Source organism: Mesorhizobium sp. WSM4898 (assembly GCF_029625845.1).
In the GTDB taxonomy this organism is placed as follows: Bacteria; Pseudomonadota; Alphaproteobacteria; order Rhizobiales; family Rhizobiaceae; genus Mesorhizobium.
Genome location: NZ_JARTVQ010000008.1, coordinates 54,324 through 106,984 on the forward strand (window position 1 = coordinate 54,324; position 52,661 = coordinate 106,984).

64 protein-coding genes and 1 riboswitch (2 of these 65 cut by a window edge) are annotated in these 52,661 nt (G+C 64.2%); of the genes, 30 read left to right on the forward strand and 34 right to left on the reverse strand.

The features are described 5' to 3' along the window. Both P9228_RS25110 and P9228_RS25115 read right to left on the reverse strand, forming a co-directional pair. A protein-coding gene (locus P9228_RS25110) for a DUF982 domain-containing protein (RefSeq protein ID WP_095824503.1) crosses the window boundary here: on the reverse strand, window positions 1-255 show its 5' portion. 48 nt of this gene lie to the left of the window's left edge; 255 of the gene's 303 nt are visible here — the first part of the coding sequence; the start codon lies at window positions 253-255; the stop codon falls past the left edge of the window. Window positions 256-454: 199 nt separating this feature from the next. Then, window positions 455-616 carry a hypothetical protein gene (locus tag P9228_RS25115; protein WP_278056087.1) on the reverse strand — a complete coding sequence of 54 codons (162 nt, stop codon included), beginning with the start codon at window positions 614-616 and terminating at the stop codon, window positions 455-457. Between the two features lie 310 nt (window positions 617-926). Between P9228_RS25115 and P9228_RS25120 the strand changes: the two genes are divergently transcribed. From P9228_RS25120 to P9228_RS25135, 4 genes are all read left to right on the forward strand, one after another. Continuing rightward, entirely contained in the window at window positions 927-1,271 is a 345-nt protein-coding gene (locus P9228_RS25120; protein ID WP_067322626.1) for a hypothetical protein, read from the forward strand. A 343-nt stretch (window positions 1,272-1,614) separates the two neighbouring features. After that, entirely contained in the window at window positions 1,615-2,715 is a 1,101-nt protein-coding gene (locus tag P9228_RS25125) for a flavodoxin family protein (protein ID WP_278056089.1), read from the forward strand. Window positions 2,716-2,747: 32 nt separating this feature from the next. Beyond that, entirely contained in the window at window positions 2,748-3,749 is a 1,002-nt protein-coding gene (locus tag P9228_RS25130) for a YihY/virulence factor BrkB family protein (RefSeq protein ID WP_278056091.1), read from the forward strand. 24 nt (window positions 3,750-3,773) lie between these two features. After that, window positions 3,774-3,950 carry a hypothetical protein gene (locus P9228_RS25135; protein WP_278056093.1) on the forward strand — a complete coding sequence of 59 codons (177 nt, stop codon included), beginning with the start codon at window positions 3,774-3,776 and terminating at the stop codon, window positions 3,948-3,950. A gap of 413 nt (window positions 3,951-4,363) precedes the next feature. On the opposite strand, the gene P9228_RS25140 is transcribed toward P9228_RS25135, so the two are convergent. The 4 genes from P9228_RS25140 to P9228_RS25155 form a co-directional block, all read right to left on the reverse strand. Then, on the reverse strand, window positions 4,364-4,543 hold the full coding sequence (locus P9228_RS25140; protein ID WP_082953924.1) for a hypothetical protein: 180 nt from the start codon (window positions 4,541-4,543) through the stop codon (window positions 4,364-4,366). A 101-nt stretch (window positions 4,544-4,644) separates the two neighbouring features. Continuing rightward, window positions 4,645-4,842 (reverse strand): hypothetical protein, encoded by a 198-nt coding sequence (locus tag P9228_RS25145; RefSeq protein WP_067325226.1) that lies wholly within the window; start codon window positions 4,840-4,842, stop codon window positions 4,645-4,647. A 260-nt stretch (window positions 4,843-5,102) separates the two neighbouring features. Next, the gene (locus P9228_RS25150; RefSeq protein WP_066999417.1) at window positions 5,103-5,288 is read right to left on the reverse strand and encodes a hypothetical protein; all 186 of its coding nucleotides are present in this window, start codon (window positions 5,286-5,288) and stop codon (window positions 5,103-5,105) included. Window positions 5,289-5,414: 126 nt separating this feature from the next. After that, window positions 5,415-5,618 (reverse strand): CsbD family protein, encoded by a 204-nt coding sequence (locus tag P9228_RS25155; protein ID WP_066999415.1) that lies wholly within the window; start codon window positions 5,616-5,618, stop codon window positions 5,415-5,417. A gap of 219 nt (window positions 5,619-5,837) precedes the next feature. Here P9228_RS25155 and P9228_RS25160 point away from each other — a divergent pair, with 219 nt between their 5' ends. Beyond that, window positions 5,838-6,248 carry an HD domain-containing protein gene (locus tag P9228_RS25160; RefSeq protein ID WP_067325217.1) on the forward strand — a complete coding sequence of 137 codons (411 nt, stop codon included), beginning with the start codon at window positions 5,838-5,840 and terminating at the stop codon, window positions 6,246-6,248. An 11-nt stretch (window positions 6,249-6,259) separates the two neighbouring features. Here the strand turns inward: P9228_RS25160 and P9228_RS25165 are convergent, their stop codons facing one another. Beyond that, window positions 6,260-6,739, reverse strand: coding sequence for a hypothetical protein (locus tag P9228_RS25165; RefSeq protein ID WP_127246798.1), 480 nt, complete (start codon window positions 6,737-6,739; stop codon window positions 6,260-6,262). Window positions 6,740-6,867: 128 nt separating this feature from the next. Here P9228_RS25165 and P9228_RS25170 point away from each other — a divergent pair, with 128 nt between their 5' ends. The 3 genes from P9228_RS25170 to P9228_RS25180 all read left to right on the forward strand — a co-directional run bounded on the left by P9228_RS25170 (window position 6,868) and on the right by P9228_RS25180 (window position 8,739). Beyond that, a complete protein-coding gene (locus tag P9228_RS25170; protein WP_067325210.1) occupies window positions 6,868-7,113 on the forward strand; it encodes a hypothetical protein in 246 nt (81 codons plus the stop codon). 32 nt (window positions 7,114-7,145) lie between these two features. Further along, a complete protein-coding gene (locus tag P9228_RS25175; RefSeq protein WP_245460751.1) occupies window positions 7,146-8,204 on the forward strand; it encodes a PAS domain S-box protein in 1,059 nt (352 codons plus the stop codon). Between the two features lie 175 nt (window positions 8,205-8,379). Continuing rightward, window positions 8,380-8,739 (forward strand): SPW repeat protein, encoded by a 360-nt coding sequence (locus P9228_RS25180; protein WP_066999436.1) that lies wholly within the window; start codon window positions 8,380-8,382, stop codon window positions 8,737-8,739. Window positions 8,740-9,105: 366 nt separating this feature from the next. Here P9228_RS25180 and P9228_RS25185 read toward each other — a convergent pair whose 3' ends face one another. Together P9228_RS25185 and P9228_RS25190 are read right to left on the reverse strand one after the other, a co-directional pair. After that, the gene (locus P9228_RS25185; protein WP_278056098.1) at window positions 9,106-9,459 is read right to left on the reverse strand and encodes a BrnA antitoxin family protein; all 354 of its coding nucleotides are present in this window, start codon (window positions 9,457-9,459) and stop codon (window positions 9,106-9,108) included. A gap of 320 nt (window positions 9,460-9,779) precedes the next feature. After that, the gene (locus tag P9228_RS25190) at window positions 9,780-10,250 is read right to left on the reverse strand and encodes an Lrp/AsnC family transcriptional regulator (protein ID WP_067325198.1); all 471 of its coding nucleotides are present in this window, start codon (window positions 10,248-10,250) and stop codon (window positions 9,780-9,782) included. 141 nt (window positions 10,251-10,391) lie between these two features. Here P9228_RS25190 and P9228_RS25195 point away from each other — a divergent pair, with 141 nt between their 5' ends. Next, the gene (locus tag P9228_RS25195; RefSeq protein WP_067325194.1) at window positions 10,392-11,147 is read left to right on the forward strand and encodes a tryptophan 2,3-dioxygenase family protein; all 756 of its coding nucleotides are present in this window, start codon (window positions 10,392-10,394) and stop codon (window positions 11,145-11,147) included. A 269-nt stretch (window positions 11,148-11,416) separates the two neighbouring features. Then, the gene (locus P9228_RS25200; protein WP_278056100.1) at window positions 11,417-11,836 is read left to right on the forward strand and encodes a DoxX family protein; all 420 of its coding nucleotides are present in this window, start codon (window positions 11,417-11,419) and stop codon (window positions 11,834-11,836) included. A 12-nt stretch (window positions 11,837-11,848) separates the two neighbouring features. On the opposite strand, the gene P9228_RS25205 is transcribed toward P9228_RS25200, so the two are convergent. From P9228_RS25205 to P9228_RS25220, 4 genes are all read right to left on the reverse strand, one after another. Continuing rightward, the gene (locus tag P9228_RS25205) at window positions 11,849-12,154 is read right to left on the reverse strand and encodes a hypothetical protein (RefSeq protein WP_066999393.1); all 306 of its coding nucleotides are present in this window, start codon (window positions 12,152-12,154) and stop codon (window positions 11,849-11,851) included. A gap of 63 nt (window positions 12,155-12,217) precedes the next feature. After that, window positions 12,218-12,487, reverse strand: a complete 270-nt coding sequence (locus P9228_RS25210) for a hypothetical protein (RefSeq protein ID WP_278056101.1) — start codon at window positions 12,485-12,487, stop codon at window positions 12,218-12,220. A 177-nt stretch (window positions 12,488-12,664) separates the two neighbouring features. Beyond that, window positions 12,665-13,210 (reverse strand): hypothetical protein, encoded by a 546-nt coding sequence (locus P9228_RS25215; RefSeq protein ID WP_067325184.1) that lies wholly within the window; start codon window positions 13,208-13,210, stop codon window positions 12,665-12,667. A 139-nt stretch (window positions 13,211-13,349) separates the two neighbouring features. Further along, complete coding sequence (locus tag P9228_RS25220) at window positions 13,350-13,670, reverse strand: hypothetical protein (protein WP_278056102.1); 321 nt, start codon at window positions 13,668-13,670, stop codon at window positions 13,350-13,352. Window positions 13,671-14,140: 470 nt separating this feature from the next. Between P9228_RS25220 and P9228_RS25225 the strand changes: the two genes are divergently transcribed. The 5 genes from P9228_RS25225 to msrA all read left to right on the forward strand — a co-directional run bounded on the left by P9228_RS25225 (window position 14,141) and on the right by msrA (window position 17,102). Then, on the forward strand, window positions 14,141-14,527 hold the full coding sequence (locus P9228_RS25225) for a hypothetical protein (RefSeq protein ID WP_278056103.1): 387 nt from the start codon (window positions 14,141-14,143) through the stop codon (window positions 14,525-14,527). Beyond that, entirely contained in the window at window positions 14,520-14,912 is a 393-nt protein-coding gene (locus P9228_RS25230) for a hypothetical protein (protein WP_278056104.1), read from the forward strand. Before P9228_RS25225 ends, P9228_RS25230 begins: the two co-directional genes overlap by 8 nt. After that, complete coding sequence (locus P9228_RS25235) at window positions 14,857-15,549, forward strand: terminase family protein (protein ID WP_278056105.1); 693 nt, start codon at window positions 14,857-14,859, stop codon at window positions 15,547-15,549. Before P9228_RS25230 ends, P9228_RS25235 begins: the two co-directional genes overlap by 56 nt. Window positions 15,550-16,106: 557 nt before the next feature. After that, window positions 16,107-16,358, forward strand: a complete 252-nt coding sequence (locus tag P9228_RS25240; protein ID WP_095824463.1) for a hypothetical protein — start codon at window positions 16,107-16,109, stop codon at window positions 16,356-16,358. 225 nt (window positions 16,359-16,583) lie between these two features. Beyond that, window positions 16,584-17,102 (forward strand): peptide-methionine (S)-S-oxide reductase MsrA, encoded by a 519-nt coding sequence (gene msrA / locus P9228_RS25245; protein WP_278056106.1) that lies wholly within the window; start codon window positions 16,584-16,586, stop codon window positions 17,100-17,102. 123 nt (window positions 17,103-17,225) lie between these two features. On the opposite strand, the gene P9228_RS25250 is transcribed toward msrA, so the two are convergent. Continuing rightward, entirely contained in the window at window positions 17,226-17,522 is a 297-nt protein-coding gene (locus tag P9228_RS25250) for a hypothetical protein (RefSeq protein ID WP_127215688.1), read from the reverse strand. Window positions 17,523-17,583: 61 nt separating this feature from the next. Between P9228_RS25250 and P9228_RS25255 the strand changes: the two genes are divergently transcribed. Next, the gene (locus P9228_RS25255; RefSeq protein WP_127246804.1) at window positions 17,584-17,853 is read left to right on the forward strand and encodes a hypothetical protein; all 270 of its coding nucleotides are present in this window, start codon (window positions 17,584-17,586) and stop codon (window positions 17,851-17,853) included. A 35-nt stretch (window positions 17,854-17,888) separates the two neighbouring features. Here the strand turns inward: P9228_RS25255 and P9228_RS25260 are convergent, their stop codons facing one another. From P9228_RS25260 to P9228_RS25270, 3 genes are all read right to left on the reverse strand, one after another. Then, window positions 17,889-18,434 (reverse strand): hypothetical protein, encoded by a 546-nt coding sequence (locus P9228_RS25260; protein ID WP_095824462.1) that lies wholly within the window; start codon window positions 18,432-18,434, stop codon window positions 17,889-17,891. 561 nt (window positions 18,435-18,995) lie between these two features. Then, window positions 18,996-19,448, reverse strand: a complete 453-nt coding sequence (locus P9228_RS25265; protein ID WP_067325159.1) for a GFA family protein — start codon at window positions 19,446-19,448, stop codon at window positions 18,996-18,998. A 92-nt stretch (window positions 19,449-19,540) separates the two neighbouring features. Next, a complete protein-coding gene (locus tag P9228_RS25270) occupies window positions 19,541-19,831 on the reverse strand; it encodes a hypothetical protein (protein ID WP_067325244.1) in 291 nt (96 codons plus the stop codon). A 599-nt stretch (window positions 19,832-20,430) separates the two neighbouring features. Between P9228_RS25270 and P9228_RS25275 the strand changes: the two genes are divergently transcribed. Both P9228_RS25275 and P9228_RS25280 read left to right on the forward strand, forming a co-directional pair. Further along, window positions 20,431-21,657 carry an anion transporter gene (locus tag P9228_RS25275; RefSeq protein ID WP_278056110.1) on the forward strand — a complete coding sequence of 409 codons (1,227 nt, stop codon included), beginning with the start codon at window positions 20,431-20,433 and terminating at the stop codon, window positions 21,655-21,657. A 185-nt stretch (window positions 21,658-21,842) separates the two neighbouring features. Next, a complete protein-coding gene (locus P9228_RS25280) occupies window positions 21,843-22,073 on the forward strand; it encodes a hypothetical protein (RefSeq protein ID WP_067325155.1) in 231 nt (76 codons plus the stop codon). 165 nt (window positions 22,074-22,238) lie between these two features. Here P9228_RS25280 and P9228_RS25285 read toward each other — a convergent pair whose 3' ends face one another. Beyond that, window positions 22,239-23,297, reverse strand: a complete 1,059-nt coding sequence (locus tag P9228_RS25285; protein WP_278056113.1) for an aminopeptidase — start codon at window positions 23,295-23,297, stop codon at window positions 22,239-22,241. A 500-nt stretch (window positions 23,298-23,797) separates the two neighbouring features. Between P9228_RS25285 and P9228_RS25290 the strand changes: the two genes are divergently transcribed. Then, a complete protein-coding gene (locus P9228_RS25290; RefSeq protein ID WP_095802585.1) occupies window positions 23,798-24,955 on the forward strand; it encodes a sulfite oxidase in 1,158 nt (385 codons plus the stop codon). Window positions 24,956-25,090: 135 nt separating this feature from the next. Here P9228_RS25290 and cyoD read toward each other — a convergent pair whose 3' ends face one another. The 4 genes from cyoD to cyoA are packed head-to-tail and all read right to left on the reverse strand — an operon-like array spanning window position 25,091 to window position 29,128. Next, the gene (cyoD, locus tag P9228_RS25295; protein ID WP_066997081.1) at window positions 25,091-25,501 is read right to left on the reverse strand and encodes a cytochrome o ubiquinol oxidase subunit IV; all 411 of its coding nucleotides are present in this window, start codon (window positions 25,499-25,501) and stop codon (window positions 25,091-25,093) included. Continuing rightward, complete coding sequence (locus P9228_RS25300) at window positions 25,498-26,217, reverse strand: cytochrome (ubi)quinol oxidase subunit III (protein ID WP_127214672.1); 720 nt, start codon at window positions 26,215-26,217, stop codon at window positions 25,498-25,500. Before P9228_RS25300 ends, cyoD begins: the two co-directional genes overlap by 4 nt. Beyond that, window positions 26,214-28,217: a cytochrome o ubiquinol oxidase subunit I gene (gene cyoB, locus P9228_RS25305; protein ID WP_164748482.1), complete on the reverse strand. Its 2,004-nt coding sequence runs from the start codon at window positions 28,215-28,217 to the stop codon at window positions 26,214-26,216. The genes P9228_RS25300 and cyoB overlap by 4 nt, the downstream gene beginning before the upstream one ends. Window positions 28,218-28,219: 2 nt before the next feature. Beyond that, entirely contained in the window at window positions 28,220-29,128 is a 909-nt protein-coding gene (gene cyoA / locus P9228_RS25310) for a ubiquinol oxidase subunit II (RefSeq protein ID WP_278056117.1), read from the reverse strand. Window positions 29,129-29,683: 555 nt separating this feature from the next. Here cyoA and P9228_RS25315 point away from each other — a divergent pair. From P9228_RS25315 to P9228_RS25325, 3 genes are all read left to right on the forward strand, one after another. Continuing rightward, window positions 29,684-30,283, forward strand: a complete 600-nt coding sequence (locus P9228_RS25315; RefSeq protein WP_164763758.1) for a LysE family transporter — start codon at window positions 29,684-29,686, stop codon at window positions 30,281-30,283. A gap of 82 nt (window positions 30,284-30,365) precedes the next feature. After that, window positions 30,366-32,480, forward strand: a complete 2,115-nt coding sequence (locus P9228_RS25320) for an ATP-binding cassette domain-containing protein (RefSeq protein WP_278056120.1) — start codon at window positions 30,366-30,368, stop codon at window positions 32,478-32,480. Between the two features lie 126 nt (window positions 32,481-32,606). Then, entirely contained in the window at window positions 32,607-33,581 is a 975-nt protein-coding gene (locus P9228_RS25325) for a nucleoside hydrolase (protein WP_278056122.1), read from the forward strand. Window positions 33,582-33,611: 30 nt separating this feature from the next. Here the strand turns inward: P9228_RS25325 and P9228_RS25330 are convergent, their stop codons facing one another. After that, window positions 33,612-33,755, reverse strand: coding sequence for a hypothetical protein (locus tag P9228_RS25330; protein WP_156752689.1), 144 nt, complete (start codon window positions 33,753-33,755; stop codon window positions 33,612-33,614). A 531-nt stretch (window positions 33,756-34,286) separates the two neighbouring features. Between P9228_RS25330 and P9228_RS25335 the strand changes: the two genes are divergently transcribed. The 3 genes from P9228_RS25335 (at window position 34,287) to P9228_RS25345 (ending at window position 37,094) form a co-directional block, all read left to right on the forward strand. Continuing rightward, complete coding sequence (locus P9228_RS25335) at window positions 34,287-35,012, forward strand: hypothetical protein (RefSeq protein WP_278056124.1); 726 nt, start codon at window positions 34,287-34,289, stop codon at window positions 35,010-35,012. A 242-nt stretch (window positions 35,013-35,254) separates the two neighbouring features. Then, complete coding sequence (locus P9228_RS25340) at window positions 35,255-35,662, forward strand: DOPA 4,5-dioxygenase family protein (protein WP_278056126.1); 408 nt, start codon at window positions 35,255-35,257, stop codon at window positions 35,660-35,662. An 83-nt stretch (window positions 35,663-35,745) separates the two neighbouring features. Beyond that, window positions 35,746-35,937: riboswitch (cobalamin riboswitch) on the forward strand. 89 nt (window positions 35,938-36,026) lie between these two features. Then, window positions 36,027-37,094 (forward strand): HoxN/HupN/NixA family nickel/cobalt transporter, encoded by a 1,068-nt coding sequence (locus tag P9228_RS25345; RefSeq protein WP_278056128.1) that lies wholly within the window; start codon window positions 36,027-36,029, stop codon window positions 37,092-37,094. 499 nt (window positions 37,095-37,593) lie between these two features. On the opposite strand, the gene P9228_RS25350 is transcribed toward P9228_RS25345, so the two are convergent. Then, window positions 37,594-39,063 carry an HWE histidine kinase domain-containing protein gene (locus P9228_RS25350; RefSeq protein WP_278056130.1) on the reverse strand — a complete coding sequence of 490 codons (1,470 nt, stop codon included), beginning with the start codon at window positions 39,061-39,063 and terminating at the stop codon, window positions 37,594-37,596. A gap of 316 nt (window positions 39,064-39,379) precedes the next feature. On the opposite strand from P9228_RS25350, the gene P9228_RS25355 reads away from it, so the two are divergent. Next, window positions 39,380-39,883: a group 1 truncated hemoglobin gene (locus P9228_RS25355; protein WP_245307528.1), complete on the forward strand. Its 504-nt coding sequence runs from the start codon at window positions 39,380-39,382 to the stop codon at window positions 39,881-39,883. A 40-nt stretch (window positions 39,884-39,923) separates the two neighbouring features. On the opposite strand, the gene P9228_RS25360 is transcribed toward P9228_RS25355, so the two are convergent. The 4 genes from P9228_RS25360 to P9228_RS25375 all read right to left on the reverse strand — a co-directional run bounded on the left by P9228_RS25360 (window position 39,924) and on the right by P9228_RS25375 (window position 43,834). Beyond that, window positions 39,924-40,169 carry a MoaD/ThiS family protein gene (locus P9228_RS25360; RefSeq protein WP_066997117.1) on the reverse strand — a complete coding sequence of 82 codons (246 nt, stop codon included), beginning with the start codon at window positions 40,167-40,169 and terminating at the stop codon, window positions 39,924-39,926. A gap of 62 nt (window positions 40,170-40,231) precedes the next feature. Continuing rightward, entirely contained in the window at window positions 40,232-42,496 is a 2,265-nt protein-coding gene (locus P9228_RS25365; RefSeq protein ID WP_278056134.1) for a xanthine dehydrogenase family protein molybdopterin-binding subunit, read from the reverse strand. 1 nt (window position 42,497) lies between these two features. Then, window positions 42,498-42,974 carry a (2Fe-2S)-binding protein gene (locus P9228_RS25370; RefSeq protein ID WP_066997187.1) on the reverse strand — a complete coding sequence of 159 codons (477 nt, stop codon included), beginning with the start codon at window positions 42,972-42,974 and terminating at the stop codon, window positions 42,498-42,500. Beyond that, complete coding sequence (locus tag P9228_RS25375; protein WP_095824450.1) at window positions 42,974-43,834, reverse strand: xanthine dehydrogenase family protein subunit M; 861 nt, start codon at window positions 43,832-43,834, stop codon at window positions 42,974-42,976. The genes P9228_RS25370 and P9228_RS25375 overlap by 1 nt, the downstream gene beginning before the upstream one ends. 223 nt (window positions 43,835-44,057) lie before the next feature. Here P9228_RS25375 and P9228_RS25380 point away from each other — a divergent pair, with 223 nt between their 5' ends. The 3 genes from P9228_RS25380 to P9228_RS25390 all read left to right on the forward strand — a co-directional run bounded on the left by P9228_RS25380 (window position 44,058) and on the right by P9228_RS25390 (window position 47,575). Further along, window positions 44,058-45,380, forward strand: coding sequence for an aminotransferase class I/II-fold pyridoxal phosphate-dependent enzyme (locus P9228_RS25380; RefSeq protein WP_278056137.1), 1,323 nt, complete (start codon window positions 44,058-44,060; stop codon window positions 45,378-45,380). An 83-nt stretch (window positions 45,381-45,463) separates the two neighbouring features. Next, entirely contained in the window at window positions 45,464-46,582 is a 1,119-nt protein-coding gene (locus P9228_RS25385; protein ID WP_095802572.1) for a branched-chain amino acid ABC transporter substrate-binding protein, read from the forward strand. A 99-nt stretch (window positions 46,583-46,681) separates the two neighbouring features. After that, window positions 46,682-47,575 carry a LysR family transcriptional regulator gene (locus P9228_RS25390; RefSeq protein ID WP_278056140.1) on the forward strand — a complete coding sequence of 298 codons (894 nt, stop codon included), beginning with the start codon at window positions 46,682-46,684 and terminating at the stop codon, window positions 47,573-47,575. 52 nt (window positions 47,576-47,627) lie between these two features. Here P9228_RS25390 and P9228_RS25395 read toward each other — a convergent pair whose 3' ends face one another. Then, a complete protein-coding gene (locus P9228_RS25395; RefSeq protein ID WP_095802571.1) occupies window positions 47,628-48,209 on the reverse strand; it encodes a TetR/AcrR family transcriptional regulator in 582 nt (193 codons plus the stop codon). Between the two features lie 141 nt (window positions 48,210-48,350). Between P9228_RS25395 and P9228_RS25400 the strand changes: the two genes are divergently transcribed. After that, the gene (locus P9228_RS25400) at window positions 48,351-49,208 is read left to right on the forward strand and encodes a crotonase/enoyl-CoA hydratase family protein (RefSeq protein WP_278056143.1); all 858 of its coding nucleotides are present in this window, start codon (window positions 48,351-48,353) and stop codon (window positions 49,206-49,208) included. Here the strand turns inward: P9228_RS25400 and P9228_RS25405 are convergent. The 5 genes from P9228_RS25405 to P9228_RS25425 all read right to left on the reverse strand — a co-directional run. Continuing rightward, a complete protein-coding gene (locus P9228_RS25405) occupies window positions 49,205-49,519 on the reverse strand; it encodes a cupredoxin family copper-binding protein (protein WP_278056144.1) in 315 nt (104 codons plus the stop codon). The genes P9228_RS25400 and P9228_RS25405 overlap by 4 nt on opposite strands. Then, window positions 49,516-50,040 (reverse strand): DUF4142 domain-containing protein, encoded by a 525-nt coding sequence (locus P9228_RS25410; protein ID WP_278056146.1) that lies wholly within the window; start codon window positions 50,038-50,040, stop codon window positions 49,516-49,518. Before P9228_RS25410 ends, P9228_RS25405 begins: the two co-directional genes overlap by 4 nt. 260 nt (window positions 50,041-50,300) lie before the next feature. Next, window positions 50,301-50,996, reverse strand: a complete 696-nt coding sequence (locus tag P9228_RS25415; RefSeq protein WP_278056259.1) for an RNA polymerase sigma factor — start codon at window positions 50,994-50,996, stop codon at window positions 50,301-50,303. A gap of 94 nt (window positions 50,997-51,090) precedes the next feature. Beyond that, complete coding sequence (locus tag P9228_RS25420; RefSeq protein WP_278056148.1) at window positions 51,091-52,176, reverse strand: HPP family protein; 1,086 nt, start codon at window positions 52,174-52,176, stop codon at window positions 51,091-51,093. Window positions 52,177-52,410: 234 nt separating this feature from the next. Further along, window positions 52,411-52,661: the final stretch of a cystathionine beta-lyase gene (locus tag P9228_RS25425; RefSeq protein ID WP_278056149.1), read on the reverse strand. 919 nt of this gene lie beyond the right edge of the window; the window shows 251 of its 1,170 coding nt (coding positions 920-1,170); its start codon lies off the right edge, out of view — the gene reads right to left on this strand; it ends in the stop codon at window positions 52,411-52,413.

The following is a 52,661-nucleotide window of genomic DNA, read 5'->3' on the forward strand; positions in this document are numbered from 1 at the left end:
CGAGAGTGCCGCGCTCGGGTCGGCCGTCCTCAGCAGGCCCTGCCGGGCGGCGGCCTGCTTGAAAGCGTCGAAGGCGACCGCCGGACGGCAGATGCCCGCCATGGCGTCGTCCACCAGCCGCGCCGCCGCCAAATAGTCGGGCGCTTCCTTGTTCTTCCAGGCTCCGTCCAAGGCCTTCCTTGCGTCGGCGATCGACGAAACCACCATTGAGCCGCCAGTGACGAAGCGGATGGTGAGCGGCAGGAATCTACTCATCCCCGGTCACCATCCAAGCCACTGTTGAGCCCGCCAGGCGAGGCCCGCGAAGGGCGCCGCGGTCACCGCCGCTGCCGCCAGAATGAAAAGATGATTGTTGGTCCGAAAGGGTCTCATCGTTGCCACCACATGTTTTTGGATCGTCATAACGAGGATGCCGCCGACCGGTTGCACAGGCAGGCGCTGAATAAGCGGCAAGCTAATTGCTCGCCGGCCGGCTGGGCGGCTGCGGGCGGTACGGCGGGCGCGGACGCGGCCTGAGCGGCACGCCGGCGCGCAAAGACTGGATCGGCCACGGACGCCGGCCACCCTGGCGCAGAAATGACCTGGACAGTGTGCCGATCAGATCTCGATTTTCCATGGGACTCTCCTCGTAGAGGCCCCCCAAGGTGCGAGCGACTAGCACTCCGGCAGCATTCGCGCATTTAACTTTGATGTACGTGCGCCACGCCCTGCCGAGACCGCAGCCTCTACCGAAAGCCAACCTTTTCGGCCGGCATGCGTTGTCTCTCCGATAGCGTTGTCTCTCGAGAAGAGGATGACGAATGCCCCGGTGCCCCACCGCCACCCGGTGGCAAACACGGCGAGCGGGGCCAGAGTCGACGTCGGCCTGCCAAGGCGAACGGCTCTCCCCGATCGTCGGCGGTTGCCGAATCCATAAGGAGGATCCAATGAAGAAAGCACTTCTTGGCTTCGCCATTGTCCTGATGTCGGGCCAAATGTCGGGAACGACTGCCGCGGCCCAGACCCAGCTGGAGAATCCGCAGATCGAGGATTGCCAGGTCAAACCGGACGCCAGCGCGACCCCTAATCAGACCGGCGAGCAGCCGAAAGCGCAGGCCCCGAAAGCGCAGGCCAATGATCAGTCCAACAACCTGACCGCCAGCCTGGCGCCGTGCGACGGTGTGCTGAAGCCTCCGCCCACGGGCGACAAGAACGCTACCGCTCCGCCGGCCGACACCAGCCAGATGCCGGTGATCAAGCCGGGCGAGGTCCCGCCGCAGCCGTCGAAGTAGAACGCATGATCGGTCTGGCGGGAAACTTTTCCCGCGCGGGCGAGTTACTGACTGTGCAGTTCCCGGATACCCGAACTGCTTCCCACAATTGCCGCCCCGGTTCTCCCATCCGGGGCGGTTTTTTGCCGGCGGCGGGCCCGGCACGGCCTGCCTCGGTGCCTTATCTTCTCGGCTCCGAAGCACGGAACCATCGGGCCCGCGCCGAATTGTCCTCAGCGGGCCGCGTCAGCCGGACCTGGTGGTAAAGAGAACAGGGTTTGGTTTCTCCGGCTTCACACCCTGGCCAACGAAAAGGCAGACGAGCTCTTGTCCCACCCGGCCCGCCCAACTCGGGCGTGGGCGCATGGCAAACAGCACAGATTTCAGCAAGAGCCCTAAGCCGCGCAAAGGCATGCCGAGCCCGCGTCTTGGCGAAAGCGAATTCAAGGCACGCTATCTGAGACAATTCTACGATCCGGCCTTTCAGCCGGAGGCGGATGCCATTGGCAGGCTGGCCGAGATCGCCTGGCAGGCCTACAGCGAAGAACGCAAGGCACCGATCACCAGAAAGGCGGGACAGGGCTTCCACGATCCGGACTATGATCTCTCCGTCGACTGGTTCGCCGCGCACGAAGCGGTCGAAGCGGCACAGCGCCGGTACGAGGACAAGACCGCGCCGTCCCGCATCCTGCTCATAAACGGCTCCTCGCGCAGCGAGCACACCTGCCCGGGCGAAATGTCGAAGACCTTCCGCCTTGTCGAGTTGGCGCGCAGCGCCATTGCAGCAAGACCGGGCTTCGCGATCGAGGTTCTCGACCTCGCGCGGCTCGCCTCCGAATACGGCCGCCGGATCTTTCCCTGCAAGGCGTGCTTCTCGACCGCGGCTGCGCTCTGCCACTGGCCATGCTCCTGCTACCCCAATCATTCGCTCGGGCAGGTCAATGACTGGATGAACGACATCTACCCGCTCTGGGTCGAGGCGCATGGCGTCATGATCGTCACGCCGGTCAACTGGTATCATTCCTCCTCGCCGGTAAAGCTGATGATGGACCGGCTTGTCTGCGCCGACGGCGGCAATCCCGATCCTTCGCTGACGCAGGGCAAGGATGCCGCGCTCGCCAAGAAGGTCGAGCTTGCCGGCTGGGACTATCCGCGCCATCTCGCCGGCCGGCTGTTCTCCGTCATCGTGCATGGCGACACCGAAGGTGCCGGAAGGGTGCGTCACAGCCTCGCCGACTGGCTGCGCTCGATGAAGCTCGATCCGGTGGGCGAGGCTGCCGAGCTCGACCGCTACATTGGCTACTGGAAACCCTATGCGACGAGCCATGACGAGCTCGACGCCGATCATGCCGTGCAGAGGGAAGTCCGCAATGCTGCGCTGGCGCTCGCCGAAGCCGTCGAGAAGCGTCGCGCGGGTTCGTTCCAGACCATCGGAGCCGGGCTCGAGGATCCGCGCCCCAAATAGCCGACGAGGAGAAGCACCCGACGGGAAGGAAGATGCAGCGCTGGTTCCAGGAAGCCTGGGTTGTGCTCAAAGAGAGCATCACCGGCTATGTCAACGACAATGCGCTGAGCCATGGCGCTGCGATGGCCTTCTACGCCACGACCTCGCTGGCGCCGATCCTTCTGATCGTCGTAGCGATCGCGGGCGTCGTCATCGGCAACGACGCCGCGCAGCTCGCGGTTTCGGCTGAGTTCGCGGGGGTGATGGGACCGCAAAGCGCCGAACTGCTCACGGCGGTGATCGAGACCGCCGCGCATCGCGGGTCCAGCACGCTGGCCACCCTCATCGGGCTGATCACGCTGCTTGTCACCGCCTCCGGCGTCTTCGGAGAGATGCAGCAGTCGTTGAACGAGATATGGAAGGTCAAGCCCAGCGGCGTTTCGCTTTCGCGCCTGGTGCGGGCGAGAGCGGCCAGCCTCGGGCTGGTGGCAGCTCTTGGCTTCATGCTTCTGGTGTCGCTCGCCGCAAGCACGGCGATCTCGGCGCTGAGCGAGGTCATCAACCAGCACCTGCCGTTCGGCGAGCTGATCGTGAGCGCGATCAACACGATCGTCTCCTTCGTGCTGATCGCGCTGCTCTTCGCGGCGATCTACAAGGTCCTGCCGGACCGCAGGCTCAAATGGCGCGACGTCGGCGTCGGTTCCATCGTCACCGCGCTGCTCTTCACCATCGGCAAGTCGCTGATCGGCTGGTACATCGGCACCAGCGCCATCGGCACGTCCTATGGCGCTGCCGGCGCGCTGATGGTCGTGCTGGTCTGGGTTTACTATTCGGCACAGATTTTCCTCTTCGGTGCCGAGATCACCCGCGCCTATTCGGTGCGGAGCGGCAGCCGGCAGGATCTCGCGCCGGTGGTGGCGGCCAGCGACGAAACGGCAAGGTCAGGCAGGTCACCGCAACCGGGCGTGCCGGACGGCGAGGTCGTCAGATGGATCGTCCTCAGCAGCCTGATCACGGTGCTGATCTCGGAGTTCCGGCGCTGGCGGCAGGGGTGAGGATGCTGGCCGCCGGTTCAAGGGTTGGCCGTTCTCTACCTGTCGCTCCTGCTGACGCTTTTCGACTTCGTAGGAAAGCCAGCGGCAGAACATCCCGATGATCGAAGTGGCGGCGCCGCCAAGCAGGCAGGCAATCAGCAACGGATTTTGCGAAACGTGCTCCCAACTGACGATCGCCAGCAGCATCACGCTTACCGTTGAGATCGAATAGCCTATGCCCTTGAGCAGATGCAGCGACGATATGGTCATTCCCGGCCCGCCTTTCAGGTGCAACAATCAGCAGCAACCGAAGTTCCATGCACCCAGTGTCAGGCGATTGGCAGCGGTTTCGCTGCTGTGTGCGAGCCGTTGAAACCTTGTCCAGCCGAATGCGTTGCCTCACGTATCAATCGCGGGAGGAAGTCGTCACGATGCCAAAGACAGGGCCAGGTTGGGAGCAGGCCTATCAACCGCTCGAATTCGCCGAAAAGCACGGCCTGACCCTGAGGCAGGCTGAGATCGTCATCCAGACCAATGGACCGTCCAAATACAAATGCGATCTGGCGGCTCCGATTTTTCTCAAAGCGCTGAAGCAGCTCGCAAAGAATCGCGGGACGCCTGGCCGGCAGGCAGCATCAGTGTCGGCTTTTGAGGAACCGGGCTTCGCGCAGCAGCGAAGGCCAGTCGGTTCCGATTAGCTTGATCAACTCGCGGGCATCGTTTTCCGAAATGTCCGCGTCCTTTGCCAACCGGTGGGCGAGCATTTGGACATCGGCCTCCGTTTGCTGCACCTGCTTTCCATCATTTCCAACCATGGCGCGCCTCCTCTCAGACAAGAACTTTCGAGGTGGCCGTATGTTTCATTTTGGCGGCAAGAGGCTGACGCGGGCGAACCTAAGGTTCACGCAGGCTTGCGCTACTTGCGTTTGGCCTTGAGCTTTTCACTCAATTCGACCGGATCGCGGCAGCCGTTCTCAAACAAAATCAGCGCGTGCCTTGCCGCATGAAGCCGCTCCTCACTGTCCGACGGTATGCGAAATGTGCGGCAGTAGTCGTCGAGAGCGGCTGCGAGGATGACCAAATCCTCGGGGTCGAGGAAACCCGGAAAAACCATAGCTCTCCCTCCCGATGACAGGTGAAAGTGAAAGCGTGGTCCGCGCTTGCAAACGCTGGCCTGGGTTTGGGAGTTGCGGATAAGCGCTGGCGGCGGGGTCACATGTTGTGTCACCCTGCCATCAAGCGGAACCTTCTCGCGTCACGGACGGAGCGGTTTGGAACCCCGGGCTTTGCCGCCGAGCACAGCACTGTGCGATTCTGGCCGAAGTCCGCTGCGGGTTCGAGAAAGATGGTATCCGATCGCCCGAGGCGATGCGCCTAGCGCTTCCGCTTTCCGGCGCCGGCAGGCTTAGGCCCCACGGTCACGAGCGCCTCGCGCATTATCCGCAGGGCTTCATCGGGGGTAAGGCCGCATTTGCGGGCAAAATAAATCGCTTCGGAAGCCTCCGATCGCGAGGCTGCGGCGATAACGGACAAGGCCGGTCTCGATTTCTTCTTGGCCATCGGTTCACCGTGCCACGAATCGCTTAGTCAACTAATATAACGTCCCTGTTCTGAAATCAAAATTCTGGCTTTCGAAGCCGCAGCCCCGATCGGGGCTGCGGGCTCAGTTTTATCCGGCGGCGGATCTTACCAGCCTTGGCGACTCGCCCAGTCGTCGATGTCGCGGCGGATGCGATCCTTCTCGATGCCGTAGCGCTCTTGGATCTTGCCTTCGAGCTGCTCGCGGTTGCCGGCGATGCGGTCGAGGTCGTCATCGGTGAGCTTGCCCCACTGTTCCTTCACCTTGCCCTTGACCTGCTTCCAGTTACCTTCGACGCGGTTCCAATCCATGGTGCAGACCTCCTTTGTGTTTGCGTAAATGCTAACGACTGCGCGGGCCGCGGGTTCCTGTTTTTCGGCCGGACACGAGGGAACATTTGAACGCTGCTCATGTTCTGCCGCAGTATGGCGCGCCGTCCCCTGCAAGGCGTGCCGGTGGACCGGGTCGGGACCCAATCCTGCCCGTCTCGTTGTCCCGTTGGGGCGGGCTTCCAATAGATCGAGGAGATCATGCTTTACCAGGCAGCGAAGATCGCCGAAGAGGCCCATCGCGGCCAGAAAGACAAGACCGGCCGTCCCTTTATCGAACATCTGAGACGCGTCGCCGATGCGGTCGAAACGCTTGACGAGAAAACCGTCGCCTACCTGCACGACGTGGTCGAGAAAGGCGAGGGGTGGACGCTCGATCGGCTCGAGGCCGAGGGCTTCGGCTTTCCGGTCGTCGCCGCCGTCGACGCGCTGACGAAAAGAATGGACGAAAGCGAGCACGACTTTGTCTGCCGTGCGGCGTCCAACGAGCTTGCGCTGCCTGTCAAGCAGGCGGACCTCAAGGACAATCTCTGGCAGGCGCACCAGGCGGGCATCGACCCCGAGAAGTACGAGAACGGACTGCGCCTGCTCGACGAGTTGACCAGCGAGTGACTGGAATTGCTCTAGCCCTTGTCGCTCACCTGCAGCAGATCCGCCGACTCGGGTGAAAGGAGCGAGCGTTCTCGCAACGCCTTTTCCAGGTCGTTGCGGCTGTCAGCCGGGCAGGCGTCGGGCAGGTCGAGCGCCGTCAGCGCCTCTTCGTCGAATTCGATGGCCCCGCCATAGAGCTGAGCCACCTGCATCACCAGACTCTCGATATCCTCGCGGGCAATGTTCTCAGCGAGATTCATCAGCCTGATTTCTTCCGACAATTGGATGATGTTGACGATGCCATTTTGCCGCAAAGCCCGCTGGACCTTGTGGTGAGCGTCGTTGCGCAACCGGTCGGAAAATCCTCGTAACATCGGAAAAACCTCCTTTCGCGGCGGTTCATCCCTCTGCCGGCGATAATGCGCCGACCTCGCTCGGTTGGCAACTAAAAAATGGAAAAGCTGTAAAAAAATCAACAAGTTAGCATAGAACGGCAAATGCGGTGTAGCCATATCGTTAGCACCGCCAGCGTCCCCCGCCTTTGTTGTCTCGCATGACCTTGACGTCTTTTGAGCCGAATCCTACTTTTACTGGCAGTGAGTGACATACTCATTCGTGTCATGACCTGCGGGAGGCTAGGGTGGTTGAATTGGAGCGGCCGCAAAGGCTGCAGATCATGTTGACGGAAGAGGAACTGGCGGCAGTCGAGAACTGGCGCTTCGAGAAACGCATGCCGAGCCGCTCGGCCGCCGTGCGCGAGCTTCTGCGAAGGGGCCTCGCATCCGAAGGTTTCCTGACAGCCGAGACCGGCATGAAGTCGCAGGATTTCGGCGTGCTGGATCCAGCAAAGGGGAATGGCGAAAATCCTGACCCCTCCAAGGCTTAGCCGCTTGCTATGAGATTCGGCCGCGCTAACTAATGCCCATGGTGACATCCGGGGGCAGGGAATTTGAAGATGCCAGCGCCAATGCGCGTCTGGCCGCCATTGTCGATTCTTCCTTCGATGCCATCATCGGCAAGGATCTGAACAGCACCATCACCGACTGGAACCGCGCGGCAGAACGCATGTTCGGCTACAGCGCGGAGGAAGCCATCGGCCAATCGATGCTGCTCCTTATCCCGGAGCATATGCACGACGAGGAGACCGACATCATCAGCCGCATCCGCCGGGGCGAGGGCGTGGCAAATCTCGACACGATGCGAAAGCGCAAGGACGGCTCGCTCGTTGCCGTTTCGGTAACGGTGTCGCCGATCAGGAGCCTTGCGGGCGAGATCGTCGGCGCCTCCACGATCGCGCGCGACATCACCGCCGCCAGGGAAAATGAGCGCCGCATCCGGCTCCTGATGCGCGAGGTCAACCACCGTGTGAAGAACCAGTTCGCGGTGATCCTGTCGATGGTCAGGGAAACCAACAAGCGTTCTGCCAGCCCCAGCGAGTTCGAGGAGATGATCCGAGCCCGGATCATGGCGCTGTCGCGCTCGCACGATCTGCTGGTTACCTCGGAGTGGGCAGGCGCCAGTCTCTTCGACCTGATCCAGGAACATCTGAAACCGTTTGGTCATGAGGAGCGCATCTCGCTTTCCGGCCCGCTTTTGACGCTGCAGTCGAATGCCGTGCAGAATCTCGGCATGGCCTTCCACGAGCTTGGCACCAACTCGTCAAAATATGGCGCGTTGGCGGGCGAGGGCGGGCATGTCGAGATCACCTGGACGGTCGAGACCGGCCCGAAGGCGCAGCGCCGCTTTCAGCTTGTCTGGCAGGAGAGGTCGAATGGCCATGCCAATGGCGAGCCAGACGAGACGGCGCGCAAGGGTTTTGGCACCGTGGTGCTGCAGCGGGTGGCGCCGCAATCGCTCAGCGGCTCCTCCAGTCTCGAGCGCTCGTCCGGTGCGTTGAAATGGTCGCTGACGGCACCGCTCGAGGCCATTGTCATGCCACAGCTGGGCGCTGAGAGCGGAAGCGACTTTTACGGATGAGGGTCCGTTCCGGAAATCGAAGGCATTTGCCGTAAGGGGCTTGTGCGGCGCGCAATACGGCTACCGCGGAAGGTTCCCTTGTCGCTCCGTAAAAATGTATTACATCATGTAACATAGCGTGCGCATTGCACGCGAATGCAGTTGCTTTGGTCTGGCTTCATCGATGGAGGTTGTCATGGCAAGCAAACTGATGGAAGAAAGGAAGAGCAAGGACTGGGTTATCCTGGTCCTCGCGATCTGCCTGTTCATCTCACCCTGGGTCATCGGATTCACCGCGGCAATGATGCCCGCGTGGAACGCCTGGATTGTTGGCGTCCTGCTCGGTGCGCTGGCGCTCGCGACGCTTTCGGTGTTCGCCGAATGGGAGGAATGGGTAAATCTCGTGCTCGGGCTCTGGCTGATCGTGTCGCCCTGGCTGCTGGGCTTCGCGGCGGACAGGAACGTAATGCTCACGCACGTCATCCTTGGCGTGCTCGTGGTCGCGGCATCGGCCTGGGCCGTCTGGGACGTCCGTCATCCCCACGCGCATGCGTGAGCGGTGATTAAGGGAGCCCGCCGCGCAAGCGGCGAGCTCCTTAGTAAGGCGATTCCAGGAAAAACGTGCAGCCGGTTTTCCGGCCGGAACTGCATGGTAGACCAATCGGGGCACGGGGCTGAGCAACCGTTGCGACCTCACGCAATTGCTGCAACCGGAAACCTTTTCGTGCATTCTTGGGAATGGCACCGATGCTCCATCCCGATCAGCCTGCCAAATGCTGTTCCTATTGCGGCGGCCGCGATCACGAGTTCGAGGCGTGCCCGAAGCGCAAGGCCGACGCCGAGAAGGAAAAGCCGCTGCGGCAGCCCGAGCCGGCCGGCCTGCTTCAGGCTGACCTGAGCACCGCCAACCTGCCAGGGCAATCTAGCGAGCGTGGCGCTTTAGTTTCGCGGCCTTGCGCAGATCGTCGTTCATCCGCGTCTGCCAGCCGGGACCTTGGGCGCGGTAAGCGCTGACCACATCGGGGTCGAGCTTCAGCGAAACGGCCACTTTCTTGACTTCGGCGCGTGGGCGGCCCGGCTTGCGGCGCGGCAATGTTTCCGCAGGCTGCGCATCCGGATCGGCCAACGCCGCCGCCCTGATCGCCGCATCTTCCTGTTCGGACATGCGCGAAAGCGCGGCCCGGGCGATGCCGAGGGCTTCCTCGCGGGTGCGCCTCGACGGGATTGCTTCCCGGTGCACGGGCGCGGAGCGGGAACGACTAGAGGTTTTCGACATAACTCTCGATCTCCTTCTTCGTGGCCCGTCGCAGCGAAATCACCCGGATCGTTTCGCCGCGCTCGACGTAGACCATCACACAGACTGACAGGCCGATGATCCCGGTGGCGACCAGGCGTTCCTCGCCATAGTCCGTGCTGTCGTCGATGGCGACGACCGCGTTGGCGATTCGAATTCCGGAGCGAGCTCGAAATCGATGCCGTGCTTGGCCTTATTGATCTTAGCCTTTGCGGCATCCCATTCGAAACGCATCGCCCCCGCCCGTCTCGACAATTAAGGTATATACCGAAATTACTCTTTGATTGCAAATATTCTTGTAGTCATTCCCTTAGCGCATGCGCCGCTGCATCGGCGAACGAGATGTCGCCCTTGATCTCACGCATCGCCATCGAGGTGACGGTGCGGCGCACGCCGGGCAGCCGGCTGAGCTCCTCGCGCAGCATTCTGTCCAGCGCCCGCATGTCGACGGTGACGATCTGCAACAGATAGTCGGCCTCGCCGGTCGTGGCGTAGCAGCGGCGGATCAGCGGGTGCTTCCTCACCGCCGCCTCGAAGGCGTCCGACACCTCGAAGTCGATCGACACCTGGATGAAGGCCTCGATGTCAAAGCCGATCGCTGCCGGATCGATGCGGGTGGAATAGCTGCGGATGATGCCTTGAGCCTCGAGCGCCTTCACCCGTTTCCAGCACGGCGTCTTGCTTAGTCCCACCTCTTCGGCCAGCTCGCCGAAGGAGATGCGCGCGTCGCGCTCGAGTGCTGACACTATCTTGCGGTCAAGGGCATCAAGCATGATCCGTTCTCCAATGTCGCGGCAATGGACGGTAATCGTACTCCAATTTATGCCGCTTGGATAACAGAAAGGAACAATGTTCAAGCCGGAAGCGCTATCCTTGGCTGCCTGCCGAACATGCCCGCGCGAGGAGGATGAGCCATGGACAAGTCGGACTATCACGCCCGCATCGAGGCGCCCGAAATGCGCGACTACGGCGTCTATCTCAAATGCGACCAGCTGCTCGCCTGCCAGAAGCCGCTCTCGCAAATGGTCAATGCCGACGAGCTGCAGTTCCAGATCGTGCACCAGGTCGAGGAATTGTGGATGAAGCTCATCGCCTACACGCTGGTCGACGTGCTCGACTATCTGGAGAGGCAAGACACGCACCGCATCATCACGCTGATGGGCCGCGTGCACCGGCTGGTGCGCATGATGACGGCGCAGCTCGATCTGCTGGAGACGATGTCGCCCAAGGAGTACCAGCAGATCCGCCTCGAGCTCGGTAATGGCAGCGGCCAGGAATCGCCAGGCTTCAAGCTTATCCTGCGCCTGCCGCCGGACCTCTGGCGAGCCTTCAAGCATTCCTATCTCGACGGCCGCGGGCTTTCCGTCGAGGACGTCTACGACGCTCACTACGACCATGGCGATGCTTATGTCGTGGCCGAGGCGTTGATCGAGTTCGACGAGCTGTTCCAGAAATTCCGCGCCAACCACCTCTATCTCATCCACCGCTCGATCGGTCTTGGCGCCAAGTCGCTGAAGGGTCGCCCGGTGGAGATCCTGGAAGGCGGCGCCCGCCACCGCTTCTTCCCCGAGCTCTGGGACATACGCTGCGACATGACCGACCGCTGGGGTGCGGCCTACGGCACCGTGCGCGACTCGATCAGCCACCCGCCGCACGCGAAGGCGGGCTGAGCTTTTCTCGCCCCGCGCGAACAGGGGAGAGGTGGCGCGGCGTAGCCGCGAGGGAGAGCGCCCTCGTTGAGCGCCGAGCTTGGCTGTGGGCTCGCCGTCTGGCGGTTCGTCCCGGCGTCGCCGGCGCCTCACCGGCTGCTGCGCGGCGACTCTCCTCGGCCTGCAGTGGGGGTGAGGAAACAAGTGAAGCAAAAATTCCAGCCCCCTGTCGGAATCATTGCCCTTCCTCCGTCCTTGGGGCATCAACAGCTTCGAACCGGAGGGACAACGTGGAAACGCAATCGGCCTGGCAGACCGCCGCCATTCTCATCGCTCGCCTGATCTTCGCCGCCGTCTTCGCGATGGCCGTGACCTTCAAGTTCATGGATATGGGCGCCACCGCTGGCTACATCGCCGCCGCCGGGTTTCCGTTCCCGCTGTTTCTCGCCTGGTGCGCGGCGATCCTGGAGGTGCTTTTGGTGATCGCCTTCCTCACCGGCGCCTTCTTCACGCCGGCGGCGCTGGTCGCGGCAGTTTATGTGATCTTCCTCGGCTTTTCATTCCACGGCCCGTCGCACTGGACCGGCAACCAGGCCGAGTTCGGCTTCTTCGCCGATCATTTCACTTTCCTCGCCGGCCTTTTCTTCGCCGCCGTGCATGGGCCGGGCAAGTTGCTCGCCGTCCGACAGGGTTGGCCGGGCCGGGCGTGAGGCGCCGCCACTTCACATCTGATCGTTATAGGGTTCCTTCATCTGCCCGACCATGCGCGCCAGCTTGGAGAAGGAAGGCATGTCCGCTTCCGGCTGGCATTGGTTGGCGAGCTCGAGCAGGCGGATCGGGAAGTTGATCGCATCGCGGTTCGACGCCGAAATCGCCTCGGACCGGTCCTCGCCTGTCTCGACGGCCTCGGCCTTGCGCAGCGCGATGTCGATCTCCTCGACCGTCAGCACCCCCTTGCGCACCAGGGTATGGTTGATTGCCGCGACGGCCATCAGCAGGCCCTCGAGTTGCAGATTGGCGACGTTCATGGCGCTTCCTCCCATTGACCTCGCTTGAAAACGCATGAGCGGCGTTTCCGATCCGGGACCGCCTTAGGCCTCCATCAGGCGCACGCCGTATTCGGCCCAGAGCTGCTTGATCTCGCGGGCGCCCAGCGGCGGGGTCGAGCGATCTCCATAGGAGATGGCCACGGCGCTCAGATCATATTGGCCGTCTGCCTCGGCGATGAAGCGGATGGCTTCGCCAAGCGGGCGCGAATGGAAGACCGGATCCGCCTGGCCTCGGCCAAGACTGCGAACGCATGAAATACCTGCTGGCGCATGCCGCATCCGAAAGACCGATGCCATGGCGGATTTGTCCATGCCCGCTCTCCGCGATTCCCCTTAGGGAATGATTCCATAAGGTCCGGCTAATGACCAGCCCAACCGGGCACACCAACGACAACCGGGCACACCAACCCGCCGCTATGGAAAGGCCGGGCTCTGGGCCCGGCCTCCTTCAGCGGCCTGCGCTGCGGCGGCCGTGGGGGCGCGATTGCTCTATCGGGTCCAGGGGCGGGCCCAGTCGTGGTCTGTGTCCGAGTTGCGCGCCATCGCCATGCCGATCAGCAAGCCGACCAGGCCGCCAAGAACCATGGCGGTGGAAACGGTGCCGGGATTCTGCTGCACGGTTTCGGAAACGCTCTGGGCCTGGCTTCGCAACTGCCTTGCCGCGCGTGAGGCGCGATCGCTCGCGCCGCCGTAGAATTCAGAAGCTCGGTCGGCCGCGCCGCTGTAGAGGCCGGAGGCCCGGTCGGCCGCGCTCTGGTACCACCCTTGCGTCGCACTGGCGGCTTCCTCGGCCTGATCGGCAAGCGCGCGGTTGAGCCGGCTCACCTCGCGCTTCAATTCGGCGATCTGCTTCCTCATCGCCGCTTCCGAAGCGGCTGAAGATCTGGCGCTGGTGCGCGAAGCGCTGCCGCTGCGGGCAGCGCTGCTGCGGCTCGGATTGCTTCGCTCTGTGCCGCCGCCCTGGGACGTCGAGCTGCCGTTGCGCGCGGCTGCTGCGTTCGTGTCCTTACCCTGGTTGGTTTCATCGTCTGCCATGGGTCTCTCCTTGCTGAACTCTGCAACGGCTCACGCCCGACCTTGCAACGGCTCACGTCCGCCATGGTTCCCTTCCAAGCAAAGGGCCGTGGAGCGCAACTCCACGGCCCTCGCGCGACGAAACTGCCGCGTCTCGTTACTACTTGCCGCAATGATTATCGTTGACCGACGGCGATGCCGTGCCAGGCGACGTGTGAGTTGCATCCGGCTGGGCGCCCTGCGGCGTGGCGGGGCAATTCCGATCGGCGTTCGAATTCATGCCGTCCGTGGTGATGCTGCCCGTCGTGCCTGTATCGGGCGCCATCTGATCGGGCGACGGATTGGCAGGCGTGGTGGGGTCCACCGTGATGCTCTGGCCGCTGCCCGCCGTGTCGGCGGTACCGCCCGTTGAATTCTGAGCCATCGCAGCCGTAGCCAGACCGATGGTCAGAGCCGATGCCGCAAGAATCTTTATGAGCATGATCTTCTCCTTCTTGTGCGAGATCGTTTCTCTGTTCGGGAGTCTGTCGCGTCGCGACTAAGGGTGGAACCCCTCGGCCCGGAGGTGGTTCCGAGAAAAAATTCTGGAACTTTCCGACCTAGGCCTCGATGTATCGGTGCGGCGAGCGGAGTCGCTTCCCGGCAAGGCTGCAGACAAGCAGCTAGGAAAATTTACCTAGGAGCCTTGTCAGGTGAGGGCAGCTCTGCTATGATTTTATCCATGGTGCTGATTTGCGCCAGCGACCCGCCACCCGGCGGGTTTTTTTGTGGCTCCTCACCTTGGTGGCTTCGCCAGTTGGCGAGGCGACGGGACAGCATCCTCCTGTGGCGTGCCAGCCATATCCCCCGCAAGAAGGGGATCGATGGTCCCCCTTGCGGGCGAGATGTCCGGCAGGACAGGCGGGGCGGGAACTCGACCTTTTAGTTGAATCCAATCTGCGGAAGCTCTGCATGCCACGCTATGCCACCATCATCACCGGCGACGACGGCGCCGAAATCGTCAGCGCCATCGGCGAGTTCGCATCGTTCGGCGAGCCGCCCCGCACAGGCCGCGTCGAGGAAGTCGTGCCGGGTGTGCGCATCGGCATGGTGCGCGGCGGTCCGGTCGACGCGATCGCCGGCTTCGGCTTTCCGCGCCAGGGTCTCGATCCGTCGGCCATGAGAGCCGCCGCGGCGAAGCTGAAACGAACGGAGCCGTTTTCCGGACAGGTCGATCAGCCCTCCGCCCCGAAGGTCGCCCGCGCCAAGCCGCGCAAGAAGCCGGCGCGCAAGGCCGCCAGGGCGCGTGCGCTACGTTCCGCCGGAACGTCGGCGGCCGCTGCAGCCGCCAATGGCTGACGGCGCAGGCAAGGCGCGGCGCGCCGGCGCCCGAACCGCTGGAGCGAAGGCCGAGCCGGCCGCCGCGCCGATAGCCAGGCGCTCGAAAAAGACGCTGGGCAACGATTTCGCCGCGGCGCTGCGCGCTGATTTCCGCGCCCATGGCGCCGGCGTCATCGCCGCGGTCAGGGCGGAAAAGCCCGACCAGTATCTGAAGGTCGTGCTGACGATGCTGCCCAAAGAGTTCTCGCAGGGTCTCGATGCGAACCAAAACAGTCTGGGCCAGTTGAGCGATGAGGAGATCCGCAGCCGCATCCGCGGCCTCGAAGCGAGGCTGCGGCCGTTCCTCGATGATAGCGACCTATCTGGCGCTGCTCGAGGAGATGGACCAACGCCGTCAACGTAACCTTCTTGCTGCCTACAGGCCGTACGAAAGGCAGTCCGAGTTCCACGCGGCGGGGGCAAAAAGCCGCGAGCGCCTGTTCATGGCCGGTAACCAACTCGGCAAGACCAAGGCAGGCGGCGCCGAATGGGCCATGCACCTCACCGGCCGCTATCCGGACTGGTGGATGGGCAAGGTGTTCGACACGCCCGTCCGGCTTTGGGCCGCCGGCGTCACCGGCGAGGGCACGCGCGACAATCCGCAGCGTGTGCTGGTCGGCCCGCCGCAGCAACAGGCGGAATGGGGCACCGGCATGATCCCGGCCGACGCCATTGCCGAAACGACGATGGGCCGCGGCGCGCCCGGAGCGCTGGACAGCGTCGTTGTGCGCTGGGGCGGTGGCGGTGATGTGCAGGCGGGCGAAAGCGTGCTCTCCTTCAAGTCCTACGAAAAAGGCCGCGAGAAATGGCAGGGCGAGACGCTGCACGGTGTCTGGTTCGACGAGGAGCCGCCGCTCGACATCTATTCCGAAGGCCTGACCCGCACCAATGCGACAGGCGGGATAACCATCGTGACTTTCACACCGCTGCTCGGGATGTCGGATGTGGTGCTGCGGTTTTTGTCGAGCGAAGAAGTGGAGAGTTGGGCAAGGGGTGAGTGACGGCCAATCTCCCCCCTTGTGGGGGAGATGCCCGGCAGGGCAGAGGGGGGCGCTGTCCCGCCAGCCTCTCGAAGTCTCTTAATTCAGCCGGTTCGAACGGCATAAAGTTCCGCAGGATAGCGCTCCTTCGCGCCCCCCCTCTGTCCTGCCGGACATCTCCCCCACGAGGGGGGAGATTGGCAGTATGGCCGTCGGCGCCATTCCCTCTCCTCCATCACGGCTTCGCCGCACCTCTCCCCCACGTTCGTGGGGCGAGGAACTGGAGCTTGCCATGTCCCGACACGTGACCTTCATGACCATCGACGATGCCGGGCACTATTCGCCCGAACAGCGCGCCGAAATCATCGCGGCCTTTCGGACATCGTGTTCGAGGTGCTGGTGCGGCGCTTCAGGCCCTTACCAGAAGAATGAGCGGCGCGGAATGGGAGCCGTGCCGATCGATCTCGAGCATTGGCGACATCGGCCGGCAAGAATTCTGCCAATCGCGATGAACCAATTCGCGTGGCCATGCGACGCATCGGTGCAAATGAACACCCGTGTATCCATGGAGATTTTCGATGATTGCAATCCTTCGCAATGCACTTCTCGCCGCCCTGGCCGTATCCACCCTGGGTGGATCCGCGATGGCCGGCCAGCAGATCTACGAATGCGACAACACGCCGACCAACAAGCTCTGGGCTGGCCGCTGCTGCGGCGTCGGCGACGCCAATTGCCTCGGTGGCGAAAGCCATGGCCATGACCGGGGGAATCCCGGCCGGGGCAACAATGGCGGAGGCGACAACGGCAGGGGCGATAAAGGGCCTAAGTGAAGCTCGCGCTCAGCACCAAGGCCCGCCGGTTTGCCGACCGGCGAGCAATCGGCGCAGACTGGGGCACCGTGGTTCGGTTAGTTTCCCTGCCAGTCGCCCTTTTCCAGGCGCCTTCCCGTCGCCTTTTTCAGGCGCCCTTTTCCAGGCGCCCTTTTCCTGCCGCTTGAGCCGCTGGAAGAAGCGGGCCACAATCCCCACTTATGGAGAAATCCAAGGAGGTTTGACATGGCTTCTTCCGAACGCGCGGTCCTTGCCGGCGGCTGCTTCTGGGGCATGCAGGATCTGATCCGCTGCTTGCCCGGCGTGATCTCCACCCGTGTCGGCTACAGCGGCGGCGACGTGCCGAACGCAACCTACCGCAATCACGGCACCCATGCCGAGGCGATCGAGATCGTCTTCGATCCGACCAAGACCAGTTTCCGCACGCTGCTCGAGTTCTTCTTCCAGATCCACGATCCGACGACCCGGAACCGTCAGGGCAACGATGTCGGCATGAGCTACCGCTCGGCGATCTTCTATACCAGCGACGAGCAGAAGCGGGTGGCCGAAGACACCATCGCCGATGTCGACGCCTCGGGTCTCTGGCCGGGCAAGGTCGTCACCGAGCTCGCTCCGGCCGGTGCCTTCTGGCAGGCCGAGCCGGAACATCAGGATTATCTGGAGCGCTACCCCAACGGCTACACCTGCCATTTCGTCCGGCCGGGCTGGAAGCTTCCCGTCCGCGAAAAGGCCGCCGCATCATAAAAATAGGGCTGCGCAGCCCTTCAGTCAGGATCCCGCCCGCCGTGCCGAAAGGCATGGCGGGCTTTCTTGCGTTCCGGGCGCAAGCCCGCACCTCGCCGGCATGCTCCGGCTGGAACAGTGGCCTTAGCCCTTGGCCCGGCGGTTCTCGTTTTCATGGCCGATCCAATGGGCTCGGATGCGGTCGCTGGCTTCAAGGTAAGCCATGTCGATGAGATAGGTCAGAAGCTTTTCGCCGTCGGCCTCAGCCTTCTGGCGAAGCTCGCGCAAGATCCCCTGCGCAAACTGCAGGTTTTCCATTTTGCTCGGCTGGTCCATCGGTGCCCCCAATGTCTGCGTGGAAGTTTGGCTGACTATACTTGTACGAATGTTGTCGGCTCGCTCGCGGCCAGGCTGCGCCCGGTTGCACCTGCGCTCGATCAATGAAGCTGTTGCACATCGCGCGAAAATGTCGATATTTTACGCCCCCAATCGGATGGCGAATATGCATGAAGACGAGGGCAGCACTCCCGACAAGCTGCAAGCCATGCTTGACGTGATTGCCAGGAGCGAGCCCGCGCGCGGGAGCGGACAGGCCGATCTCGGCAGGCTGCAGGCCGATGCCGCCAAGGCCGCCAACGTGCTGATCGAATTCTACGGCGACGCTGCCCTCGAGCGAGCCAAGCTTATCGAGCGCCGCTCGCCCCACTCGCATTTCGCGCGCATGGTGACGGCCGAGATCGGCAGGCGCGGCAGGCTTCCGCCCAGAAGCTAGCCCGGAACCCGGCCGAGAAACCGACAAAGATCGCCTCAGGACGATTTGCGCCTCCTCGATCTCTCGCCAAGTCTTTGCAGGATCTCTTCCTCGATGTTGTCCAGCAGGTAGGAAAGCATGTCGTCCTCGATCGACTGCGCGATTTCCCTGGCCTGCTCGACATGGTCGTGGATTTCGCGCAGCGAGTGATCCTCGCCCGCGGCATCCTGCGTCAGGTCGATGAACCAGCCGGGATAGAGCGCTGCCTCGCCCATGTCATCGACATAGCACTGGCCGACGGCAAGGATTTTGCGCAGCCCCATCTTTTCCGAGCGGACCTTGTAGACCTCGCGGAAACCTGACCTGCGCTCGATCGCCTTGCGGATCGCCAGCCGAACCCGCGGCCGATCGTCCCGCTCTATGCTTTGCATGCACCGCTCCAGCGGCGCGCCGTGCGAGAACTCCTCGAGCGTCAGGTCGAAATAAGCGGACAGATTCGCGTCCCCATAGATGCGGTCGCGCTTGATGTCCCAGGTCCAAAACCCGTCGATCGGTGGATACCGCATATGCAGGTTGCGGCTGCGTTGAGGCGCCAGTGTCATGAAAACCGCCCCGTTCGGTTTCAGGATTCGCCAGTACTATGTCTTAAAATCGAAAAGAAACAAAGGTGAGTTTTTGTACAAGGCAGGAAAATGATTGGGCCTGCCGCTTGCTTGCATAGCTACGCCGCATAGTTGGCATCATCCAGGAAATACGTTTCGTGAAAAATTTTCTCTGGCCGAAACAATTTTCATTTCCGTGTCGCAAATGAAGCCGGTGCTTCACGCGAGAAGGAAGCTTTCGAACTTAAACAAATCAAAAGTTGTATTCCCCCGGACGCAACGCCTGGGCTGGACATACTGTCCATCTTGTAAGGCCGGCGCGGCAATGCTGGTGTTGCCTGAGCCGCGCCGGCCGAAGCGGCCTCCAAAAGGTTTTCGCCGCGCCGGGGATGCTAGCGGCCGCTGCCGCGCCGGCAAACCGACCGTTGGTTGAAAATGCCCGACTTCCAGAAGAAGACAAGGCCCTCGCGGTCAGCGTCCGGTCGTTTACGGGCATAGGCGCCGGCTCGCTGGACCGATGCGTCCTTGCTCTGCGACTTAAGCCTTACTGCCATTCAGCATTTAGGCTGATTTGCGATACGGCTCGCGCACGGTCTCCGGCTCGGCATCATCGGCCGCCGACTCAGCGACGGTCCTGTCATGCTCGAATTGGCTCGCCTCGGGCAGAGGATGCAACCACTGCTCGCGCCGACCGATCCACAATTCGTAGCTGGGCTCAAGCCCTTCGGTCGGTACGACATCCAGGCTGCCGATCATCACCTCGGCCTCGTCCTCGCGAACCGACGGCAAGCGGCTGCCGCAGGTTGGACAGAAGCTTCGCCCGCCATAAGTGCTGGTGATACCCGCGCTTTCGAATGCCTGGCGCGGCCATATGGCAAAGGCCTGATACGCCGATCCGCTGGTCTTGCGGCAGTCCTTGCAATGGCAAAGTCCCACCCTCAGCGGCTCGCCGGTCACCCGGAACTGGACACCGCCGCACAGGCAGCTGCCGCTACGCATGACATCGTCGAACATGGCCGTTCCTCCTGCAGCCGGGACATTGGTGTCACCATCCGGTACAATTCGCATGCTGCCTCAACTGTTCCACAGCGCGGTCGGAACGTCGCTCAACCGGGAAAGTCGAAGACCGGTTCCTCGCAGCGGTAGACGCGGCATGGACCGTCACGGGTCGGAACCGCGACCGACATCGGGACTTCCGGCCAGTCGCACTCATTGCCGAATTGGCGCACGAAACGATCATAAGTGTTGGGCCCGGTGGTCAGCACCGCGGCATGCCGGCGCTGGATCAGCGCCTGCGTCTCGCCACAAGTCATGGCGCGTGTGTCGGGCCGCGCATCGGCGGCGCCCGCAGTCCATAATATCGTGCCGGCTACAAGGGCGGTCGTCAGGTTTTTCATGGAGGCGCCAGCTTTCAGTGATCGCTTTTGCGGTACGAATATGGCTCGCCGCCGGAACACCGCAAGGCTTTTGAACAGCAAAACGACGCCGATGAGGATGTCTGCGCAACCGGCCTTGTCGCGGTCGGACGGACGACGAAGCGACCGTCAGCGCGACGTCGGTAAGAACCCGGTCAGGCATTCTGGCCTCCCGATCCGCCGCATTCCAGGCAGATCACACTGTGTCCCGGACAGCTCAGCCGGTGCGTTCCTTCCGGGCAGCAATGGCCGTTGGAGGCGACCCAGCGGTCGCAAATGAAAATTTTCCTGGCGCCATGGCAGCGCCGGCATTCCGCCGAGGGCATCAGATTCTCGTTTGGCGAGACGCGATGCTCCGCTTCAACGACCGCGTTCATCCATTTAGTCCCCAACGACTGGATTGTCGGTCCTGTTTTTCTCAAGACATTACATTAGCCATCCGAGATATAAAAGCCCCGGGCGGATGACGAAAGTTTCATCCCTCGACCCTTTCCCTTTGCGCTGCCGTTGCTAAAGCTCGTCCGGCAAAGGGCGCCCGAGCAGATTCCGTCGGGCGCGGGCAGGCAACGGGATTTCCTGCAATGACATGGACCGGTGCGGGAGCGCTTTTCATCCTGGTAGCCACTTATGCCGGCGTTGCCGTCGGCCGTATTCCGGGCTTCAGGCTGGATCGCGCCGGCATCGCGCTGCTCGGTGGCGCCGCCATGATCGCGATCGGCGCGATCGGCATGGAGGATGCCTACCGCGCCATCAATTTCGACACGATCACGCTTTTGCTCGGCATGATGATCGTGGTCGCGCATCTGAAAGTGTCGGGCGCGTTCCGGGCGCTCGGCGGCTTCGCTATTGAGCATGCGCACGCGCCCTTCATGCTGCTCGTCATGGTGACGCTTCTGACCGGAGTGCTTTCGGCCTTTCTGGTCAATGACGCGATCTGCCTGGTGATGGCGCCGATCGTCGTCCACGTCACCCGCGTCATCCGGCGCAACCCGGTTCCCTACCTGATCGCCACCTGCACGGCCTCCAACTGCGGCAGCGTCGCCACCATCACCGGCAACCCGCAGAACATGGTCATCGGCGCGCTCTCGGGCATTTCCTATCCGGCCTTCACGGCGGCGCTCGCGCCGGTGGCGCTGTTCGGCCTTGTCGCCGCCATCGTCATTGTCCGCATCGTCTACCGCGGCGAATTCTCTCGCCCCGCCGAGCTCAGCCCCGAGGTCTATCGCGGCCGCATGCTGCCGGGACAGGTGCTGAAGGCGACCATCGTCTGCGTGGTGCTGGCGTTCGCCTTCTTCGCTGGCGTGCCCGTCGCCAAGGCGGCGCTCATTGCCGGCGCTTTCCTGCTCGTCACCCGCGCGATCAAGCCGCACCGCATCTACCGCGAGATCGACGGCCCGCTGCTCTTCATGTTCGCCGGACTGTTCGTGGTCGTGGCGGGCGCGGAGCGCACGCTGCTCACCCCCGACATGATCGCCGCGGCGAAGAATATGGGTCTCGACGATGTTTGGCGGCTCTCCGGCTTCACCGCGGTGCTTTCCAACGTCATGAGCAATGTGCCGGCGGTGCTGGCGTTGAGGCCGTTCATCCCGGGCCTCGAAAACCCCCACCGCGCGTGGCTGGTCGTGGCGATGAGCTCGACGCTCGCCGGCAATTTCACGCTGCTCGGCTCGGTCGCCAACCTCATCGTGGCTGAGCAGGCAAGAGCGGCGGGCAAGGAGCTGTCTTTCGCAGCTTTCTTCAAGGTCGGTTTGCCGCTGACGCTGTTGACGCTGGTCTTCGGCACGGCGTGGCTGGCGCTCACTTCGTAGCCGTTGGACGCCAAGCAGCTGGCGGGGAGAATAGGGCAAGGTTCTGCTGTGAGTGCGACAATGTTTTTCCGGCTTAATCGCCTACGCCGACGCGATCGCACCCAGCGTAAAGGCGCCCCATGGAGCCTTGTTTTTGTTTTCAGGCCCGGTTAAGCCGCCGCGCAATCAACCGAAGGACGACACAAGTGAGCGAACCGACCGTGGCCGAAGCGACCGAAAGCATCTATGCCTCGATCCGCGCGGACAACGCCGACATCGATGCGCATATCGCGACGCTCAAGGCGGCGATGGCGCGGGAAGGGCTGAAACAGGCGGTGTTCGAGCCGGCCAAGCTGGCGCACAACAACCGCGCGGGCCGCAAGCTGATGCAGGCCTATTTCCGCCAGCGCGGCGTGACCGTGACGTTTTCGAGCTAGGGCCGCGCGCCGACCGGGCGCCGCTATTGCGACGAGGCTCCGCAAGGGGCTTTTTGGGGCGTGGCGGCACCGCGCGGCTGCCTAAGGGCAATCGGCCGATGTGATTGGCTGCCCGAGTTGGCTTCGCTCATGTCGGTACGCGCGGCCGGCCCTTGCCTGTTCAGGTCAATCGCACGCCGCCACGCTCTTCAGCGCCTGGGCACGCGAAGGTCCGGGCAAATTCCCGATGCTTCGAACGGCAGCATAGAACCTTGGATAGTCGCCGGAGCACAAGTCGAACAGGCGAAGAAACGCCGGGACCTGTTCGCCATAGACGGCGGTCGCGGCGAGCTTTGCGTTGTTGATCGGGCTATCGAACCAGGGGTCATAGCCCCGGTATCCGGCCCAGCGCGTATCGCGCATGCGCCGGTAGCGCATCCGCAGCCTGTCGATCGTGGCTGCTTTGGCGGCGGCCATCTGCTGCGGGCTACGCGGACTTCCATAGACTTGCCGCAACTCGTCCCGGGTTTTCGCTATCAGTCCGAGAAAATCGGCGCTCCGCTTGCGATTGGCTTCGTAGCGGCGCAACCCGGCGCGATTGCCGGTGGCGCGGAGCCATTTCCTGACGCCGGTGGTTTCGACCGAAACCGCGAAAGCCTCGTTGAACGCGGAGTCGCCGTTCACATAGATTTTCTGATGCGCCAGCTCATGGAAGATCAGGCTTGCGAGATAGGTGTCGTCCTGGCGCAGCATGGTGCTGAGCAGCGGATCGCTGAACCATCCGAGCGTGGAATATGCGGTGACGCCCGAGACGTAGACGTCCAGCCCCTGCCGCTGCAGTTCGGCAGCGCTCTCTGCCGCCGATTTCCGGGAAAAGTAACCCCGGTACGGAACGCAGCCGAAGACCGGAAAGCACCATGTTACGGGCGTGAGCGAGAATTGCGGCGCGGCAAAAACCGCCAAGGTCACAGCGTCCCGGCCGATGTCGACATAGCTGCGGTAGCTGCTGTTTTCGGGCAGCGCCAGTTCATCCGTGGCAAAGCGGCGTATGGCGCTCGCCGACGTCAGCTTGACGCGCAATGCCTCCGGCGTTGCGGGGTCGCGGATCAGCTTGCCGACATTCTTGCGCGCCGCCATGATCTCAACATGGCCCTCCAGCGACTGCGCGTAATAGGAAATGCTGGTGCACCCGGCCACGCCGGCCGCCAGGATCGCCGCGGCAAGCAATCGAAAAACGCGCCTCACAGCCTGCCCACCGCCTGTTCGTCTCCCCGTGGAGCAAGTGTCCCCATTTGACCGCGAGTCTCAAACAGGCCCGCCGATCTTCGTCAAGACCTGGTGGGACGTCACGGGTCGGACTTTGGCAGGATCGGCAACGCCTCAGAGCTGACATCGGTGCTGACCAGGTCCATGCCGCTCACGAGATGCAACGCACCAACAGTCGGCGGCATTCAAGCTTGGAGCACGATGCAGGTATCGAGTCCTGATGCGAAGATGCCAGCCCTTGGCCTCGCCACGACGACAGATAGGGCGTATAGTTGAAGACCGCCGGCTCGGACCTGACACGCCGGCGCATTGAGAGCGGGAGACGTCGCTTCAACTAGGGCGCACTTCCAACTCGGGGGGTGTTCCACGCGCTCTCATCATTGCCCGCCGCGTCCGGCTTCTGCTTTGCGCGATCGCGGTCGCTATTCGCATTTACTCACTGAAGGAGAACTGAGCTTTTCACTGGAGGAGAAGTGATCATGCATTACCTTCCCAGACGTGAATTCATGGTTCGAGGAGGGGCAACCCTCGTGGCGCTGGCGTCCTTTCAATCGCGGATTGCCTATGCTTTTCCAACCCGGGCCGGCGAGGAAGTCATCAAATGGCTCGATCAGCTGCCGCCAAACCCGGTTCCGCAAGTCATCAAAAATCAGTTGGTGTGGGAGGATCTCGATTCCTGGGTGACGCCCAACGACAAGTTCTTCTCAATCGCGCATTTCGACCGGCCGGTCATCGACGAAAGCACGTGGAAGCTCGAAATTGGCGGCTCCGTCAAAAAGCCGACAGCCCTGACGCTCGCCGACATCAAGGCTCGACCGCGCCAGGAAGTCACGTTCACGGTCGAATGTTCGGGCAATACTGGCCTACCGTTCTTCAATGGCGGGATTGGCAATGCTCGCTGGGCGGGCACGCCGCTCGCCCCGATCCTTATGGAGGTCGGGATCCTCGACAGTGGTATCGAGGTTGTCTTCTGGGGCACCGATAAAGGTGAAATCAAGCGAGCCGACGACGTCAAGTTCACGCAGAACTTTGCGCGCAGCATGTCGCTCGCCGACGCCTTGGACCCCAAAAACATCCTTTGCTACGAGATGAACGGCACTGCCTTGCCTGCCGATAACGGGTTCCCGCTGCGGCTGATTGCGCCGGGCTGGTACGGGATCGCGAACGTGAAATGGCTCAAGCGTATCGAAGTGAGGGACCAACGCTTCGTGAACCAGTTCATGGGACGCGATTATGTCACGCTGCGCGAGGAGGAGCACAACGGAGAGACGGTATGGATGGAAACCTCTGTCGGGCGGGCGCGTCTGAAGTCTGCGCCGGCCCGGGTCACTCATATCGGCAATGATTACCGGATCGTCGGAGCGGCCTGGGGCGCGCCGATCGAGCGGGTCGAGGTGAAGATCGATGACGGCCCATGGATGCCGGCGACCATCGATGAAACCGAAAAGGCGGACTTCGCCTGGAAGATATGGTCCGTCGACTGGCCCAAGCCCTCCGCCGGGGAGCACACAGTCACCTCGCGCGCCGTTAGCACTGGAGGGCAGGTCCAACCGGCAATGGACGATCCCGTCATCGCCAAGAAGCATACCTACTGGGAAAGCAACGGTCAGGTGACGCGACGCATCGGCATTCACTGACCAGCGGGAAGTCTATAAAACCCTCTCACATCGATGTGACCCCATGCTTTTGGCATGGGGTCATGACGTCGATCGGCCGGCTGTGACGGTGGCGACCCACGCGGGAGAACGCCTCTGCCGGCGGGTTGAGCCGCCTTATGGCATCATCCTGGCCTGATGGGCGCTCATCGGAGGCATGTTCAGGTTGAGATGGGCCATGATCCAGACCGAGCCGATCACGACCAGCGCGACGATCAGCACGCCGAAGGCGAGCGCGAGCACGTTGTTGGTGTTGTCGGGCCCGGTGGTCAGGTGCAGGAAGAAGACCAGATGCACGCCCATCTGCGCGATCGCCAGCACCACCAGGGCCGAGATCACCGCCGGCTGGTAGATCAAGCCGGTCTGCGCGGCGAGGAAAGAGGCGATGGTCAGCAGGATCGCGAGGCCGAAGCCGAGCAGGTAGCCCGACAGCCCTCCCGCCAACTCGTGCTCGGTGATGCGCTCCTCGCCCGGCGCCGAATCGCGGCGGTCGAGTTCCTCGTCGGTCCGGCTGTCGATGTCGCTCATGGCGACGCTCCCAAGAGATAGACCAGGGTGAAGATGGCGACCCAGATAATGTCGAGCGCGTGCCAGAACAGGCCGAAGCAGTGGAGCCGGCGCAGTATTTCCGGCCGGAAGCCCTTCACCCAGAGCTGCGCCATCATGGTCCCGAGCCAGAGCAGGCCGAGCCCGACATGGGTACCGTGGCAGCCGACAAGGGCGAAGAAGGCTGACAGGAAGGCGCTGCGCGAAGGGCCTGCCTGCTCGCTCGCCATCACCGCGAATTCCTGCACCTCGAGGAACAGGAAGGCGGCACCGAGCAGGCCGGTGACCAGAAGCCAGAACTGCGTGGCGGCCATCGACCGGCGATGCGTCGCGAGCGTCGCCAGCCCGCCGGTGAAGCTCGATGTGAGCAGCAGCCCCGTTTGCGCCGCAACGCGCGGCAGCTCGAACAGCTCCTTACCGGATGGCCCGCCGGCGGTCGCCGTCGACAGGACCGCATAAGCCGCGAAGAAAGCCGAGAACATGATGATGTCGGACAGGAGGAAGATCCAGAAGCCGTAGGCCACGGTGACGAACTTCGAGGCCGGGCCGCCCTGGCCGTGGCCGGTCGCCGAGAGCAGGCCATGGCCGTGTCCCGCATGGCCGTGACCCCCATGACCGTGTCCCCCATGGCCATGCCCGCCGGACCGTCCAACCCGGTAGGGATCGCGCGCCGCGCTGCCGGCCGTGATGTCGCTCATGCCACGCGCTCCCGTCTGCGCAGCCAGGCAAGCTGTGCGGCCCTGCCGTCGCGGTCTATGCGCTCGACTTCCTCCGCGGAGACTTCGTAGTCGCCGTGCTCTCGCCAGGCGAAGACGACGAAAGTGATATAGGCGCCGATGAAGCCTACGATCGCCAGCCACCAGATGTGCCAGATCAGGGCGAAGCCGATCAGCGTGCTGAAGAAGGCGGTGACGAAGCCGGTCGGGCTGTTGCGCGGCATTTCGATCGGCTCATAGCTTTCGTCCTCGCCGGGCCTTTGCTCCTCCATCGCCCGCTGCTTGATGGTCCAGTAGGGTTCCTCGTTCTCGACATGCGGCAGCCGCGCGTAGTTGAAGAAGGGCGGCGGGGAGGATGTCGACCATTCCAGCGAGCGGCCGTCCCAGGGGTCGCCCGTTTCGTCGCGCAATTCGTCGCGATGCCTGATCGAGACGACGAGCTGCGCGACCTGGCAGGCGGCGCCGACGATCATCACCGCAATGCCGAAGGCCGCCACGACCAGCCACGGCGTCCACAGGTCCATGTCGATATGCTGGAGACGGCGGGTCATGCCGAGCAGGCCGACGATATAGAGCGGCACGAAGACCAGCACGTAGCCGGCAAGGGTGAACCAGAACGCGGCCTTGCCCCAGCCCTCGTGCAGCCGGAAGCCGAAGGCTTTCGGGAACCAGTAGGTGAAGCCGGCGAAGGCGGCGAACAACACGCCCGAAATGATCACATTGTGGAAATGCGCCACCAGGAAGAGCGAATTGTGCAGCATGAAGTCGGCCGGCGGAACCGCGAGCAGCACGCCGGTCATGCCGCCGATGATGAAGGTGGTGACGAAGCCCAGCGCCCACAGCATCGGCGTGTCGAAGCGCACGCGCCCGCCATACATGGTGAAGAGCCAGTTGTAGATCTTGACCCCGGTGCCGACGGCGATGACCGAGGTGGCTATGCCGAAGGCGGCATTGACGTCGGCCCCGGCGCCCATGGTGAAGAAGTGGTGCAGCCAGACCATGAAGGAGACGATGCAGATGAACAGCGTCGCCGCGACCATCGACCGGTAGCCGAACAGCGGCTTCGATGAGAAGGTCGAGAAGATCTCGGAATAGATGCCGAAGGCGGGCAGCACCAGGATGTAGACCTCCGGATGGCCCCACGCCCAGATCAGGTTCATGAACATCATCTGGTTGCCGCCGGCTTCGTTGGTGAAGAAATGGAAGCCGAGGTAGCGGTCGAGCGTCAGCATGGCGAGCGTGGCGGTGAGGATCGGGAAGGCCGCGACGATCAGCAGGTTGGAGGCGAGCGATGTCCAGCAGAACATCGGCATGCGCAGATAGCCCATGCCCGGCGCGCGCATCTTGAGAATGGTGGTCGCCAGGTTGACGCCGGTGAGCAGCGTGCCGACGCCGGAGATCTGGATCGACCAGAGATAATAGTCGACGCCGACGCCCGGCGAGTAGGTCGTCTCCGACAGCGGCGCATAGGGCAGCCAGCCGGTGCGGGCGAACTCGCCGACGACGAGCGAGATGTTGACCAGGAGCGCGCCGGTCGCCGTCAGCCAGAAACTCACCGAATTCAGCGTCGGAAAGGCGACGTCGCGGATGCCGAGCTGCAGCGGCACGACGAAGTTCATCAGCCCGATGACGAAGGGCATCGCGGCGAAGAAGATCATGATCGTGCCGTGGGCCGAAAAGACCTGGTCGTAATGCTCGGGCGGCAGGTAGCCGGGCCCGTGGATGGCGAGCACCTGCTGCGTGCGCATCATCACCGCATCGACGAAGCCGCGCAGCAGCATCAGCGCCGCCAGAACGATATACATGACGCCGATGCGCTTGTGGTCGACCGAAGTTATCCATTCGTCCCAGAGATAGGGCCAGTATCCTTTCACCGTGACCCAGATCAGCACCGCGGCGGCCGCCAGGAAGACGATGAGGGCGGCGCCCAGCGGGATGGGCTCATCGAAGGGAATGGCAGACCAGTCGAGCTTGCCGAGCATCGTCATCCTCCCGCTTTCGGCTGCGGCTGTTGGGCAGGCGCCGGCGTCCCGGCCTTGGGCTGGGCCTTGGGGCTTACCTGCGGCTCGCCGGCGGCGGTTTCGGCGGGACCCGGACCGGGCGGCAGCGTCTGGCGCACGATCGCGTCGAACAGGCCGTCCTGCACGACGCCGAACGAGGCCGGCGGCACGTTGATGCTCTGCCGGGCAAGCTCGCCATAGGCGCGCGCGTTGAGCACGCCGCCGCTGCCATGCAGCGAAGAGGCCCAGCGCGCAAATTCGTCGGGCGGGACGGCGCGCACGCGGAAATTCATGTCGGAAAAGCCGTCGCCGCTGAAATGCGCCGACAGGCCGAGATAGCTGCCCTCGCGATCGGCCTGCAGGTTGAGCTCGGTCTGCATGCCGTTCATGACATAGATCATGCTGCCGAGCTGCGGCACGAAGAAGGTGTTCATCACGCTGGCCGAGGTCAGCTTGAAACGTACGGGAACGCCGGCCGGGATGACCAGCTGGTTGACCGTTCCGACGCCCTGGTCGGGGTAGAGGAACAGCCATTTCCAGTCGAGCGCCACCACCTGGATGTCGAGCGGCGGCTGGCTGGAGGCGATCGGCCGGCGCGGGTCGAGATGGTAGGATCCGTAATAGATCAGCCCGCCGAGGAAGAGGATGGTGAGGGTCGGGATCGACCAGACGATCAGCTCGATGCGGCCCGAATAGGTGAATTCCGGCTCGTAGCGGGCGTTGCGGTTGGAGGCGCGGAACATCCAGGCAAACAAAAGCAGCGCCACCAGCGTCGGAATGACGATGACCAGCATGACCGCCAGCGAGTTGAGCAGGATCGTGCGGTTGCCCGCCCCGATCGGGCCCTGCGGGTCGAGCACCCCGCCTGCGCAGCCCGAGAGCGTTGCGATCAAGCCTATCCAGAGCGGCGAGCGGCCTCGCCTCGGTCTAGGGAAGGAAAGCACTGGAACGGATCATGCTTGGCGCGAACGGATCGGCGGGACGTCTTGACTGTGGGCGGCGCGTCGTCGGCGCCGCTGGGCTGCGGCGCGGCCGGAAACAGACTTCGCGGCCAGTCCGGCTGGGCCGTGATCCTTCAAAAGCTCGCGCCTGCGAGGGTCGCGTTCTGCGGCAGCTTTCATCTGAAGTCTCCCCGTGTGCAGAGGCACCTCCGCCATATACCGTACGACTGCAGAACACGGCTGCCAACCCAAGCAACTGCCGCTTGTTCTGCAAAAGGCGGTGTTTCGCCCGATGGCTGGACGGGCCGCGGAAGACATAGGGCGCGGCTCCTGCCTGACCAGACGCCGTCTCGGCATGCTCGCGCTCGCCGATCGCCCGCCAGGATGGTGACAAGGCGTGCGGCGCGTGCTTTGTACTGCGCAGGGAATTGCAGCCGACCTGCGGAGGAAGTATTGTCCGAGATTGCAACCATCCTTTCCATCCTTGGCGTTTTCCTGCTGGGGGCGATGAGCCCGGGGCCGAGCTTCGTCGTCGTCTCGCGTATCGCGGTCGCCGGCGAGCGCAGTGACGGCCTAGCGGCGGCGATCGGCATGGGCATCGGCGGCTTCATCTTCGCCATCATCGCGGTCGCGGGCCTGACCGCGCTGCTCGTCCAGGTCGCCTGGCTGGACATTTTCCTGCGCGTCGCCGGCGGCGCCTATCTGCTGTGGATCGGCATAAAGATCTGGCGCGGCGCCAATCAGCCGATCGAGATCGCGAACGATGCCTCGGCGCGCGCCGGCTCGTTCTGGCGGGCGCTGCGTCGCGCGCTTCTGGTCCAGCTCGCCAATCCGAAGACGGCGATCTTCTACGCCTCGATGTTCGCGGCCATGCTGCCGGCCTCGCCGCCGCTCTGGATGCTCTTGGTCCTGCCGCCGCTGCTCTTCCTCAACGAATTCGTCTGGTACGCGGTCGTCGCCTTCGCCTTTTCCTCCAGCCGGCCGCGCGCGGCCTATCTCGGCACCAAGCACTGGATCGACCGCGCCGCCGGCGCCGTGGTCGGCGCGCTCGGGATCAAGCTGATGTGGGAAGGCATGGCCGCCGCGCGGCGGGGTTTTGCCGGGTGAGGTGAGGTCGAGGCCCGAGCGGGCAGGCAACATCTCTCGCCGAGATCGTGAAACCTTCTGATTTTTGAGCCGTTGTCGGCTGATGTCTGAAGCAAAGCTCAAGCCAAGATCGGCCGACGGCGCCCAGCCGCGCGGTGCCGGGAAGTCGCGCCCCGCAAAGACGGGCGCAGCGAAGGCACCCTCGGGCAAGACGCGGCCGGAAAAGTCGCCGCCGGAAAGCTTGCACCCGGAAAGACCCCGCGAAGAAAGGTCGCCCCCGAAGCAATCGCCCGAGCAAGAGGAGCCGGCCGAAGCCACGCCGGAGGCCGTCGGCGAACCGGCGCCGCCGCCGCCGGAATCCGTCGAGCCCGGTCCGAAGCTGACGCCCGAGGAGGCCGAGCAGGCGCGCAGGAAGTACCTCTTTAGGCGGTTCTGGATCAGCGGGCGCGGCTACTGGGGCCGGAATGGCGACAAGCTCGCATGGCCGTTTACGATTGGGCTGTTGGTGCTGATCTGCGTCAATGTCGGCTTCCAGTATGGCATCAATGTCTGGAACCGCGCCTTCTTCGACGCCATCGAACAGCGCAATGTCCACACCGTCTATATGCTGAGCGCCGTCTTCGTGCCGCTGGTCGCCGGAAGCGCCAGCCTTGTCGTCGCTCAGGTCTATCTGCGCATGACGATCCAGCGCCGCTGGCGCTCCTGGCTCACCACATCTGTCATCGCGCGCTGGCTGGCCAGCGGCCGCTACTATCAGCTGAACCTCGTCGCCGGCGACCACTCGAACCCCGAAGCCCGTCTCACCGAAGATCTGCGCATCGCCACCGAGTCCCCCGTCGATTTCATCTCCGGCGTCCTCAACGCCTTTCTGTCGGCCTCGACCTTTATCGTCGTGCTGTGGACCATCGGCGGCGCGCTCACCTTGCCGCTCGGCCGCGAGAGCATCACCATCCCCGGCTTCCTCGTCGTCACCGCGGTCATCTATGCCGCCATCACCTCGACCTCGATGGTGGTCATCGGCCGCCATTTCGTGCAGCTTTCGGAGCGCAAGAACCAGGCGGAAGCCGAATTCCGCTACACGCTGACACGCGTGCGCGAAAACGGCGAGAGCATCGCGCTCCTCGGCGGCGAGGCGGAGGAGCGCAGCGGAATCGACAGGAATTTCGGCCATGTGCTGAGGCAATGGGCGCTGCTGACCGGACAGCACATGCGCACCGCGATTGTCTCGCAAGGGTCGATGCTGTTCGCGCCGGTGGTGCCGGTGCTGCTCTGCGCGCCGAAATTCCTCGAAGGCTCGATGTCGCTCGGCCAGGTCATGCAGGCGGCCTCCGCCTTTGCCATCGTGCAAGGCGCGTTCGGCTGGCTGGTCGACAATTATCCGCGCCTGGCCGATTGGAACGCCTCGGCGCGCCGCGTCGCTTCGCTGATGATGTCGCTCGACGGGCTGGAGCGCGCCGAAGAGAGCGAGTCCTTTGGGCGCATCCGGCGCGGCGAGACGCAAAACGGCGCCATGCTCAGCCTGGACGATCTCTCCGTCACCCTCAACGACGGCACCGGCGTGGTCAACGAGACGAAGGTCGAGATCAACCCGGGCGAGCGGGTGCTGGTCGCCGGCGAATCCGGCACCGGCAAGTCGACGCTGGTGCGGGCCGTCGCGGGCCTGTGGCCCTGGGGCGGCGGCAGCGTCAATTTCCATGCCGGCAAGCGGCTGTTCATGTTGCCGCAACGCCCCTACATCCCGACCGGCACGCTGCGGCGCGCGGTCGCCTATCCGGCCGCCGCCGACAACTGGACGGTGGACGAGATCGACGCCGCCCTCGACAAGGTCGGCCTCGGCTACCTGCAGGACAGGATCGAGGAAGAGGCGCCGTGGGACCAGACGCTCTCCGGCGGCGAAAAGCAGCGCCTCGCCTTCGCGCGCCTGCTGCTGCACGAGCCAGACATCGTCGTGCTGGACGAGGCGACCTCGGCGCTGGACGAGAAGAGCCAGGACAAGATGATGCAGACGGTGGTCCAGGCATTGCCGAAGGTCACCGTCATCAGCGTCGCCCACCGCGCCGAGCTGGAAGCCTTCCACAGCCGCAAGATCACGCTGGAGCGGCGCGAGGGCGGCGCGAAGCTGGTCAGCGATGTGGAGCTGGCGCCGCGCAAGGGCAAGCGCAACGTGTTCGCGCGGGCGCTGTGGGGGAGCGGGGCGAGAGGCGGGCAGGCGCGCTGAGGGCGGCATTATGGGCGGGGCGGCAAGAGCGTCAGTTGTGGTGATCGCGCTTCGTCCGGATGGCAACCTTGACGTCACCAGAGGCCCCGGTCTGTAATCGCCGCAGGCCAGGGAGAGGCGACCCCCATGGAAAAGATCATCCTCGACTGCGATCCGGGGCACGACGATGCCATCGCCATCCTGCTTGCGGCCGGCAACCCGAACATCGACCTTCTCGGCATCACCACGGTTTCGGGCAACCACACTGTCGAGAACACCACGCGCAATGCGCTCTCCGTATGCACGGCCTACGGCATAAAGGTGCCGGTGGCGAAAGGCTCTCCCGGCCCGCTGATCATCGACCAGGTGCTGGCCGTCGAGATCCACGGCGAGACCGGGCTCGATGGCCCGGAGCTGCCGCCCGCCTCGTTCGAGCTCGACAAGCGCCATGCCGTCGACTTCATCATCGAGACGGTCATGGCGCATGAGCCGAAAACCGTCACGCTGGTGCCGGTCGGGCCCTACACCAACATCGCTCTAGCCGTGCGCAAGGAGCCGCGCATCGTCGAGCGGGTGAAGCGGGTCGTCGCGATGGGCGGAAGTTTCACGCGCGGCAACATCACGCCCGCGGCCGAGTTCAACGTCTATGCCGACCCGGAGGCCGCAGACGTGGTGTTCCGCGCCGCTTGGGACGTCACCATGGTGGGGCTCGACCTCACGCACCAGGCCTTGGCCACCCCCGACCTGCAGGACAGGGTGCGCGCTGTCGGCGGCCCGATCGCCAAATTCATTCTCGATATCTGGGAGTTCATCGCGACCACGCATGGCGGCCTGCTGCAGATAGCCCATCCCGCCGTCCATGACGCCTGCTGCGTGGCGGCGATGATCGATGCAGGCGTCTTCACCACCGAGAAGGCCGATATCCGCGTCGAGCTTGCCGGACGGTGGACCAAGGGCATGACGGTCTGCAATTTCGAGAAGCTGGGCGGCATGCGCCATTTCGGCGGCACGGCGAGCGAGCAGGTCGATTTCCGCCATACCGTGGCGATGAAGCTCGACCATGCGAAATTCTGCGACCTGATCGTCGATGCGCTCGAGCGCCTCACCAGTCAAAAGGCGTGAGGCGCTCCAGGGGCAAGGCCTAGCCGGCCCTCACAGCAGGAACGATTGCCTGTCGCGCAATGTGGCGCTGATGGCGGCGATGCCGGTCTCGATCTCGCGCTTGTTGGCCAGGATCGCATCGCCGGCCGCACCCTCGACCATCGATCGCAACAGGTCGGCCTGGCCGACCAGCACCGCGTCCTTGTCGGCCAGCGCGACGAGCGTTGCGGCTTCGAGCCGGTAGCGCGGGCGCCTTGCCGCCCTGGGCGACTCTCAAGCCTCCAGGCCCGCGCACGCCAGGAAGTGGGGGAGAATTGGCCCGGCGAAGGCGAGACGGCCATTTCGACGAGAGCCCGGCGTCGGCATCAGCAACCGGCGCTGGCACGGTGGTGTCCTTGTTCTGTTGCATTTTAGTTGAAACTAATTTGAAAGTTACCCGTTAGCAGCGCGTAGGCGAGCTCAAACTTGCCCTGCTGTCGACAGCTAAGTTGAAAGGAGAAGTCCTAAGCCTTTTTCAGTGCTTGGCGTTGCCGAGACCGCTTTTCTATCATTCGTCTTTCGAGCGGCCTCCAGCCGCGCCGGTCACCGCCGAGGCCGATGCTTGGCAAGGCGAGAAGTCGCCATCGCTCGGCACGCATTCGCACGACGAAGGCTTCGCAGACCGCTGTCGAGCGGAACGCTCGATGAGGAGCCACACAAGGTTGGCCTTGGAACAAAGGTCTGGCCATGAAAAAATACCTAGCAGCCGCGCTGGCGATCGCCATCCCGATCGGGCCTGCCTCGGCGCTTGACGTCGGCGTGGGCGGCAAGGTCGGCGGCATCGGCGTGGGCGCCGGATTGGGCGCCGGTTCGCAAGGCGTGTCGGCGGGCGTGGGCGCCAGTGCCGACGGTGTCGGCGGCGCAAACGTCGGCGCATCGACCGGCGGCGGATCGCTCGGCGTCAATGCCGGCGGCAATCTGGGCAGCACCAGCACAGGCGTGTCGACAAGCGTGGGCGCCGCCGCCGCGGGCGACGATCCTTCCGCCGTCAGCGGATCGGCTGCCTCTGCGCAGAACCCGGCCGCGGTGCCGACAGCCCCTGCTTTGGCCAAAAGCGCGACGCAGACCATTGTGCTGCCTCCAGTGCTGAGGCCCTCCAGATCCGCCGGCGGCGACCTCCGGCGGGTCACCAAAGGCTATCGCATCGCGCCGCTGTCACCTCCGAAGGCGATACCCGGCACGCCGGCCGCCGTAGTGCGCGCCTGTCGCGCCGCGATCACGGCGGCCGCCAAGCCCCTCGGCGCCGTGCGTGTTTACACGGTCAGCGCCGGCCCCTTGCGTCAACGCCGAAGCGGGCTCAACGCGCCGATCGAGGTGCGCATAGACTATGACAGGCGAGGCGGCATCGAAGTGAGGCAGGCGAAAGTCGGCTGTCGCCTAGATGCGAAGGGCACGGTCACCGCGGTGATTTAGGGCAAAGGCAGAACGGCCATTGCCATCCTTCCTGCCGGTTGCAACCTCGGCGGTTTGGCAATTCCTCGCCCCCACAAGGTGGACGGGAGAGGTGGCTCGGCGCAGCCGAGACCGAGCGGGGGAGCGCAATATCCGACAACCCTGCCGACCGCAGGCGCAGACCGCGGCCGGCTGCAGACAAGGCGCCCGCGCTTCGGCTAGAGTTCCGCCGGGCGAAAAAATCATCGAAGGGGAGCATCGCGATGAACGAAGTCAGGCCGATCGCCGAGATCGCGAGCTATCACGCCCATATCTACTACGGCGGGGAGGCCGAGCGGCAGCATGCCGAATGGCTTCGCCAGCGCATCGCAGAGCGTTTCCGCGTGCGCCTGGGCAATTGGCGCGACGAGCCGGTCGGCCCGCACAAGCAAGCCATGTACCAGGTCTCCTTCGCCACCGAGATCTTTGCCACGCTGGTTCCCTGGCTGATGCTGAACCATGGCGGCCTGAGCATCCTCATCCATCCCAACACCACCAACCCCAAGCGCGACCACCTTATCGACCCGATCTGGATCGGACGGGCACTGCCGGTGAAGGGCGAGGTGCTTGGCGAGGAGGACGAGGCGGAAGAGGCGCTGGAGGTGAATACCGAGCCGACGCTGGGGGTGTGAGGGGGGGGGCGCAGCCCTTTCGTCACGATGGCGTGAGAGGCCGCTGGCCGTCGGAGTTGTTGATTGACTGGCCAATCGCGGTGTGGCGAATTCGCGCCGATGGTTCCCTTCGGGGATCAAAAGGGAACGCGGTGCGGAGAAATCCAAAGCCGTGGCTGCCCCCGCAACTGTAAGCGGCGTGCCGGTTTCACGATGCCACTGGCTGCATGGGCCGGGAAGGCGAAAGCGGCGGGAATCCGCGAGCCAGGAGACCTGCCATCATGGACGTCAAAGCAGAACATCGGACGGGGTGATCCGGTGTGCGCGCCTGGCCGGACGGCGGGGCGAGTTCCCTGCGATGACAGGCAACGTCAAAGGCAGAACCATGCTGATCCAACTATCGAAAATGCTGAACAAAACCGCGCCGGACCTGAAGGCCAGGCTGATTACAATCTACAGCGCACTCGCCATTCTCAACGTCGGGGCGTGGCTGTGGGCTTTCGTCGCCTTCCACGACAAGCCGACATTGCTTGGCGTCGCTCTCGTCATTTATGGCCTCGGCTTGCGCCATGCCGTCGATGCCGACCACATAGCGGCCATCGACAATGTCACGCGCAAGCTGATGCAGAACGGCAAACGGCCGGTCTCCGTCGGCTTCTTTTTCGCACTCGGCCATTCGACGATCGTCGTCATCGTCGCTGCGGCTATCGCGGCGGCAACGTCCCTGCTCGGCCGTTTCCAGAGCCTTCAGGAGATTGGCGGCACGATCAGTACCGGCGTTTCCGCACTCTTCCTGCTCGCCATCGCGGCGATGAACATCGTCATCTTCTTCTCGATCTACAGAAGTTATCGGCGGGTGCGGGCCGGTGGGGCGTTTGTCGAGGAGGACCTGGACCTGCTGCTCAACAATCGCGGCTTCCTGGCGCGCGTCTTCCGCCCGATGTTCCGGCTGGTGTCGCGCAGCTGGCACATGTTCCCACTTGGTTTCCTCTTCGGCCTTGGCTTCGACACCGCGACCGAAGTCGCCATGTTCGGCGTGTCCGCGGCACAAGCGGCCAAGGGCGTGCCGTTCGAAGCCATTCTGGTCTTCCCGGTGCTTTTCGCGGCCGGTATGTCACTGGTCGACACGACCGATGGTGTGATGATGCTCGGCGCCTATGAGTGGGCCTTCGTCAAGCCGATCCGCAAACTGTACTACAACATGACGATCACCCTGGTGTCGGTCCTTGTCGCAGTACTGATCGGCGGCATCGAGGCGCTCGGCCTGATCGGTGACAAGCTCGGTCTGTCGGGCGGCTTCTGGAACGGCGTCGGCACGCTCAACGACAATTTCAACAATCTGGGCTTCGCCATTATCGGCATCTTCATCGCCGCCTGGGCGATCTCCTACCTCGTCTACAAGGCCAAGGGGCTGGATGATGTGGAGAGCGCATCCGCAGCAAAGAATTCATAAACCGCCGGCTGCGGCTGGCTGCAGCAGGCCAGCCGCATCTCTCTGCCATCAGACCCCGGCGGGCTGCCAGCCTGCCTCCTTGAAGCGCCTCGGCAACAGAAAGCCGATGGCGGCAAAGCGACGATCGCCGGCCGCGTCAGCGGTGCCCGGCTTGACATTTCTGTTCCTATTTTGTTCACTGTTGGCCAGACAGCAACAGGAGATCGCCGGCCCGTGCGCACGCGCTTCAAAGGCATGCTGAGGACCCGTAGCCTAAGCCTTTGGACGCGTGACGGAATTCCGCGCTGGGATAAGCCGTGGGTTAAGGCCCAGGATAAGCCCCATAATCCATAAGCCAGTATCCAGAGTCCAAATATCCAGAGTCCAGAACAGAAAAGCTGGCGCTTTTCTGTTCGAAAAAAACCGGGAAGGGAAGGCAAAAAATGGGAGCAGCGCAGGCCATTCGGCCCACGGCGGGACGGCGAGGGCTCGGCGGCGCCTCCTCAGGATGCAAACGCCTTCACGTCAGCCCGCCGATCTGCTCATCGCCGTCCAGCTCCGCCCCGCGGGCGACAACCACGTTGGCGAGCGGCGCCGAAAGCGTCCAGCGAACGAGGCCAGGCAGCCGTTCCATGGAGGCGTGGCCGGAGAGGCTGGTGGGGACGACGCGCTGGAGAACGACGCTGCCGAAGCCTTTGTGTGGCTTGGCATCGGCGGCCGCGGCAGGTTCGGAAAAATGTTCCTCCCAGACCAGCTCGAAATCGCTGCCTTCGGGGGCCGGGGCTACCCGCCAGTCCATTCGCACGGTTCCGGTGTCGCCGGCCAGGGCGCCGTATTTCGTCGCGTTGGTGCCCAGCTCATGCAGCGCCATGCCGATGTTCTGCACCGCGTTCAGCCGCAGCGTCACGTCCGGCCCGGATGGCGAGATGCGCTCTTCGTGTCCGAACGGCCGCAAATGTTCGCGCACAAGGTCGGCCATGCCTGCGCCGCGCCAGTCGTTGAGCACCAAGAGGTCGTGCGAGCGCGACAGCGCCATGATCCGTTCGCGGATCTGGTGTTCGAACGCGCGCGGGTCGGTCGCGCGTTTGCTCGTCTCGCGGATCATGGAAAGGATCACGGCGTACTGGTTTTTGACGCGGTGGTTCACCTCGCGCATCAAGAGTTGGATCTGCTGTTCGCTCGCCCGTTTTTCGGTGATGTCGGCGGCCATGCCGAACCATTCCAGGATGCTGCCGGTGTCATCGACGATCGGGATTGCCCGTGAGGTGGTCCAGCCGGCGGACCCGTCGGCGCGCCGCACCCTGTGCTCGAGCTCGAACACGCCGCGCTCCACGATGGCGCGCTCGATCGCCGCCTGGATGCTCGCCTGGTCTTCCGGGAACAGGTATTCGTCGCGCCAGCGGATCGCCGGCCCCTGGGCGCTCGACAGGAAGCCGCGGCCGTCCAACTCATGCATTTCCTGCCAGTCCGGGCTCATCCGGTAAACCACGTCGGAGCTAGCATTGACCAGCGCGCGAAACCGCTGCTCGCTTTCGCGCACCTTTGCTGCCGCCAGCACCCGGGCCGTGGTCTCCGAAACGATGCAGAGCACGGCTTCGACCGTGCCGTCCTGCGCCCGCACTGCGGAATAGGAGATGTCGAAATAGACCGTCTCGCCGACCAGGCCGGATCGTTCGATGTAGAAAGGCCGGTCCCTGGCCGAGAAGGTTTCGCCGGTTTCGAGAACTCCGCGCAGCAGCGGCTCGAGGTCGGTCCAGAGCTCGGACCAGTTTTCCTCGGCGGGACGGCCGAGCGCGCGCGGATGCTTGTCGCCAATGGTCGGCGCGTAGGCGTCATTGTAGAGCGCGACAAACTCCGGCCCGCAGAAAAGCACGATCTGGGCTTCGGCGGCGAGCATCAGGTCGACCGTCGTCCTCAGGCTGAGCGTCCATGTCTCGATCGGCCCGAGCGGGCTTTCCGACCAGGGATATTCGCGAATGAATCGCGCCATCTCGCCGTTTCCGCGAGGCCACGATTCACGGAAGAGCCCGTCAGCCATAGGCGCATTAACGCGCGACGCCGTTTATGTATCCGTCTCCGTCACGCAAAATTTTAGCCATCGTGAATAGACGCCAGGCTGCCGGTCCGCCGGAGGAATATTTCGGGCGCAGTTTCGTTAGTTCCTCATACGATGCCGTTTGAGGCAAAGTGCATATGTCCCGCAATCACGCATTGAAGCCGCCAGAGCGGCCGGCTCTGGCGCAACGGAGGTACCAGAGATGAAAACGGCTGTTTCGACCTCTCTTTCGAGACGAAGCGTCGTCGCCGTGCTGGCGGCGGCGGCCGCGTCGACCGCCATGTTGCCCGCCGGCGATGCGCTGGCGCAGACCAAGCAGACCGCGCCGGACAAGAGTCTATACGATCGGCTGGGGGGCGTGTTCGCCATCGCAGCCGTGGTCGATCACTTCAGCGACGCCGTCGTGAAAAACCCCATCGTCGGCAAGAAGTCCAAGAACCCGCAACTGCGCAAATGGCACACCAAGAACCTCGAACGGCTGCCGGGCCTCAAGTTCATGCGTACGCTGTGGGTGTGCGATGTTTCCGGCGGCCCCTTCAAGTTCGTGGCCACCGAGCCGGGCGCGACGCCGCTCGGCCTCGAGGAGGCCCACAAGGACCTGAAGATTTCTCCCGCCGAATTCGACGAGGTCGCAGCGGAACTCGGGCGGACGCTCGACCGCTTCAAGGTTCCGAAAGCCGAAAAGACCGAGGTCCTGGAAGCCTTTGCCGCGCACAAGGATGAGGTCACTGCCGGCTCTGTCAAAAAGGGGTGAGGCTCAGTGCGAATCCGGCGAAGGCGGTCGGCCGCTCCGCCTATCCACCCGCCAGCCGCGGCAGCAGGAAAATCTCCGCCCCCGGCGGCAGTTCCTTCGACCATGTGTCGCGATAGATCGTCCCGTCGATCGCGACCGCGATGCCGCGATCGAGCAGGGGTTCGAACGCGGGATGCTGTTCCGCAAGCTTGCGGAACAGCTCCCTGATGTCCTTGGCCTCGATGTCGAGCTTGTCCTTGCCTCCGGCGGCGGCGCTGAGCGAGCCCCAGAGCGTGACTTGGACCATTATCGCCTGATCCTCATTGGACCGTGACGTGAGCTGAAAACCGCTTCGCGCTTTTCAGCATGCTAGCCTTCCCGTTCGGCCTCGAGCGCTGCAAGAATCCGCGGCGGCGACATCGGGATGTGGCTCATGCGCACGCCCACCGCGTTCGACACCGCGTTGGCGATCGCCGCCAGCGGCGGCACGATCGAGGTCTCGCCGACGCCGCGCACCCCGTAGGGATGGTTGGGGTTGGGGATTTCGAGGATCTGCGTGTCGATCATCGGCAGGTCGGAGCAGACCGGGATGCGGTAGTCGAGGAAGCCCGGGTTCTGCAGGCGGCCGTCCTTGCCGTAGATATACTCCTCGTTGAGCGCCCAGCCGATGCCTTGCGCGGCACCGCCCTGGTACTGGCCCTCGACATAGGTCGGGTGCACCGCCTTGCCGGCATCCTGCACCACCGTGTAGCGGATCACCCTGGTCGAGCCGGTCTCGGGATCGACCTCGACGTCGCAGATATGGGTGGCGAAGGAGACGCCGGCGCCGTCGGCGACGAGCTCGCTATGCCCGGCGATCGGCCCGCCGGTCTTGCCGGACTGTGCGGCGATCTCCTTCAGCGACAGCTTGCCGAGATTGCCGTGCTTCTCGCCCTTGGCGACCGCGTGGCCTTTTTCCCAGGCAACGTCGTCGACCGAGATGTCCCACATCTGCGCGGCGCGCTCGCGCAGCACCTTGATGGCGTTGCGGGCGGCCGAGATGGTCGCCATCGAGGAGGAGAAGGTGCCGCGGCTGCCGTCGGTCATGTCGTTGTAACCGAGGCTGGAAGTGTCGGCGACGATCGCCTTGACCTGGCTGTAGTCGATGCCGAGCTCCTCCGCCGCCACCAGCGACAGCGACGCGCGGGAACCACCGACGTCGACTGTGCCGACGGCGAGCGACACCGTGCCGTCCATGCCGACGTTCAAGTCGGTGCAGGTCTGGCCGCCGAAGTTGAACCAGAAGCCGCAGGCCATGCCGCGGCCTTGGTTCTGAGCCAGCGGCGCGCGCATATGCGGGTGCTCCTTGACCGCCTCGAGCGTCGGTCCGATGCCGATCGGGCCGTAGACCGGGCCGTAGGAGGCGCGGGTGCCTTCCTGCGCCGCATTCTTGATGCGGAACTCGACCGGATCGATGCCGATCTCCTTGGCGAGCTCGTCGACAGCGCTTTCCACCGCGAACGCCGCCATCGGCGCCGAGGGCGCGCGATAGGCCGCGGTCTTCGGCCGGTTGACCAGCACTTCGTAGCCGACGGTCTTGACGTTCTCCAGCTTGTAGCAGGCGAATGCCGTCATGGCGCCGATCTCCGCCCACATGCCGGCATAGGGGCCGCAGGTGTAGCGCAGCGTCGCTTCGGCGGCGGTGATGGTGCCGTCCTTCCTCGCGCCGATCTTGACGTCGATCGAGGTGGCGCTGGTTGGCCCTGAGGCGCGGAACACTTCGTCGCGGGTCATCACCAGCTTCACCGGGCGGCCGGCCTTGCGCGACAGGGCCAGCGCCACCGGCTCGGCCCAGACATGGGTCTTGCCGCCGAAGCCGCCGCCGATCTCGGAAGAGGTGACGCGCAGCTTCGAGACTTCGAGGCCGAGCAGCTGGGCGCAATGCTGGCGATAGACGAAATGGCCTTGCGTGCAGACCCAGAGATCGGCCGTGCCGTCGGGATTGACGCTCGCCACGCAGGCATGCGGCTCGATATAGCCCTGATGCGTCTGCTCGGTCTTGAAGGAGCGCTCGACGACGAAATCGGCCTGGGCAAAACCCTGGTGGACGTCGCCATGGCCGTATTGCGTGCGCTTGGAGACGTTGGACGGCTTGACCGGCTTTTCCTCCAGCCCTTCGGTGAAGATGGCATCGTTGATGAGCGGGGCGTGGTGCTGCATCGCCTCGTCGACGTCGGTCACATGCGGCAGCACCTCATAGTCGACCTCGATCAGCTTCAGCGCCTGCCTGGCGGTGCGGGCATCGATCGCCGCCACCGCGGCCACGGCATGGCCATCATAGAGCGCCTTCTTGCGCGCCATGCAATTGTCGAGGGTGTCGAACATGGCGGCATCGCCATCGGTCAGGTCCGGCAGGTCTTTCGCCGTGATCACCGCCTTCACGCCGGCGAGCTTTTCGGCTTTCGAGGTGTCGATCTTCTTGATGATCGCGTGGGCGTGCGGGCTGCGAAGCACACGGCCGACCAGCTGCCCGGCCATGTTGAAGTCGGCGCCGTAGCGGGCACGTCCCGTCACCTTGTCGACGCCGTCGGGGCGGAGCGGGCGCGTGCCGACAGATGAGAAGCTGCGTCCCGAGTAGCGCGGATCGAAATTCATCTCAGGCTCCCTTCATCACGTTTGCCGCGTCCTGGACGGCGCGCACGATCTTGTCATAGCCGGTGCAGCGGCAGAGATTGCCGGCGAGCCCGAAGCGGATTTCCTCCTCGGTCGGGGAGGGGTTCTTCTCGAGCAGATCCTTCGCCGCAATCAAAAAACCTGGCGTGCAGATGCCGCATTGCAAGGCGGCGTGCTCGAGGAATTTCTGCTGCAGCGGATGCAGCTGGTCGCCATGCGCCATGCCTTCGATGGTCTCGATCTGGCGGCCTTCGGCCTCGGCGCCGAGCACCAGGCAGGAGCACACCAGCCGGTTGTCGACGATGACGCTGCAGGCGCCGCAGTCGCCGGTCCCGCAGCCTTCCTTGGCGCCGGTCAGTCCCAGCCGGTCGCGCAGCACGTCGAGCAGCGTCTCGTCCGGCTGGCAAAGATATTCGACGTGATCGCCGTTGATTGTCGTTGAAACCGCTACACCGGCCATCATTTGCCTCCTGCACGCTCATAGGCGGTGGTGGCGACACGCTTCGCCAGCACACCCGCAACTTTCCGTCTGAATTCGATGGTGCCGCGCTTGTCGTCGATCGGGCGGCAGGCGCCCGCGCAGATCTTGGCGAGCCGCTCCAGCGTCGCCTCATCCAGCTTCGAGCCGACGAGCACCTCGGCCGCCTCCTCGACCAGCAGCACCGTGGGCGCCGCGGCGCCCAGCGCCACGCGGGCCGACTTGATCGCGCCCGCCTCGCCGAGCGTCAGGTTCACGCCGGCGCTGACCACGGCGATGTCCATCTCGGTGCGCGGAATGAAGCGCTGATAGGCGTCGCCTGCATTTGGCGCGCGCTTGTCGAGCAGGATCGCCTCGATGATCTCGCCCTTGGCCAGCGAGGTACGGCCCGGTCCGGTCGGCACGGCTTCCACGGGGATCGTGCGCCTGCCGTTCGGCCCGGCAACAACAGCCTTGGCGCCGGCAGCCACCAGCGCCGGCACGCTGTCGGCGGCGGGCGAGGCGTTGCAGAGATTGCCGACGATTGTGCAGCGTCCCTGCACCTGCTTCGAGCCGATCAGCTTGGCCGCCTCGACGACGCCCGGCCAGGCCTTCTTCAGCGCCGCGTTCTCGCCGAGCACCGCGCAGGGCACCGCGGCGCCGATGCTGAAGCCTTCTGCCGTTTCCTTGATTTCGCTAAGGCCCGCGATCGCCTTGATGTCGACGATCAGCTCGGGCTCGATGAAGCCGCCCTTCATCCTCACCAGAAGGTCGCTGCCTCCGGCAAGGATCGCGGCCGGGCCGGCCGCGCTGGCCAACAGGCCGGCGGCCTCTTCTATTGATTGCGGACGTATGTAGCGCATCGTCTCCCCTTGGTGGTCATGATCAGATCGACCGTTATAAAGACTCTCCTTATAATGACCATCCGCTTCCTGCATTGCACCACCTAAGTCAGGCGCATTGCCCTAATTCCTACCCCTAAATTTTCTAAGCCTAGCCGCTAGAACTACTCGTTTGCGCCCGGCCGGCCAAGCCTCCACCATGCCCTGACGAGCCGGACATCGCATCCGGCACAGGGAGGTTTCGATGACCGCTCTTGCCCGCAGGCCCTGGGTTCCCGCCCATTGCGAGGATTTTATCCAGGCGCTGGCGACCGCCACAAGCGGGCAGGGGAACGACGCCGTGCTCGCCGCGATAGAGGGCGCAATCACGCTCAACCGGCAAATCCACGAGGCCGACTGCATCAACCTCAATCCGGCGACCAATGTAATGAACCCGAAGGCGGAGGCCGCGCTTGCCGCCCGGCTCGGCTCGCGTCCGTCGCTCGGCTATCCCGACGACAAATACGAGATGGGACTGGAGGGCGTCGAACGCATCGAGGTCATCGCCGCCGAGCTTGCGGCGCAAGTCTTCGGCGCGAAATATGCCGAAATCCGCGTCCCTTCCGGCGCCATCGCCAACCTCTACGCTTTCATGGTCGCGGCGCGGCCAGGCGACGCCATCATCGCGCCGCCGCCGGCCATCGGCGGCCATGTCACGCACCATATGGCGGGCTGCGCCGGCCTGTACGGGCTGGAGATTCATGCCGCGCCCGTCGATGCCGGCGGCTACACGGTCGATATCGAGAGGCTGCGCGCGCTTGCCCTTAAGATCAGGCCGAAGATGATCACCATCGGCAGCAGCCTCAATCTGCTGCCGCATCCCATCCAGGAAATCAGGGCGATCGCCGACGAGGTCGGTGCGCTGGTGCTGTTCGATGCCGCGCATCTCTGCGGCATGATCGCCGGACAGGCCTGGCAGCAGCCGCTGGAGGAGGGCGCCCATATGATGACGATGAGCACCTATAAGAGCCTCGGCGGCCCGCCTTCGGGCCTGATCGTCACCAACGACGCCGAGATCGCCGAAAAGCTCGACCGCATCGCCTTTCCCGGCATGACCGCCAATTTCGATGCCGCCAAGGCCGCCGCCCTGGCCATCACCATGCTCGACTGGAAGGCGCATGGCCGGGCCTATGCCGCCGCCATGGCCGGCACCGCCAAGGCGCTGGCAAGCGCGCTGGCTGAGCGCGGCCTGCCGGTGTTCTCGACGGCCAAGGGGCACACCGCCTCGCATCAGTTCGCCATCGAAGCGGCGGAGTTCGGCGGCGGCCAGGCGGCGGCGAAGCGGCTGAGGCGTGCAAACATCCTCACCTGCGGCATCGGCCTGCCGGTCACGGCGATCGATGGCGACATGAACGGCCTGCGCTTCGGCACGCCCGAGATCGTGCGCTGGGGCATGACGGAGAAGGACATGCCCGAGCTTGCCGCCCTCATCGCCAGGGGACTGCGTGGCAACGATGCCGTGGAGGATGTCGCGGCGGATGTGAGTGCATTCCGGCGCCGGTTCACGAAGCTACATTTCGTCAGCTGAGCGCCTGAACCCGCGGGCAGGGAGCCCGCTTCGTCAAAAGCAAGGGCCGCGGGCGAGAAGCCCGCCTTCTTCAACAAAGGGGAATGACCATGCGCATGATTCTGCGATTGATGACTGCTGCCCTGATGGCCGCCGCCGCCGGCGTCGCCAGGGCGGATATCGTGCTCGGCGTCGCCGGCCCGATGTCGGGGCCGAACGCCGCCTATGGCGAGCAGTACCGCGTCGGCGTCGAGACGGCGATCCAGCGCATAAACGCCAATGGCGGCGTGCTCGGTCAGAAGCTCAGCGTCTCGGTCGGCGACGATGTCTCCGACCCCAAGCAGGGCGTGTCGGTCGCCAACAAGTTCGTCGCCGACGGCGTGCACTATGTCGTCGGCCACTACAATTCCGGTGTCACCATTCCGGCCTCGGAGATTTATGCAGAAAACGGCGTGCTCTTCGTCACGCCCACGGCCACCAACCCGATGGTGACTGAGCGAGGCCTATGGGACGCGTTCCGGGCCTGCGGCCGCGACGACCAGCAGGGCATCATCGCCGCGAAATTCGTGCTCGAGCGTTTTGCCGGCAAGAAGGTCGCGATCGTCGACGACAAGTCGACGGCCGGCAAGGGCCTCGCCGACGAGATGGCCAAGGCCTACAATTCCGGCGGCGGCAAGGAGGTGCTGCGCGAGGAGATCAACCCGGGCGAGAAGGACTACAGCGCGCTTGTCGCAAAGATCAAGGAGTCGGGCGCCGACCTTGTCTATTATGGCGGCCAGCACACAGAGGCCGGCCTCATCGTGCGCCAGATGCACGACCAGGGCGTCAAGACGGTCCTGATGGGCGGCGACGGCATATCCAACAGCGAGTTCGGCGCCATCGGCGGCGATGGCGCGGCCGGCACGCTGATGACGTCCTTCCCCGATCCGGCGAGCTTTCCCGAAGCCAAAGACGCGGTCGCCGACCTGAAGGCGAAGAATGTGCCCACTGAAGCCGTCACGCTCTACGCCTATGCCGCCACCCAGATCCTCGCCGAGGCGATCGCCAAGGCAAAGGTCGACGACCCGAAGGCGGCGTCCGAGTATCTCCATTCGGGAGCAGCCATCCCGACCGTGCTTGGCACCATTTCCTATGACGACAAAGGGGATATCAAGCAGCCGGGCTTCGTCGTATTTGAGTGGCGGAAGGTCGACGGCAAGCTCGTTCCGGTGGCCCTCAAATAGACTTGAGGTCCTGGAGGCGAGCGCAGGCGGTCGCCGTTCTTTCGCTCGAAGCATTGCCGCGCCGTCATGGCAGGCGGCGCGGCACTGGAAAAGTTGCAGATGGCCGTCAATCCGCCGCGACCGCGCATGCCGCCGCTCAACGCTCTCAGGGCCTTCGAGGCGGCGGCACGCCATGAAAGCTTCGCCAAGGCGGCGGACGAACTCGGCGTGACCCCCGCCGCCGTCTCGCATCAGGTGAAGGCCCTGGAGGCTTGGCTAGGCTCTCCGCTTTTCGTGCGTCACGCGCAAGGCCTGCACCTCACCGATGCTGGGCGTTCGGCGCTACCCTCGTTTTCCACCGCCTTCGACGCCTTGGGGCTCGCCGTCCAGGAATTGCGTATCTCGGCGCCCCGGCCGCAGGTCAGCGTCGCGGCATTGCCTTCGATCGCGCAGCTCTGGCTGGCGCCGCGGCTGCCGGCCCTACGCGCGGCGCATCCGACGCTGCGCCCCTCCATTCATGCGCTGGAAGAGCCGCCGGACTTCCGGCGCGAGCCTTTCGACCTCGCTATTTTCCTCACCAGATCGGGCGCCGGCCGATCCTTCAAGCTCTGCGACGATGTCATCTTTCCTGTCTGCGCGCCGGCGCTGGCCAGACAATTGAAGACGCCGGCCGAACTTTCCTCGCAGTTGCTGCTCTGGGACACCACCTGGACGGAGGATTGGAGCCTTTGGTTCGAAGTCGCCGGCGTGAAAGGCCCGTCGATCGAAACAGGTTCCGAATTCTCGCTCTACAGCATGGCTGTGCAGGCCGCCGTCGACGGCGCCGGCGTTTTGATGGGGCATGAGGCGCTGGTGTCGCGCGCTCTCGCCGCCGGCTCGCTGGTGGCGCCGTTTCCCGAATTGCGCGTGCCGACCGGCCGCGCTCTCTCGATTCTCGCACCGGACCGTCCGCCCGCGCCCGCCGCCACCATGATCGACTGGCTGCTGGCAGAGGAGGGGGCAGCGCGCGGCTGAGGCTGCCGGAATTGCCCGTCGCGGTCCACGGGGTCAGGACGCCGGGCGAGGTCTACGCCGCTGCCATCCGCGCCCGCACCAGCGTCGCGGCGGCGTGGCCGGCGGCGGTGATGTAGTCGGGATTGTGATGGATCAGCATGCTGGAAAAGGCGCCGTCCATCAGAAGCACGATCTCGCGCGCCAGCATCTTCGGCTCGCGCACGCCATGGCTAGAAAGCTCGCCCGCCAGCCATTTCTCGAAATTGCTCTTATGGCGCGAGCCCGCCTTCACCGCCGGATGGCCGGGCATCGCGGCGAGTTCGGCGGCCGTGCGCAGGAATCCGCAGCCCTTCCATTTGACGTGCCGCGCCACGCGCGCCAGATGGGTGAAGATCGCCGCGACCTTCTTGTCCGCGCCGCCTTGCGCCGCCTCGAACCAGCCGGCCATCTGCTTGAGGTTCGGCTGGTCGCGGCTGTCGAGATAGGCCGTGATCAGCTCGTCCTTGCTCTTGAAGTGGTAGTAGAGCGTGCGCTTGGTCAGCCCCGCCTTTTCCGCCACGGCATCGACGCTGACGCGGCCGATGCCTTCGGCATAGAAGAGTTTTGCCGCCGCGTCGACGAGGCGTTTCCTGGTCGGATTGGGCTTCTCGATCATCCATGAAGTATACCGACTAGTGAATATACAAACAAGCCGAAAGCTGATCCCTTGCAGCCGTTCCACAGAGCAATTCCAGGAAACTGCGCAGCGGCTTCCGTCCGGAATTGCGGAGAAAAACGAACGGCTAAGGAGAACACTATGACCGAGCCCGTGCTTTGCGAAATCCGCGACCGCGTCGCGGTGCTGACGCTCAACCGCCCCGAAAAGCTCAATGCCCTGAATTACGGCCTTATCGACCGCCTGCTGGCGATCCTCGACAGGATAGAGACCGACGATGCCGTGCGTGCCGTGATCCTCACCGGGGCAGGGGAGCGCGCCTTCTCGGCCGGCGGCGACATCCACGAATTCGCGTTGAGCGTGGCCGAAGGCACGGATGTCGCGCTGCGCGATTTCGTCATGCGCGGCCAGCGGCTGACGGCGCGGCTGGAAGCGTTCCGCAAGCCGGTCATCGCCGCCGTCAACGGCCTTGCCTTCGGCGGTGGCTGCGAGATCACCGAGGCGGTGCCGCTGGCGGTCGCCAGCGACCGCGCCCTGTTCGCCAAGCCCGAAATAAAGCTCGCCATGCCGCCGACCTTCGGCGGCACGCAGCGCCTGCCGAGGCTTGCCGGGCGCAAACGCGCGCTCGAACTGCTGCTTACCGGCGAGCCTTTCTCGCCCGCGCGGGCGCTGGAGCTCGGGCTGGTCAACAAAGTCGTGCCGCATGAGGAGTTGATGCCCGCCGCGCTCGATCTTGCGAACCGCATCATCCGCCATTCGCAGGCGGCGGTGGCTGGCATCCTCACCGCGGTGGCGCGCGGCATCAACCTTAACATCGCCGAGGGCCTGCTGGTCGAGGCCGAGCAGTTCGCCCGCATGGCCCCGACCGCCGACCTCGGCGAAGGGCTCAGCGCCTGGATCGAGCGGCGCCAGCCCATCTATGACGGCTCATGGACGCACGTCACCCGGCTCAGCGAGGCACGGCGCGCCTCGCTTCGGCGCGATCCCGCGGCGGACTAGGGCGCCACGTTGAGGTGCCCCTTCATGTTGGGATGGAAGCGGCAGAAATAGTCGACCGCTCCCGCTTGCTTGAGCGTGATCCTGCCTTTCGCTTTCGGCGGGATCATGACCTCCCAGCCGCCCTTCACCGTCGCGGTGTGGGCGATGACGTCCTTGTTCACCCACTCGATCGTGTCGCCGACCTTGGCCTCGACGCTCGCCGGCGAGTAGACCAGCCTGTCGATCGTCACCTCGATGGTGGCGGCGAGCGCCGGCGAAGCGACAAGCGCCAGCGCCAGCGAGCCGAGCAGCGATAACGCGCCCGCCCTCATTTCAACGTGCTGGCGACATGCTCGGCATGCTGCTCATGTCCCTGGAAGATTTTCAGCCCCGTCTCGAGCAGGCTCTTCAACTCGGCATTGCTGGCCGAAGGAATGAGCAGGGTTTCGAGCGCGCCGTTGACCTGCTTGTGATACGCGACCTCGTTCTCGATATAGGCCTTGTCGAAGGCAGTGCCCTCGAGCTTCGCCAGCTTGGCGCGCTCTTCCTTCGCCGCCTTGGTCAGCGCCTGGCTGGTAGCGTTGTCTTCCGGCTTCACCTTCAGCTTCTTCACCAGGTCGAGAGCCTGCTTGTTCACCGCCTCGTGGTCGCGCTCCATATCCTTGGCAAAGTCGACGACCTCCTTGGTTTTCGACTTCTGGATCGCCAGCTTCGCCGCCTCGATGTCGAGCACGCCGGCCGTATAGGCGATATGGGCGATCTGCGGGTCGGTCGGCTTCTCGGCGGCCCCAGCTAGCGGCGCTGCGCTGACGAGGAGGAAGGCTGCGAGGGCTGCGGTCGGTCGGGTAAACATGGCATCTCCTTCGCCCGGCGCAGAGGCACCGGGCTTATCCTGGGTTGACGGCCATTGGATGCGGGAGAGGGCGAAACGTTCCCGGGAAAAGTAGCGGGACACATATGTTGGAGATTGCATGTTGGAGTTTGGCCGAAAAGCTCATCACTTCGTCATCCCAGGGCCAAGCAAGGAGCGGAACGACGCAGCGCAGACCCTAGCACGAAGGGATGGCGGCGATGCCTATCCTCAACGCGGGCTTCGCAAAATCTGAACGCGCCTCAGGCCTCGAACCCCAGCCTCTTCATCACCGCCTGCGTGAGCCGTTCGCAGCGCCGGCCGGCGAAAGGAAAAGCGTCGAGCAGCACCGGGCCGATCTCGTCGTCCAGCGCCTTGCGCACCAAGGCACGCGCCCGGTGCAGCCTTGTCTTCACCGTTTCCGGCCTGATGCCGAGCAGGTCGGCGGTTTCCTCGATGCTCAATCCCTCGATGACGCGGGCGACGAAGACCGTGCGATAGACATCGGGAAGGCTGTCGGTCGCCCGCTCGACAAGCCCGAGGATCTGCCGCTGCGCCATTGTCCGCTCCGGATCGTCGCCAGGGTTCAAGTCGCTTGAATTCAAAGGAAACCGGATGATCTGCGCGTCAGGGTTTTCAGGCATTGCCACGATGCGCTTTTTCTTGCGCAGCCGGCCGAGCGCCTCGTTGATGACGATGCGCGACAGCCAGGTCGAGAGCGAGGCATCGCCGCGGAAGCTGTCGAGGCTGGCGAAGGCGCGCATATAGGCTTCCTGCACGATGTCCTCGGCCTCGGCGTCGTTGCGTACCACGCCGCGCGCGATGCGGTAGAGCCGCTGGTTGTGCGTCTTGATGATCAAGCGAAAGGCGCCCGGGTCCCGTGCCAGGGTCCGGCGCACCAACGCCATCTCGCCGGCCTCCGCCGCCGAAACCGCGGCGGCCTGACTTGCTGACTTCATCATCGCGCCCCGATCTCCCGACAGGCGTTGCATCCGGGCAATTGGACGCGTCTGCCGGCAAAAGGTTCCCGGATTTTCCCGATCCAGTCGCGCGCTATGCTACAGCTTTCAGCGGCGGCCTGTCTGCGGCCTGCGCGCGGGCGGCGGCGGCAAGCAGATCGGTCTGGGTGATGAGTCCGAGAATATGCCGTCCGGCGTCGACGATCACCACCGCATGGCTGCGCCCGTCGGTCAGCAGCGGCAGCAGGCTCATCGCCGGCGTCTCGGGCGAGGCCGTGCAGGCCTTCGACATCACGCCCTTCACGGTGTCGGTCGCTTGCGTCAGTTCGCGCAGGCCGACGGCGCCGACCAGCCTCGCCTCGGCGTCGACCACCGGCAGGGTGCGGATATTGTGGTCGAGAAGCTGCTTGCGCGCCTCGTCGGCGGTGGCGTTCTCCGACATCGAGATCACGTCGCGGGACATGATGTCCCGGCAGAGCAGCGTCCGATGCGCGCGCACCATCGCCTGCAGCTCGACCTGGCGCAGCAGCCTTTCGATGTCGTCACGGTCGATGTCGAAGGTCTCGTCGAGTGCCGCCAGGGCGGCATCGACATCCTCGGGCCGGAAGCCGACGCGCTCCGCCGGCGGCCGGTCGGCTGTGCCGTGGCTGTTGGCGGCAGGCTGAGGCACATGCGGATAGTTGCGCCGCGACAGCTTGTGGAACAGGAAACCGAGCGTCACCAATATGATCGAGTTCAGCGCCACCGGCACGAAGGGAAACAGGAAGCCGGCGCTGATCACGGCCGGCCCGCCAAGCACGCCGGTGAGGGCTGCCGCACCGCCCGGCGGATGCAGTGAGCGCGTAAACGACATGGCGGCGATCGCCAGCGCCACCGCCAGCCCGGAGGCGATCACCGGGTTGTGCACGAAATGCGCCACCGTCACGCCGACCAGCGCGGAGATCGTGTTGCCGCCGATGATCGACCAGGGCTGCGCCAACGGGCTCGACGGAACGGCAAAGAGCAGCACGGCGGACGCGCCCATCGGCGCCACCAGCATCGCCACATGCGGTCCGTTGCCCATGGCGAGCCCGCTGATCACGCCGGTCAGCGCGATGCCGATGGTCGCGCCGATGCAGGCAAGCAGCCGCTCGCGCAGCGTCGCGCCGGCAAGGATCGGAACGAAGAGGCGGAACGCCATGGCAGCCCCAGGTCGAAATGGCTTGAACTGTCGAATGGTGGAATTTGCGCTGCCCGAAATGCCGCCGAAGCCACGGATTTGGAAGCCAAACCAATCCGTATATTCGCGGCTGGAGAGAATATTATTGCAGCGCGGATCGCCTGCGAGATGCCGCCAGCGGCCTCGGCTTTCTCAATCGCGCCAAGGTCTTAGGCCGTCCGCGGATTCAGTTTGGCAACGGCTCTAGCCCGTCGCTCAGGCCTCGGCCGCGGCGGCGAGGCCGCGCTGGATGTCGGCCTTGAGGTCCTCGACGTCTTCCAGCCCGATCTGCAGGCGGATCAGCGGCCCGGCATAGGAGCCCTTGGCGATGGTGCGGTCGCCGAGGAAAACCGGCACCGCAAGGCTCTCATAGCCGCCCCAGGAGTAGCCGAGGCCGAAGATGGTCAGCGCGTCGAGGAAGGCGTGCTGCGCCTTCTGTCCGCCGCCATTCAGAACGATCGAAAAGA

What these genes read in the sequence shown, in the direction of transcription:
- P9228_RS25115 (WP_278056087.1), bottom strand. Translation starts at nt 616, where the DNA reads ATGGAAAATCGAGATCTGATCGGCACACTGTCCAGGTCATTTCTGCGC.
- P9228_RS25120 (WP_067322626.1), top strand. Translation starts at nt 927, where the DNA reads ATGAAGAAAGCACTTCTTGGCTTCGCCATTGTCCTGATGTCGGGCCAA.
- P9228_RS25125 (WP_278056089.1), top strand. Translation starts at nt 1,615, where the DNA reads ATGGCAAACAGCACAGATTTCAGCAAGAGCCCTAAGCCGCGCAAAGGC.
- P9228_RS25130 (WP_278056091.1), top strand. Translation starts at nt 2,748, where the DNA reads ATGCAGCGCTGGTTCCAGGAAGCCTGGGTTGTGCTCAAAGAGAGCATC.
- P9228_RS25140 (WP_082953924.1), bottom strand. Translation starts at nt 4,543, where the DNA reads ATGGTTGGAAATGATGGAAAGCAGGTGCAGCAAACGGAGGCCGATGTC.
- P9228_RS25145 (WP_067325226.1), bottom strand. Translation starts at nt 4,842, where the DNA reads ATGGTTTTTCCGGGTTTCCTCGACCCCGAGGATTTGGTCATCCTCGCA.
- P9228_RS25150 (WP_066999417.1), bottom strand. Translation starts at nt 5,288, where the DNA reads ATGGCCAAGAAGAAATCGAGACCGGCCTTGTCCGTTATCGCCGCAGCC.
- P9228_RS25155 (WP_066999415.1), bottom strand. Translation starts at nt 5,618, where the DNA reads ATGGATTGGAACCGCGTCGAAGGTAACTGGAAGCAGGTCAAGGGCAAG.
- P9228_RS25160 (WP_067325217.1), top strand. Translation starts at nt 5,838, where the DNA reads ATGCTTTACCAGGCAGCGAAGATCGCCGAAGAGGCCCATCGCGGCCAG.
- P9228_RS25165 (WP_127246798.1), bottom strand. Translation starts at nt 6,739, where the DNA reads ATGGCTACACCGCATTTGCCGTTCTATGCTAACTTGTTGATTTTTTTA.
- P9228_RS25175 (WP_245460751.1), top strand. Translation starts at nt 7,146, where the DNA reads ATGCCCATGGTGACATCCGGGGGCAGGGAATTTGAAGATGCCAGCGCC.
- P9228_RS25180 (WP_066999436.1), top strand. Translation starts at nt 8,380, where the DNA reads ATGGCAAGCAAACTGATGGAAGAAAGGAAGAGCAAGGACTGGGTTATC.
- P9228_RS25185 (WP_278056098.1), bottom strand. Translation starts at nt 9,459, where the DNA reads ATGTCGAAAACCTCTAGTCGTTCCCGCTCCGCGCCCGTGCACCGGGAA.
- P9228_RS25190 (WP_067325198.1), bottom strand. Translation starts at nt 10,250, where the DNA reads ATGCTTGATGCCCTTGACCGCAAGATAGTGTCAGCACTCGAGCGCGAC.
- P9228_RS25195 (WP_067325194.1), top strand. Translation starts at nt 10,392, where the DNA reads ATGGACAAGTCGGACTATCACGCCCGCATCGAGGCGCCCGAAATGCGC.
- P9228_RS25205 (WP_066999393.1), bottom strand. Translation starts at nt 12,154, where the DNA reads ATGAACGTCGCCAATCTGCAACTCGAGGGCCTGCTGATGGCCGTCGCG.
- P9228_RS25210 (WP_278056101.1), bottom strand. Translation starts at nt 12,487, where the DNA reads ATGGACAAATCCGCCATGGCATCGGTCTTTCGGATGCGGCATGCGCCA.
- P9228_RS25215 (WP_067325184.1), bottom strand. Translation starts at nt 13,210, where the DNA reads ATGGCAGACGATGAAACCAACCAGGGTAAGGACACGAACGCAGCAGCC.
- P9228_RS25220 (WP_278056102.1), bottom strand. Translation starts at nt 13,670, where the DNA reads ATGCTCATAAAGATTCTTGCGGCATCGGCTCTGACCATCGGTCTGGCT.
- P9228_RS25225 (WP_278056103.1), top strand. Translation starts at nt 14,141, where the DNA reads ATGCCACGCTATGCCACCATCATCACCGGCGACGACGGCGCCGAAATC.
- P9228_RS25230 (WP_278056104.1), top strand. Translation starts at nt 14,520, where the DNA reads ATGGCTGACGGCGCAGGCAAGGCGCGGCGCGCCGGCGCCCGAACCGCT.
- P9228_RS25235 (WP_278056105.1), top strand. Translation starts at nt 14,857, where the DNA reads ATGATAGCGACCTATCTGGCGCTGCTCGAGGAGATGGACCAACGCCGT.
- P9228_RS25240 (WP_095824463.1), top strand. Translation starts at nt 16,107, where the DNA reads ATGATTGCAATCCTTCGCAATGCACTTCTCGCCGCCCTGGCCGTATCC.
- msrA (WP_278056106.1), top strand. Translation starts at nt 16,584, where the DNA reads ATGGCTTCTTCCGAACGCGCGGTCCTTGCCGGCGGCTGCTTCTGGGGC.
- P9228_RS25255 (WP_127246804.1), top strand. Translation starts at nt 17,584, where the DNA reads ATGCATGAAGACGAGGGCAGCACTCCCGACAAGCTGCAAGCCATGCTT.
- P9228_RS25260 (WP_095824462.1), bottom strand. Translation starts at nt 18,434, where the DNA reads ATGACACTGGCGCCTCAACGCAGCCGCAACCTGCATATGCGGTATCCA.
- P9228_RS25265 (WP_067325159.1), bottom strand. Translation starts at nt 19,448, where the DNA reads ATGTTCGACGATGTCATGCGTAGCGGCAGCTGCCTGTGCGGCGGTGTC.
- P9228_RS25270 (WP_067325244.1), bottom strand. Translation starts at nt 19,831, where the DNA reads ATGAAAAACCTGACGACCGCCCTTGTAGCCGGCACGATATTATGGACT.
- P9228_RS25275 (WP_278056110.1), top strand. Translation starts at nt 20,431, where the DNA reads ATGACATGGACCGGTGCGGGAGCGCTTTTCATCCTGGTAGCCACTTAT.
- P9228_RS25290 (WP_095802585.1), top strand. Translation starts at nt 23,798, where the DNA reads ATGCATTACCTTCCCAGACGTGAATTCATGGTTCGAGGAGGGGCAACC.
- cyoD (WP_066997081.1), bottom strand. Translation starts at nt 25,501, where the DNA reads ATGAGCGACATCGACAGCCGGACCGACGAGGAACTCGACCGCCGCGAT.
- P9228_RS25300 (WP_127214672.1), bottom strand. Translation starts at nt 26,217, where the DNA reads ATGAGCGACATCACGGCCGGCAGCGCGGCGCGCGATCCCTACCGGGTT.
- cyoB (WP_164748482.1), bottom strand. Translation starts at nt 28,217, where the DNA reads ATGCTCGGCAAGCTCGACTGGTCTGCCATTCCCTTCGATGAGCCCATC.
- P9228_RS25315 (WP_164763758.1), top strand. Translation starts at nt 29,684, where the DNA reads ATGAGCCCGGGGCCGAGCTTCGTCGTCGTCTCGCGTATCGCGGTCGCC.
- P9228_RS25320 (WP_278056120.1), top strand. Translation starts at nt 30,366, where the DNA reads ATGTCTGAAGCAAAGCTCAAGCCAAGATCGGCCGACGGCGCCCAGCCG.
- P9228_RS25325 (WP_278056122.1), top strand. Translation starts at nt 32,607, where the DNA reads ATGGAAAAGATCATCCTCGACTGCGATCCGGGGCACGACGATGCCATC.
- P9228_RS25335 (WP_278056124.1), top strand. Translation starts at nt 34,287, where the DNA reads ATGAAAAAATACCTAGCAGCCGCGCTGGCGATCGCCATCCCGATCGGG.
- P9228_RS25340 (WP_278056126.1), top strand. Translation starts at nt 35,255, where the DNA reads ATGAACGAAGTCAGGCCGATCGCCGAGATCGCGAGCTATCACGCCCAT.
- P9228_RS25345 (WP_278056128.1), top strand. Translation starts at nt 36,027, where the DNA reads ATGCTGATCCAACTATCGAAAATGCTGAACAAAACCGCGCCGGACCTG.
- P9228_RS25350 (WP_278056130.1), bottom strand. Translation starts at nt 39,063, where the DNA reads ATGGCGCGATTCATTCGCGAATATCCCTGGTCGGAAAGCCCGCTCGGG.
- P9228_RS25360 (WP_066997117.1), bottom strand. Translation starts at nt 40,169, where the DNA reads ATGGTCCAAGTCACGCTCTGGGGCTCGCTCAGCGCCGCCGCCGGAGGC.
- P9228_RS25365 (WP_278056134.1), bottom strand. Translation starts at nt 42,496, where the DNA reads ATGAATTTCGATCCGCGCTACTCGGGACGCAGCTTCTCATCTGTCGGC.
- P9228_RS25370 (WP_066997187.1), bottom strand. Translation starts at nt 42,974, where the DNA reads ATGGCCGGTGTAGCGGTTTCAACGACAATCAACGGCGATCACGTCGAA.
- P9228_RS25375 (WP_095824450.1), bottom strand. Translation starts at nt 43,834, where the DNA reads ATGCGCTACATACGTCCGCAATCAATAGAAGAGGCCGCCGGCCTGTTG.
- P9228_RS25380 (WP_278056137.1), top strand. Translation starts at nt 44,058, where the DNA reads ATGACCGCTCTTGCCCGCAGGCCCTGGGTTCCCGCCCATTGCGAGGAT.
- P9228_RS25385 (WP_095802572.1), top strand. Translation starts at nt 45,464, where the DNA reads ATGACCATGCGCATGATTCTGCGATTGATGACTGCTGCCCTGATGGCC.
- P9228_RS25390 (WP_278056140.1), top strand. Translation starts at nt 46,682, where the DNA reads ATGGCCGTCAATCCGCCGCGACCGCGCATGCCGCCGCTCAACGCTCTC.
- P9228_RS25395 (WP_095802571.1), bottom strand. Translation starts at nt 48,209, where the DNA reads ATGATCGAGAAGCCCAATCCGACCAGGAAACGCCTCGTCGACGCGGCG.
- P9228_RS25400 (WP_278056143.1), top strand. Translation starts at nt 48,351, where the DNA reads ATGACCGAGCCCGTGCTTTGCGAAATCCGCGACCGCGTCGCGGTGCTG.
- P9228_RS25405 (WP_278056144.1), bottom strand. Translation starts at nt 49,519, where the DNA reads ATGAGGGCGGGCGCGTTATCGCTGCTCGGCTCGCTGGCGCTGGCGCTT.
- P9228_RS25410 (WP_278056146.1), bottom strand. Translation starts at nt 50,040, where the DNA reads ATGTTTACCCGACCGACCGCAGCCCTCGCAGCCTTCCTCCTCGTCAGC.
- P9228_RS25415 (WP_278056259.1), bottom strand. Translation starts at nt 50,996, where the DNA reads ATGAAGTCAGCAAGTCAGGCCGCCGCGGTTTCGGCGGCGGAGGCCGGC.
- P9228_RS25420 (WP_278056148.1), bottom strand. Translation starts at nt 52,176, where the DNA reads ATGGCGTTCCGCCTCTTCGTTCCGATCCTTGCCGGCGCGACGCTGCGC.